The organism is Shinella sedimenti (assembly GCF_022601905.1).
Lineage (GTDB): Bacteria > Pseudomonadota > Alphaproteobacteria > Rhizobiales > Rhizobiaceae > Shinella > Shinella sedimenti.
Genome location: NZ_JAKVIN010000005.1, coordinates 343,647 through 401,317, shown reverse-complemented (window position 1 = coordinate 401,317; position 57,671 = coordinate 343,647). Strand labels below are relative to the sequence as shown.

At 60.1% G+C, this 57,671-nt stretch carries 52 protein-coding genes (2 of these 52 cut by a window edge); 33 read left to right on the top strand and 19 right to left on the bottom strand.

Annotated features, from left to right (window positions below; all coding sequences use genetic code 11):
- The 5 genes from MKI86_RS14145 to MKI86_RS14125 all read right to left on the bottom strand — a co-directional run.
- Positions 1-320, bottom strand: partial view of an ABC transporter permease gene (locus MKI86_RS14145; protein WP_241601546.1) — the start only. 643 nt of this gene lie to the left of the window's left edge; the window shows 320 of its 963 coding nt (coding positions 1-320); it begins with the start codon at positions 318-320; the stop codon falls past the left edge of the window.
- Positions 310-1,809, bottom strand: a complete 1,500-nt coding sequence (locus MKI86_RS14140) for a sugar ABC transporter ATP-binding protein (protein WP_241601545.1) — start codon at positions 1,807-1,809, stop codon at positions 310-312. The genes MKI86_RS14145 and MKI86_RS14140 overlap by 11 nt, the downstream gene beginning before the upstream one ends.
- 74 nt (positions 1,810-1,883) lie before the next feature.
- Positions 1,884-2,831 (bottom strand): substrate-binding domain-containing protein, encoded by a 948-nt coding sequence (locus MKI86_RS14135; RefSeq protein ID WP_241601544.1) that lies wholly within the window; start codon positions 2,829-2,831, stop codon positions 1,884-1,886.
- Between the two features lie 527 nt (positions 2,832-3,358).
- Positions 3,359-3,697, bottom strand: a complete 339-nt coding sequence (locus tag MKI86_RS14130) for a DUF6616 family protein (RefSeq protein WP_241601543.1) — start codon at positions 3,695-3,697, stop codon at positions 3,359-3,361.
- 67 nt (positions 3,698-3,764) lie between these two features.
- On the bottom strand, positions 3,765-4,277 hold the full coding sequence (locus MKI86_RS14125; RefSeq protein WP_241601591.1) for a MarR family winged helix-turn-helix transcriptional regulator: 513 nt from the start codon (positions 4,275-4,277) through the stop codon (positions 3,765-3,767).
- A 371-nt stretch (positions 4,278-4,648) separates the two neighbouring features.
- Here MKI86_RS14125 and MKI86_RS14120 point away from each other — a divergent pair, with 371 nt between their 5' ends.
- The 5 genes from MKI86_RS14120 to MKI86_RS14100 all read left to right on the top strand — a co-directional run bounded on the left by MKI86_RS14120 (position 4,649) and on the right by MKI86_RS14100 (position 9,056).
- Complete coding sequence (locus MKI86_RS14120; protein WP_241601542.1) at positions 4,649-5,425, top strand: SDR family oxidoreductase; 777 nt, start codon at positions 4,649-4,651, stop codon at positions 5,423-5,425.
- 80 nt (positions 5,426-5,505) lie between these two features.
- Complete coding sequence (locus MKI86_RS14115) at positions 5,506-6,273, top strand: sugar phosphate isomerase/epimerase family protein (RefSeq protein ID WP_241601541.1); 768 nt, start codon at positions 5,506-5,508, stop codon at positions 6,271-6,273.
- Between the two features lie 3 nt (positions 6,274-6,276).
- A complete protein-coding gene (locus MKI86_RS14110; RefSeq protein WP_241601540.1) occupies positions 6,277-6,987 on the top strand; it encodes a triose-phosphate isomerase in 711 nt (236 codons plus the stop codon).
- Positions 6,959-7,498 carry a secondary thiamine-phosphate synthase enzyme YjbQ gene (locus tag MKI86_RS14105; RefSeq protein WP_241601539.1) on the top strand — a complete coding sequence of 180 codons (540 nt, stop codon included), beginning with the start codon at positions 6,959-6,961 and terminating at the stop codon, positions 7,496-7,498. The genes MKI86_RS14110 and MKI86_RS14105 overlap by 29 nt, the downstream gene beginning before the upstream one ends.
- 70 nt (positions 7,499-7,568) lie before the next feature.
- Positions 7,569-9,056, top strand: coding sequence for an FGGY-family carbohydrate kinase (locus MKI86_RS14100; RefSeq protein WP_241601538.1), 1,488 nt, complete (start codon positions 7,569-7,571; stop codon positions 9,054-9,056).
- Here MKI86_RS14100 and MKI86_RS14095 read toward each other — a convergent pair.
- Complete coding sequence (locus tag MKI86_RS14095) at positions 9,045-9,932, bottom strand: LysR family transcriptional regulator (protein WP_241601537.1); 888 nt, start codon at positions 9,930-9,932, stop codon at positions 9,045-9,047. The genes MKI86_RS14100 and MKI86_RS14095 overlap by 12 nt on opposite strands.
- A 335-nt stretch (positions 9,933-10,267) precedes the next feature.
- On the opposite strand from MKI86_RS14095, the gene MKI86_RS14090 reads away from it, so the two are divergent.
- The 6 genes from MKI86_RS14090 (at position 10,268) to MKI86_RS14065 (ending at position 17,920) form a co-directional block, all read left to right on the top strand.
- Entirely contained in the window at positions 10,268-11,497 is a 1,230-nt protein-coding gene (locus MKI86_RS14090; RefSeq protein ID WP_241601536.1) for an ABC transporter substrate-binding protein, read from the top strand.
- A 78-nt stretch (positions 11,498-11,575) separates the two neighbouring features.
- Positions 11,576-12,667 carry an ABC transporter ATP-binding protein gene (locus MKI86_RS14085; RefSeq protein ID WP_241601535.1) on the top strand — a complete coding sequence of 364 codons (1,092 nt, stop codon included), beginning with the start codon at positions 11,576-11,578 and terminating at the stop codon, positions 12,665-12,667.
- Positions 12,654-13,517 (top strand): ABC transporter permease, encoded by an 864-nt coding sequence (locus tag MKI86_RS14080; protein WP_241601534.1) that lies wholly within the window; start codon positions 12,654-12,656, stop codon positions 13,515-13,517. Before MKI86_RS14085 ends, MKI86_RS14080 begins: the two co-directional genes overlap by 14 nt.
- Position 13,518: 1 nt before the next feature.
- Positions 13,519-14,319, top strand: a complete 801-nt coding sequence (locus MKI86_RS14075) for an ABC transporter permease (RefSeq protein ID WP_241601533.1) — start codon at positions 13,519-13,521, stop codon at positions 14,317-14,319.
- Between the two features lie 493 nt (positions 14,320-14,812).
- Positions 14,813-15,808: a sugar-binding transcriptional regulator gene (locus tag MKI86_RS14070; RefSeq protein ID WP_241601532.1), complete on the top strand. Its 996-nt coding sequence runs from the start codon at positions 14,813-14,815 to the stop codon at positions 15,806-15,808.
- A 57-nt stretch (positions 15,809-15,865) separates the two neighbouring features.
- On the top strand, positions 15,866-17,920 hold the full coding sequence (locus MKI86_RS14065; RefSeq protein WP_241601531.1) for a bifunctional aldolase/short-chain dehydrogenase: 2,055 nt from the start codon (positions 15,866-15,868) through the stop codon (positions 17,918-17,920).
- Positions 17,921-18,021: 101 nt separating this feature from the next.
- On the opposite strand, the gene MKI86_RS14060 is transcribed toward MKI86_RS14065, so the two are convergent.
- Genes MKI86_RS14060 through MKI86_RS14050 form a run of 3 tightly spaced genes read right to left on the bottom strand, consistent with a single transcriptional unit; the run spans position 18,022 to position 21,682 of the window.
- Entirely contained in the window at positions 18,022-19,065 is a 1,044-nt protein-coding gene (locus tag MKI86_RS14060) for a substrate-binding domain-containing protein (RefSeq protein ID WP_241601530.1), read from the bottom strand.
- A gap of 50 nt (positions 19,066-19,115) precedes the next feature.
- Positions 19,116-20,168, bottom strand: a complete 1,053-nt coding sequence (locus MKI86_RS14055) for an ABC transporter permease (protein ID WP_241601590.1) — start codon at positions 20,166-20,168, stop codon at positions 19,116-19,118.
- Positions 20,168-21,682, bottom strand: a complete 1,515-nt coding sequence (locus MKI86_RS14050; RefSeq protein ID WP_241601529.1) for a sugar ABC transporter ATP-binding protein — start codon at positions 21,680-21,682, stop codon at positions 20,168-20,170. The genes MKI86_RS14055 and MKI86_RS14050 overlap by 1 nt, the downstream gene beginning before the upstream one ends.
- 147 nt (positions 21,683-21,829) lie before the next feature.
- Between MKI86_RS14050 and mtnK the strand changes: the two genes are divergently transcribed.
- Positions 21,830-23,101 carry an S-methyl-5-thioribose kinase gene (mtnK, locus tag MKI86_RS14045; protein WP_241601528.1) on the top strand — a complete coding sequence of 424 codons (1,272 nt, stop codon included), beginning with the start codon at positions 21,830-21,832 and terminating at the stop codon, positions 23,099-23,101.
- Complete coding sequence (gene mtnA / locus MKI86_RS14040) at positions 23,098-24,192, top strand: S-methyl-5-thioribose-1-phosphate isomerase (RefSeq protein WP_241601527.1); 1,095 nt, start codon at positions 23,098-23,100, stop codon at positions 24,190-24,192. The genes mtnK and mtnA overlap by 4 nt, the downstream gene beginning before the upstream one ends.
- 60 nt (positions 24,193-24,252) lie before the next feature.
- Here the strand turns inward: mtnA and MKI86_RS14035 are convergent, their stop codons facing one another.
- Positions 24,253-25,134 carry a LysR family transcriptional regulator gene (locus MKI86_RS14035; RefSeq protein WP_241601526.1) on the bottom strand — a complete coding sequence of 294 codons (882 nt, stop codon included), beginning with the start codon at positions 25,132-25,134 and terminating at the stop codon, positions 24,253-24,255.
- A 97-nt stretch (positions 25,135-25,231) separates the two neighbouring features.
- On the opposite strand from MKI86_RS14035, the gene MKI86_RS14030 reads away from it, so the two are divergent.
- Complete coding sequence (locus tag MKI86_RS14030; RefSeq protein ID WP_241601525.1) at positions 25,232-25,984, top strand: sulfite exporter TauE/SafE family protein; 753 nt, start codon at positions 25,232-25,234, stop codon at positions 25,982-25,984.
- 112 nt (positions 25,985-26,096) lie between these two features.
- Here the strand turns inward: MKI86_RS14030 and MKI86_RS14025 are convergent, their stop codons facing one another.
- Both MKI86_RS14025 and metC read right to left on the bottom strand, forming a co-directional pair.
- Positions 26,097-26,753 (bottom strand): GntR family transcriptional regulator, encoded by a 657-nt coding sequence (locus MKI86_RS14025; protein WP_241601524.1) that lies wholly within the window; start codon positions 26,751-26,753, stop codon positions 26,097-26,099.
- A 127-nt stretch (positions 26,754-26,880) separates the two neighbouring features.
- Complete coding sequence (gene metC / locus MKI86_RS14020) at positions 26,881-28,044, bottom strand: cystathionine beta-lyase (protein ID WP_241601523.1); 1,164 nt, start codon at positions 28,042-28,044, stop codon at positions 26,881-26,883.
- A 130-nt stretch (positions 28,045-28,174) separates the two neighbouring features.
- Here metC and MKI86_RS14015 point away from each other — a divergent pair, with 130 nt between their 5' ends.
- From MKI86_RS14015 to MKI86_RS13970, 10 genes are all read left to right on the top strand, one after another.
- Positions 28,175-29,215 (top strand): amino acid ABC transporter substrate-binding protein, encoded by a 1,041-nt coding sequence (locus MKI86_RS14015; RefSeq protein ID WP_241601522.1) that lies wholly within the window; start codon positions 28,175-28,177, stop codon positions 29,213-29,215.
- Positions 29,216-29,278: 63 nt separating this feature from the next.
- Complete coding sequence (locus MKI86_RS14010; RefSeq protein WP_241601521.1) at positions 29,279-30,475, top strand: amino acid ABC transporter permease; 1,197 nt, start codon at positions 29,279-29,281, stop codon at positions 30,473-30,475.
- A 61-nt stretch (positions 30,476-30,536) separates the two neighbouring features.
- The gene (locus MKI86_RS14005) at positions 30,537-31,583 is read left to right on the top strand and encodes an amino acid ABC transporter permease (RefSeq protein ID WP_241601589.1); all 1,047 of its coding nucleotides are present in this window, start codon (positions 30,537-30,539) and stop codon (positions 31,581-31,583) included.
- A 21-nt stretch (positions 31,584-31,604) separates the two neighbouring features.
- Positions 31,605-32,372: an amino acid ABC transporter ATP-binding protein gene (locus tag MKI86_RS14000; protein ID WP_269470865.1), complete on the top strand. Its 768-nt coding sequence runs from the start codon at positions 31,605-31,607 to the stop codon at positions 32,370-32,372.
- Between the two features lie 51 nt (positions 32,373-32,423).
- Complete coding sequence (locus MKI86_RS13995) at positions 32,424-33,812, top strand: MmgE/PrpD family protein (RefSeq protein ID WP_241601520.1); 1,389 nt, start codon at positions 32,424-32,426, stop codon at positions 33,810-33,812.
- Between the two features lie 5 nt (positions 33,813-33,817).
- A complete protein-coding gene (locus tag MKI86_RS13990; protein ID WP_241601519.1) occupies positions 33,818-35,173 on the top strand; it encodes an MmgE/PrpD family protein in 1,356 nt (451 codons plus the stop codon).
- A 23-nt stretch (positions 35,174-35,196) separates the two neighbouring features.
- A complete protein-coding gene (locus MKI86_RS13985) occupies positions 35,197-36,564 on the top strand; it encodes an MmgE/PrpD family protein (RefSeq protein WP_241601518.1) in 1,368 nt (455 codons plus the stop codon).
- Positions 36,564-37,163: a glutathione S-transferase family protein gene (locus tag MKI86_RS13980; RefSeq protein ID WP_241601517.1), complete on the top strand. Its 600-nt coding sequence runs from the start codon at positions 36,564-36,566 to the stop codon at positions 37,161-37,163. Before MKI86_RS13985 ends, MKI86_RS13980 begins: the two co-directional genes overlap by 1 nt.
- A gap of 77 nt (positions 37,164-37,240) precedes the next feature.
- On the top strand, positions 37,241-38,326 hold the full coding sequence (locus MKI86_RS13975) for a 4-oxalomesaconate tautomerase (protein ID WP_241601516.1): 1,086 nt from the start codon (positions 37,241-37,243) through the stop codon (positions 38,324-38,326).
- A 20-nt stretch (positions 38,327-38,346) separates the two neighbouring features.
- Positions 38,347-39,429, top strand: a complete 1,083-nt coding sequence (locus MKI86_RS13970; RefSeq protein WP_241601515.1) for an AbrB family transcriptional regulator — start codon at positions 38,347-38,349, stop codon at positions 39,427-39,429.
- An 83-nt stretch (positions 39,430-39,512) separates the two neighbouring features.
- Here the strand turns inward: MKI86_RS13970 and MKI86_RS13965 are convergent, their stop codons facing one another.
- Positions 39,513-40,412 carry a LysR family transcriptional regulator gene (locus MKI86_RS13965; RefSeq protein WP_241601514.1) on the bottom strand — a complete coding sequence of 300 codons (900 nt, stop codon included), beginning with the start codon at positions 40,410-40,412 and terminating at the stop codon, positions 39,513-39,515.
- Between the two features lie 297 nt (positions 40,413-40,709).
- Between MKI86_RS13965 and MKI86_RS13960 the strand changes: the two genes are divergently transcribed.
- The 7 genes from MKI86_RS13960 to MKI86_RS13930 all read left to right on the top strand — a co-directional run bounded on the left by MKI86_RS13960 (position 40,710) and on the right by MKI86_RS13930 (position 49,819).
- Positions 40,710-42,017, top strand: a complete 1,308-nt coding sequence (locus MKI86_RS13960) for a CapA family protein (protein WP_241601587.1) — start codon at positions 40,710-40,712, stop codon at positions 42,015-42,017.
- Between the two features lie 42 nt (positions 42,018-42,059).
- A complete protein-coding gene (locus MKI86_RS13955; RefSeq protein ID WP_241601513.1) occupies positions 42,060-43,031 on the top strand; it encodes a Bug family tripartite tricarboxylate transporter substrate binding protein in 972 nt (323 codons plus the stop codon).
- A gap of 103 nt (positions 43,032-43,134) precedes the next feature.
- The gene (locus tag MKI86_RS13950; RefSeq protein WP_241601512.1) at positions 43,135-44,484 is read left to right on the top strand and encodes an MmgE/PrpD family protein; all 1,350 of its coding nucleotides are present in this window, start codon (positions 43,135-43,137) and stop codon (positions 44,482-44,484) included.
- Positions 44,485-44,511: 27 nt separating this feature from the next.
- Complete coding sequence (locus MKI86_RS13945) at positions 44,512-45,012, top strand: tripartite tricarboxylate transporter TctB family protein (RefSeq protein WP_241601511.1); 501 nt, start codon at positions 44,512-44,514, stop codon at positions 45,010-45,012.
- A gap of 2 nt (positions 45,013-45,014) precedes the next feature.
- Entirely contained in the window at positions 45,015-46,511 is a 1,497-nt protein-coding gene (locus MKI86_RS13940) for a tripartite tricarboxylate transporter permease (RefSeq protein WP_241601510.1), read from the top strand.
- Between the two features lie 75 nt (positions 46,512-46,586).
- Positions 46,587-48,095 carry a CoA-acylating methylmalonate-semialdehyde dehydrogenase gene (locus MKI86_RS13935; protein ID WP_241601509.1) on the top strand — a complete coding sequence of 503 codons (1,509 nt, stop codon included), beginning with the start codon at positions 46,587-46,589 and terminating at the stop codon, positions 48,093-48,095.
- 80 nt (positions 48,096-48,175) lie between these two features.
- Positions 48,176-49,819 (top strand): tetratricopeptide repeat protein, encoded by a 1,644-nt coding sequence (locus tag MKI86_RS13930; RefSeq protein WP_241601508.1) that lies wholly within the window; start codon positions 48,176-48,178, stop codon positions 49,817-49,819.
- A gap of 106 nt (positions 49,820-49,925) precedes the next feature.
- Here MKI86_RS13930 and MKI86_RS13925 read toward each other — a convergent pair whose 3' ends face one another.
- From MKI86_RS13925 to MKI86_RS13910, 4 genes are all read right to left on the bottom strand, one after another.
- On the bottom strand, positions 49,926-50,702 hold the full coding sequence (locus tag MKI86_RS13925; RefSeq protein WP_241601507.1) for an ABC transporter permease: 777 nt from the start codon (positions 50,700-50,702) through the stop codon (positions 49,926-49,928).
- Complete coding sequence (locus tag MKI86_RS13920; RefSeq protein WP_241601586.1) at positions 50,689-51,456, bottom strand: ABC transporter ATP-binding protein; 768 nt, start codon at positions 51,454-51,456, stop codon at positions 50,689-50,691. The genes MKI86_RS13925 and MKI86_RS13920 overlap by 14 nt, the downstream gene beginning before the upstream one ends.
- Before the next feature lie 65 nt (positions 51,457-51,521).
- On the bottom strand, positions 51,522-52,523 hold the full coding sequence (locus MKI86_RS13915; RefSeq protein ID WP_160870390.1) for an ABC transporter substrate-binding protein: 1,002 nt from the start codon (positions 52,521-52,523) through the stop codon (positions 51,522-51,524).
- 41 nt (positions 52,524-52,564) lie between these two features.
- Positions 52,565-53,647, bottom strand: a complete 1,083-nt coding sequence (locus tag MKI86_RS13910) for a 4-oxalomesaconate tautomerase (protein ID WP_241601506.1) — start codon at positions 53,645-53,647, stop codon at positions 52,565-52,567.
- Between the two features lie 105 nt (positions 53,648-53,752).
- On the opposite strand from MKI86_RS13910, the gene MKI86_RS13905 reads away from it, so the two are divergent.
- Positions 53,753-54,649, top strand: coding sequence for a LysR family transcriptional regulator (locus MKI86_RS13905; protein WP_241601505.1), 897 nt, complete (start codon positions 53,753-53,755; stop codon positions 54,647-54,649).
- Between the two features lie 253 nt (positions 54,650-54,902).
- A complete protein-coding gene (locus MKI86_RS13900; RefSeq protein ID WP_241601504.1) occupies positions 54,903-55,808 on the top strand; it encodes a homocysteine S-methyltransferase family protein in 906 nt (301 codons plus the stop codon).
- Between the two features lie 128 nt (positions 55,809-55,936).
- Here MKI86_RS13900 and MKI86_RS13895 read toward each other — a convergent pair whose 3' ends face one another.
- On the bottom strand, positions 55,937-56,776 hold the full coding sequence (locus tag MKI86_RS13895) for an alkaline phosphatase family protein (RefSeq protein ID WP_241601503.1): 840 nt from the start codon (positions 56,774-56,776) through the stop codon (positions 55,937-55,939).
- Positions 56,777-56,834: 58 nt separating this feature from the next.
- Positions 56,835-57,671, bottom strand: the 3' portion of a protein-coding gene (locus MKI86_RS13890; protein WP_241601502.1) for an ABC transporter substrate-binding protein. The gene runs 747 nt beyond the window's last position; the window shows 837 of its 1,584 coding nt (coding positions 748-1,584); its start codon lies off the right edge, out of view; it ends in the stop codon at positions 56,835-56,837.

Below are 57,671 nucleotides of genomic sequence, written 5' to 3'. Positions count from 1 at the left end.
AGAGCGGCACCGAGCAGAACAGCCAGAAGCATCGCGGAGTAGGGTTCCACTCCTAGCCGCACCATGAGAATGCCGGAGATGACGCCGCACAAGCCGCCGATCACGCCGAGCGAGAGATCGAGTTCGCCGAGCACCATCAGCATCGACTGTGCGATCGTGATGAGGCCGACGAAGGCGAGGCCGCGCGCGATGACGGACAGGTTGTAGGGCGTCAGGAAATAGGGGGAGATCAACGCCGAAAGCGTGAAGATGACGGCCAGCGCGACGAAAACGCCGGCAAGCGGGCTGCGCGTCAGAAGTGCCAGGGGTTTAGTTTGCATCGGCTTTCGCCTCCGTGCCAAAGATGGCGCCTACGAGTGTTTCATTGTTCGTCTCGGCGGTATCGAACGCGCCGGTGATGCGGCCATGATGCATCGTGATAATGCGGCTTGCGCACTTCTTGAGTTCATCGAGCTCTGACGAGACGAGGATGACGCCCACGCCCTCTTCGGCAAGGCCCTTCATAATCCGGTAGATCTCGGTCTTCGTGCGAATGTCGATGCCCTTTGTCGGCTCATCGAAGATCAGCACGCGAGGTCTTGTTGCCATGGCCCGGCCGATGATTGCCTTCTGCTGGTTGCCGCCGGACAGTTGCGAGATGCGCTTGCCCATTCCCGAGGTGCGGATGCCATATTCGTCGATGATCTTCTGTACGGCCTCACGCTCGCGCCCGCTGCTGATTCCCAGGGTGCCCTTCGTCAGCGACAGGATGGAAATTCCGATATTTTCACGCAGCGACAGCAGCGGGAAGATGCCGTGATGCTTTCGCTCTTCAGAAAGATAGAGCATGCCGCCATCCACCGAGGCGGCCGTGTCGTTGAGTGTCCAGGCCTTTCCCTCGACCGTGACAGTGCCCGCTTTCGCTTTGAGGAAGCCGAAGATCGTCTGCATGACCTCGGAGCGGCCGGCACCCACGAGTCCCGCAAAACCGAGGATTTCGCCGCGACGCAGCTCGAAGTCGACATCCTGGAAACGCGGTCCGGAAAGCCCCCGGACGCTCATGATCGTGTCGTTGATCGGACCTTTCGGACGAAAATGCTCTTCAAAGGCGATGTCGCGACCCGACATGGCGCGGATCAGGTCGGCTTCGGAAATGTCGGCAATCTTTCCGCTTTCGATCTTCTCGCCGTTGCGCAGGACCGTGTAGTCGTTGCCGATAGCGAAGACCTCATCCATCTTATGGCTGATGAAGACGATGGCGTGATCGCGATCGAGCAGGCTGCGGATCACTCTGAAGACCCTGTCGACCTCGACGCGCGTCAGGGACGACGTCGGTTCGTCGAGGATCAGCACCTTCATATCTGCATTGGTGCAGGCGCGGGCGATCTGAAGCAGCTGCTGGTCTGAAACCGAGATGTTGGCCACAAGTTCGCGCGGATCGGCCTCGATGCCGAAGCGTTCGAGATAGCCGCGTGCCTCCTCGACCAGAGCGCTGCGGTTGACCAGAAGCCCGCCATGTCCCGTCCGGCTGAACGGCATGAACAGGTTCTCGGCAACGCTCATCTGGGGGAAGAGATTGAGCTCTTGCGGAACGTAGGCGACATTCTTGTAAAGGGATGGGTCATCTACGGGGTTGCGACCGTCGATGAGGATATCGCCGCGGGAAGCCCGGTCCGTGCCGGTCAGGATTTTCACGAGGGTCGATTTGCCCGCACCATTCTCGCCCGCGAGAATATGCGTGCGGCCGAGTTCAATCGACAGATCGACCCCGTTCAACGCGGTCACGCCGGGAAAATCCCTGCCAAGGCCGCGGGTTTCAAGATAAGCCATTGGGCACCTCAGCGCCTGAAAGAAATGGAGGAGGCGCGGGAACCCCGCGCCTCAGGCCATGCGATCCTTTCGGATCAGCCGCCCACATTTTCCTTTGTCAGGAAGGCATTTCCGGTGTCCAGATAGCCGGGGACCTTTGCGCCGGTAGTCTGCGCCCAAAGCAGCATGACAGACCAGTAGCCCTGCAGTTCCGGCTGCGAAGCGGACGAGCTGTCAGCAACGCCTTCCCGGATCATGTCGAGCATTTCCGGCAGGTTGTCGAGACCGACGAGCGTGACCTTGCCCTGTTTGCCGGCTTCGACGATCGCCTGGCCGATGCCGATTGGGCCGGCAGCGTCCGATGCAACCCAGCCCTTGAGGTTCGGGTTTGCCTGCATGATGGCGGCAGCCTGCTGCTGGGCCGTTTCGATGCTGTCATTGTCGATGCCTTCGGCGACGACCTTGATACCCGGATGTTCGGCGAAGACCTGGCGGTGGCATTCAGCGCGGATCGAGTGGTTTGGCGCCGTCGGAACACCCTGCATGATGGCGACTTCGCCTTCGCCGCCAAGAACCTCGACGAGGCGGCGGGCCGCAATCTTGGCCTGCTCGCAGAAATCCGAACCGATATAGGGAATGGCCATGCCTTCCGGCGGTACGGAATCGAAGATGACCAGCGGAATCTTCTGGTTCTGGGCTTCCTCGAGGGAGGCGCGGTTACCAGAGGGGTCAAGCAGGTCGAGCGCCAAGCCGTCCGGCTGGGTCGCAAGTGCGCTGTCGATGATCTGGTTCTGCTGAACCACGTCGGCAGCCTGCGGTGCGGAATAGATGACTTCGACGTCGGAGCCAGTCTGGGCCTTGATGGCCGCGGCTGCGGCCTGCGCACCCTCGTTCACCTTGTCGAACCAGGGATGCACGACCTTCGGCACGACAACGAAGCGGTAGGCATCCTTCTTGGTAGTTCCTTCGGCGTCCTGAGCGGTCGCGGTGAAGGGCAGAGCAAGCGCAGTTGCGCATGCCAAAAGTATGGCGATTTTCTTCATGATGGTCTCCCGTGGGTCAGGCGAAGTCTCCTCCCGCCTGAATGGTGCATGGCGGCCTCGAATCCCGTAACTCTCGGCCTGCGCGCTATTTGATACACATGTAAGTTTAAAAATACAAGAGTAAACGCGACGGCGCGATGGGCGAAAACCAGCACGCGGTGTGATGCGGCCTGCCATGCGATTTAGTTTCGGAACTCTCACGGGCGTTGACTGGATTCGCGATTATTCCAGTTCGCTTGGTTGCGGATGGGAAGAGCGCCACGCAGACGCATCGATGCAACCGCGCCGCCCATTATCCGGCCGGTCTCGTATATCTGACTGGCTTCAGTGCAGAATTCCTGTTCGCCTGGATCAATTTTACCCGCGGATCCCTCACGCGAGTATGCCAGCCAGCTGCGCACAGCTGACATGGCCTCGCCGCCTCAGCGAGGTCTGGGTTTGCATCGGTAACGTTGCGGTTTCTATGAATGAGATAGAGGCCCGCCACCATAAGGTCGCGGGCGGTCAACTGCCGTGCTGAGGCGGAGCTACGCGGCTGCAAGTTGTCCCAAGTGCCGATTAAGGTCGCCGCCGACGCCCGTTGCGTTGATGGTCTCAAAGTATTCATGCCATCCCGTGTCTGCAATTGCTGACAAAAGCGCGTCCATACTCGCTTGATCGGGGGCACGCCATAATGCGAAAAACTGCTGCGATGCGGAATGGAGTGCGGTGCTTTCGACTTCGCCCGAGGCAAGGGGCTCGATGCCCCGCGCGATGAGGGGCGCCATTCCCGCGCCGACAGTCTCGAAAAATTCGCCGCGGCTGGCCTGATCCAATGCAAGCCAGGCAGGTCTGGGACTATAAAGTTCGGCAAGGTAGTAAGTCATTCGAACGCCTTTCTATTGTCATTTCATGCGGAATGCGTGAACGCAGTGCGTGTTTTGCGTATGTGGTTCATAGAGGTTGCTGCGTCGCCGTATCTGCATCGACGTTGAGCCGTGCTCGTTGCAAAAGACCGCTCAGCGTATTGCGGCTTGGGCCGTCAAAGTTTTTGAAAAGCGATGCAATCCAGCGGCTGTGCTCGTTGAAGAGGTCAAGCGCCAAGGCTTCTCCTGCTGTGGTAAGAGAGATCACAAGTTTGCGCCGATCCACGGCATCGGGCCGACGGGCAACCAGGCCACCATGCTCAAGGCCATCGAGTAGCCCCGTAATCGTCGCTCGTGTGACGCCAGCCCGTGCAGCCAGTTCATGCGGCGATAGCCCGTCTTTTTTTTCGTGGAGGAGAAAAAGAAGCACGAACTTGCCTTCCGACAGACCGTGCGGCGCCAGCCTGTGCGCACAAGCTCTGTCGATGGCTGCGGCCAGCGCGAGGACCTCGAAACATAGCCGCATATTCTCGACGCCGTGCTGGCCTCTGCGTTGAGCCTCATGAAGCAATGCTGTGTGCTTTTGTTCAAGCTCTATCATATGGCGGCGTATAATATGGCGCCTAATTAAATGCAAGAGAAAGGTGCTGTCATGCGCGCCAGCGTGACACTTAATTAATAATCTCGGCCAATCAATCATTCCACTCTTCGTCATTGTTGGCACCATCGCCGCATGCATAATTTGGCCAGGTCAGATGGCCGGCCGGTTACCACGCCCGCCACCAAAATATGAGCAGTATGAAAATTCATCGATGGCGAGCTCACCGATGACGGCATGGGGTGGTGCGCGTCTTCGCGCCTGGTGCCTGCCATCTGATCCGCCGATTTCCGAGCCCGGAAGGTCGTACGACGTAATTCGCAAAGCCTTTTGCCTACGGGCAGACGGCGAAATCACTGTGGGAAAGGTTCACTGTGGGTATTCTTGAAAAAATGCGGCTGGACGGCAAGATCGCGTTCGTCACCGGTGGCGCGAGGGGCATCGGGAAATCCATTGCGACGGCCTTGTCCGAAGCCGGAGCACAAGTCGCTATCGTCGACCTCGATCTGGATGAGGCTCAAAAAACATGTGCCGAAATATCATCGGCGACCTCAAACAGATTGATAGCGATCAGGACGGATATCACCAGCCCTCAGCAGGTGAGCGAAATGATCGATCGCATCCTGTCGGAGTTCGGCAAGCTCGATATCGCATTCTGCAATGCCGGCATCTCAAACGAGGTCGCTGTCGAGGATGACACCTACGAGGATTGGAAAAAGATCATCGAGGTCAACCTCAACGGTACGTTCCTCACCGCACAGGCTGCTGGGCGTGTCATGCTGAAGCAGGGCAAGGGCTCCATCATCTGCACGGCGTCGATGTCCGCGCATATCGTCAATGTTCCTCAGCGTGAAGCGTCCTATGCGGCATCCAAAGCCGGGGTCATTCAGATGTGCAAGGCGATGGCCGTGGAATGGGCAACGCGAAACGTTCGCGTGAACACGATTAGCCCCGGCTACATGGCGACGGAAATGACCCTCAACTCGCCGGCGCTCGTTCCGCTCATCGATCAATGGAACGAACTTTCGCCCATCAAGCGCATGGGCAATCCGGAAGAACTGCAATCGATCGCCGTTTATCTGGCGGGCGATACCAGCTCCTTCACGACGGGTTCCGACTTCATCGTTGACGGCGCCTACACCTGCTTCTGAGCGTGCTGCATGGACCATGAAGTCCTGAAGGGAATGAAATGATTTTATCGTGCACCAATATCATGGTCCCCGGAAAGACGTTGACCGAGAAAGCACATCTCCTTCGGCGTTGGGGCTACAGGGGCGTGACCGTATTCGCGGACCACGCGGGCTGGAACGACGAGAAGCTCCAGGAACTGCTGACGCTTGAAAACAACACCGGCGTCGTTCCCTGCGAGTTTCTCTTCATGTCCCCCGCAGCCGGAAAGCTGATGAGCGACAATGCGGACGAGCGGGCTGCGACGAAGGCCCTCTATATCGAAGCGGCGGAAGTATGTGCCAAGATCGGCGCAATCACTGAAATCGAATATTTGCTCGGCCCTCAGGATCCTCTGCCTCTGTTCGACGTCTACAAGCAAATGACGCCAGAGCAGGAGGAGGATTTCCTGGCGGCATACAGGGAGATTGCTCAAGCGGTTGCAGGCACCGAGGCGGCCGTCCTTCTGGAAGGCATAAACCGCTACGAAAGCCCATACATGAACAGCATCGTCGACTGCGCCCGCGTAGCTGCGAAGCTCGACATGAAGGAGGTGGGTGTCCTGCCGGATTTCTTCCACATGTCAATCGAAGAAGCCGACATCGCCGACGCCATTGCCGCGGTCGCGGGTTCAATCCGGCATGTGCATCTGGGCGACAACAATCGGTGCACGCCGGGCAAGGGCAGCATTGACTGGGAGCGTGGCCTGAAGGCCCTCAAGGCAACGGGCTACGACAAGTTCATCAGCCTGGAATGCAGCACGATGGGGAGGCCTGATGTGACCTTGCCCGAAGCTGCCGACTACCTGAACAGAATTCTCGCCAGGATCTGAGTTATGTTCAGGCCGTTCAAGCTGAAGGCGCCCTATTTCGAGATCGGCCCCAAGGTCTACATGCATGGCGACGAAGCGCTTGATCTGGCGCTCCACGCCGATGCGCTGTGCCGGACGTTCGGTGTCGATATCATTTTTACGGCGCAGTACACCGATATTTCGAGGATCGCGCACGAGACCACGCATTTGAAGGTCTTTGCCCAGCACATGGATGCCAATCCGGTTGGCCGGGGTGTCGGTGCGGTGTTGCCCGAAGCCCTCAAGCAGGCCGGCGCCGTCGGCGTTCTGTTGAACCATGCGGAAAAACCGTTGAGCCTTTCGGTTCTCAACGAAACGATCCGCCGCGCCGACGAGGTCGGGCTTGCCACGCTGGTTTGCGCCGCCACCGTCGCTGAGAGCGCGGCGGTGGCGGTGCTGGAGCCCAATATGGTGCTGGCGGAATCTCCGGCCCTCATCGGTGGCGGCAAACGCAGCGACGACGATGCGCTGGAGGTCGAAAGAATTAACGCGGCCGTGCGGGCCGTGGGCAAAGACATTCTTGTGCTGCACGGGGCGGGCATCACCGACGAGCATGACGTCTACCAGATCATTCGTTCCGGTGCGGATGGCACCGGCTCGACAAGCGCCATCATGCGTGCCGCGGATCCGAAGGACATGCTGTCGCGGATGATTGAGGCGATGAGCCGTGCGCACCGCGAAAGAACCACAGATTAAAGGAGTTGGACGCATGCCCGTGTTTCATAAAACGATACCGGTCAATTCGCCTCATGGCATCTATTTCGAAGACGTCACCGACAAGGTCGCTTCGATCGTTGCGGAGGCCGGCATCAAGGATGGCATCGTGGTCGTGTTCAGCCAGCACACCAGCTGCAGCGTGCTGATCCAGGAGGATTCAGAGGGGGAGACCTATGCGAAGATCCCCCTCATTCTCCAGGACACGATCAATTGCCTGGAGAAGATCATTCCCGATTGCAAATATGAAGGGCAGTATCTCCATCCGGGCCCGTATCACACCAGCCAGGCCTTCGAACTTCGCGGCGAACTCAATGCCTGGTGCCTGAATACCGATGGCCACATCCGTTCCTCCCTGCTCGGCCGCTCGGAAAGCATTCCCTTGCTGGACGGTAAAATGACCCTAGGTGAGTTCGGCCGGATCTATTTTGCCGATCTGGACCAGACCCGGCCACGGGAGCGCACGGTTCGGGTGCAGATCGTCGGCGAATAGCGGAGCCGAAAGCCACGCTAAAGGGCAGCCGGCTGACGACAATATCGTGGAAGAAGGAGTTGTGCCACCGATGGGGATCATCAGCCTCGATCTGGGAACAACCAACATAAAGGTTGCCTGCTACACGCGTGATCTGAGACAGATCGCGCTGGAAAGCAAAACCGTAGCCTATATTCATGCGGACGGCTTCATCGAGTTCGATGCCAAGCAGTATTTCAGCGATATCGTCAGTCTGATCCGGTCCTGCGTTCAAAAATCGGCGGCGGCTGCAGACTGGCATCCGAAGCAACTGGTCATCACCGGGCAGGCGGAATCGCTGGTTGTTTCGGACGCGCTCGGGGAGCCGCTTCGAAACGGCATTTCGTGGCTGGACATGCGCTCCCGAAGCGAATGCGATGAACTGTCGGCGCTGTTCGACAAGACGACATGCTATCAGGTGACAGGGCAGCCGGAGATCATTCCCACCTGGCCGCTCACCAAGATCCTTTGGCTAAAGCATCATGAGCCGGAATGCTTCAACAACGCTGCGAAGTACCTTCTCCTGAAGGACTATATCATCTTCCGGCTGACTGGCCATTTCGTCGGCGAGCACTCCATCTATCCGTTCTCTCATTATTTCGACATCGTCAACAAAACCTATTGGGAAGCGCCCCTCAAGTATTGCGGGGTCGATGTCTCCCAGCTGCCGGCTCTCGTCGAGCCTTGCTCCGTGATTGGGGAAATCCGGCCCGACATGCGGGAGATGACGGGATTGCCGCCGGACTGTGTCGTCAACGCGGGGACGCTGGATCACTTCGCCGCCATGATCGGTACCGGTAACACCGTGAATGGTATCGTAAGCGAGTCTGCGGGGACAGTGTCGTCGATCGCAACCCTGGTCGAAAACCCGTTTTCGGCAGCTACGGCTGTGCCAGTCTATTGCGGGCCATTCAAAGGCAGCTACATCTATCTTCCGGTATGTGAATCCGGTGGTATCAGCCTCGAATGGTTCAAGAGCGCTTTTTTACCCGACATCTCCTTTGCAGATGTGGATGCGCGATGCAGCCGAAAGACGGTCGATCCACGATTGACGTTTTTGCCCTATCTGACCGGCGTAAACCCACCCGAGTTCGACCCCAATGCGACCGGCGTGTTCTTCGGCGCGACCATTGCACACGACGCTTATGACTTTGCCCTGGCCATCATGTGCGGCGTTGCCTGCCTTTTGAGAAAGAACATCGAGAACCTGCAGTCGTCGGGCATTGCCTTCGAGAAAATCATCTCGACAGGCGGAGGCGCAAAATCGGCTTTGTGGTCCCAGATCAAGGCCGACATCTGCGGAATGCCGGTTGCAGTTCCGGCTGAAGAAGAGGCTCCCAGTCTCGGTGCGGCCATCATCGGCGCGGTGTCCTGCGGGTTCTATACGACCTATGAAGAGGCGGCAAAACACTGCGTCGAGATGAAGACGATTTACTATCCGAATTTGCAAAATCCAGAAGCCGACATGCAATATCGACTGTTTTGTCAGCTATACGATGCACTCGGGCCTGTCTTTTCCCAGTTCCCGTCAGATCGATGACGAAATACGCCTGACGACGTCAATGAAGTCAGCCATGAGCGCCGTGGGAGAACCGCGGTGGCCAATCCCGATAATGCATTCTCGCATGTCTGTGATGTCACGGAATACAACGCCAGGGCGGGCGTAGTATCGCGCCGTACTATCTGCCGTGATGCTGATGGCGCGTCCCATGGCGACGGCTTGCAGTTCGGACTCGACGGTTGCAACCTCGAGCACGACTTGCGCCGGGTGCTCCGCATCCCGATATTCTCCCGCGAGCCAGTAGTCCCTCCATTTTCCCGGTGTCGGAGCACCTATCAATGGCTCGTCCAGTATATCCGCAAGAACAACGGATTTCTTAGCTGCCAGCGGGTGTCCAGTCGGAAGGCAGGCGACGCACTTCTCGCGTGTGATTTCAACGATATTGATGTCGTCCTCCCCAATCGGAGGGCGGATGATTCCGCAGTCGACCTCGCCCGAAATCAGACCGGCACTCGGATCCGAGAAATCGTATTCCTTTAGTTTGAGGATTGCGCCTGGCCGCACCCGCTCGAATTCCTTGACGATCGCCGGTATAAACTCCACTGCCGTGCCGATCATGAAGCCGACGCGCAGCTCGCTCTTGAGGGCCAACTGGACCCGCCGTGCCTCTTCCTGGAAAAGGTCCATAGACCGGCTGACCGCCAGTGCTTTTGCCAGCATCTGTTCGCCAAATGGCGTCAGGCTGACTGCGCGTGTTGTGCGTGTGAACAACGGGAATCCCGCATTTGTCTCCAGCTGAATGATGGTCTGAGAAAGGGCTGGCTGCGAAACGTTAAGCAGCTCCGCCGCCCGACAGAAGCTCTTCTCCTGCGCGACGACGATGAATGACTTTATATGCCGCAACTGAATATTCATAAGCAGAGATGATAAATTTGCGAACCCTTTGTTGTCAATTGTCGACGTGATGGAGCGACCTATGAAAACAGGTCGAGGCGGCATCGCAGTGTGGCGGCGAAATATGGAGTATTGATAAGTTGTGTGAATTAATCAATTCGCCAATCGTCCTTGTTGCCAGTGGCTTTCTGGTTCTTAATCACAGTGAAGGAAGGGCATGGGCGCGTACTGGAAAAATGACGGATCGTCACGATTTTGGAGGCTTGGTACTGGCGCCCGCCACTAGTCCCCGGCGCCACAAACGTCCGTATCAATGACGTCATCAAGCCATCAGAACGCGCAGCCTTGCCACTGACGTGATCCAAGTGGCAACAGACCATTATTGTTTAAATACAAGCAACATGACGACCAAAACAACGAAGGGGAATTCCTACATGTTTGAGACCAAGCTCACACGCAGAAGCATTCTTGTCGCTGGCGCCGCTACGGCGCTCGCTGCACCGTTCGTGCGCCCATCCTGGGCCGCTCCGGATACGGTTCGTGCGCTGATGTGGGAAGCCTATCTTCTTCCCGACCAGATTACCGCCTTCGAGGAATCGAACAAGGTCAAGTTCGTTCCTTCCTTCTTCGATGGCAACTCGGAAGCCTACAACAAGCTGCGCGTTGGCGGCTCGAAAGAATTCGACCTCGTGCAGGCGGATGGATTTTGGCCGCAGCTATACTTCCGCGAAGGACTGTTGCGGGAGGTGGACTATTCAAAGGTCCCTAACTCGTCGGGCTATCTGCCGGAGTTTGGAGCCGAGGTTTTCAAGGTGCTTTCCGATCCGCAGTCCGGCAAAAAAATCGGCTTCCCATTCTGCTGGGGTGCTTATGGGATTACGTATGACGCCGGCAAGGTCCAGCCGGAACGAACCGAGACGCTCGAATGCATGTTCAGCTCCGACTACTCAGGCATGCTGTCGACCAGCGCTCGCTTCGAGGAGAACATTGCGCTCGCGGCGCTTCTGGTGACGGAGCGCCTAGGTAGCCGCGACAAGCCCCGCCCCGATGGAAAGCCGTTCAATCCGTATGTTTTGTCCGATGAGGAGCTTGCGGAGGTCGAGAAGCTTTTGATCCAGCAGAAGAGCCTGCTGCTCACGCGATACCAGGATAATCCTACTCTCTTCCAGCTTCTGCAGAGCGGCGCCGTCGTCGCCGCAACCGAGTTCGCTCAGGTCTTCCGGCAGTTGCTGACGGCCGAAGCGCAAGGAGCGGCGCCCGTCGACTTCCGGCATGCGCTGAAGATGAAGGAAGGCGGCCTTGGCTGGGTGGACACCTGGCTGGTCACATCGGGCGTTCAGGATGGCAAGAAGTTCGACCTCTGCAACAGCTTCATCGATCTGATGATCTCGCCCACGGTCATGAAGAAGATCGGCGAGGTGGCTGGCTGCTCAACGACCGTCGATCTGCGTTCTATTTCCAATGAAACGGAACGTAAGCTGTTCTTGATGGATCGCTCAAACGAGATCGCCGACCTCTTCATGTTCGATCAGCCGTCCTCGCCTGAAAAGTGGGAACGCGTCTGGTCGAACGTTCAGGCAGCGTGATCGATCAGTTCATCCTCCCGGGGGTAGGGCGGCTCGGGGCAGTTTCCTGCCCGGGCCGCCTGTAACGCAGGAAATCTCATGAGCAACACAAGTTCCTATATCCGCATCGACAAGGTGTCGCGGCGTTATGGCGCCTTCAAAGCACTGGACGACGTCAGTCTGGACATCTCCAAGGAAGAATTCATCGCCATCCTAGGGCCGAGCGGCTCGGGCAAGAGCACTTTGCTGCGCCTTATTGCCGGTCTTGATCGGCCGACGGAAGGCCGTATCCATTTCGAGGGAAAGGACGTCACCGAGCTTGCGCCTCACAAGCGAGGGATCGGTATGGTTTTCCAGGAGTTTCTGCTCTTTCCGCACAGGACCGTAAGGGAAAATCTCGCCTTTCCCCTGAGAATGCGCAACGAGGCCAAGGCCGAGATCGAGGAACGGGTTGAATGGGTGGCGGGCATCCTGTCGCTGAGCACGATGCTGGACCGCTATCCCAGCCAGCTTTCGGGCGGTCAGCAGCAGCGTGTTGCCCTTGGCCGAGGCCTTGTCGCACGGCCGACGCTCCTGCTTCTCGACGAGCCACTGGCCAATCTCGACCGCGAACTTCGGCAGGAGATGGAGATCGAAATCCGGCGATACCAGAAACAGCTCGGTATTCCCTTCATCTATGTGACGCATAACCAGGAGGAAGCGCTCTCGATGAGCGATCGGATCGCGGTCATCAATAACGGGCGGCTTGAAGCCCTTGGTGAGCGGCAGGCGATATACGATCACCCGCAGACACCGTTCGTCGCTCGTTTCGTTGGCAAGTCGAGTAAGTTTCAAGGTGTCGTCCAACCTGACGGGGCAACCGTACGTCTCGCCCGACATGACTACGAATTCGCGCTGCCGCCGGACAACAAATTCAAGCCGGGCGATTCAGTCGAGATTTTCGTCAAGAACGAACGGTTTGACATATCCAGCAAGCAGGATGGCGGCGTGGGCATTCCATCCACGGTGGTGGACGTCGTATTGCGCGGGCCCTTTCTCGAATATGTGCTGGAAACCGATCGCGGCGACACGGTAATCGCCGTCAAGCCGAAGCGGAACGATCCGATCCCGATCCGGGAACGAGTCCTGCTTTCGTGGAACCCGGCCGATTGCCATATCTTCAAGGACGGAGCTGACGATGCAAGACGCTAATCTCCAGCGCCGCCTCATTCTCGATATCCCGACCGGTTTCCTGTTGCTCTTCTTCGTCATGCCGCTGGCGGCGCTGGTGACACTGAGTTTCTGGCAGACCGAGAACTACAAGATCGTCCATGAATGGACATTGATGAACTACGGTACGCTTGCGACGGAGCGCGCCTACATCACCTTCTTTCTCCGCTCGCTCGTCATGGCGATCGGGGTATCTGTCACGCTGGTGGCCTTGTCCTGGCCGATTGCCTACTTCATCGTTCGTTACGGGGGGCGCTACCGCATCATCTTTTCGCTTCTTCTGGTCATACCCTTCCTGTCGGGCGAGGTCCTCCGCCTCATCGCGCTGCAGGGCATGCTCGGCCCTGCGGGGCTGGTCAACGGCGCCTTGATCCGCATGGGGGCAGCACCTCTTCGAATGATCATGTATTCCAATGCGGCATCGTTCATCGCCTTCATTTATCTGCATCTGCCGCTGGTGGTGACGACGATCTACCTGTCGCTGATCAACTTTGATTTCCGGCTCGCTCATGCCGCCAGCGCCTGTGGCGCCAACCGGTTCCGGATCTTTACCGAGGTCGTCTGGCCGCTCAATCTCTCTGGTACGATTGTCGGCTTCATGCTCGCCTTCATCCCGACCCTCTCGGCTTCCTTGGTGCCACGCTTCCTCGGCGGACCCAACGGCACGCTGTATGGCATGTCCATGGCTCAGCAATTCGGTGAGTCAGGGACTTGGGCTCTTGGTGCCGCTATGGGTGTCGTTCTCTTCCTATTCTCGGCGATTGCGCTTGCGATCCTGAGTTATGGCGTGGATCTCCGCCGAACTGGCTTTACGGGATTGGGGAGACAATAACATGAACCCGAATTTTACAGATTCACTCATCAAATGGACGCTGGCAGTCTTCCTCGTCGTGGTCTTCGCCTTCCTCTATATGCCTATCGTCCATATCTTGTTCGCGTCGCTTTCGACGCGTCCAAATTTTCCATACCCGCCGGAGTTCAACGTCGCGAGCTATATCCGCCTCTCGACCAACACCGTCTACCAAAGCGCGTTCCTCAACAGTCTGCTGCTTGCTTCCTGCACAGCGGTTCTGTCGACCGTGCTTGGCTTTCTCGCAACCGTTGGCGTTTTGCGGTTCGCTGGCAAGCGGGCGCTGATTTACGCCATATTCTTCGCCGCACCTCTGTTCGTTTCCGAAATCCTCCTGGGCATTTCGAGTATGGCGCTTTACTACATGCTATTCGAACTTCAGGGGAACATGCTGACTGCAATCATTGCGAACGCCGTGCATTGTTTCAGCTTCTGCTTTCTGATCATGGCGGCGATGCTCTACAAGTACGACTGGCGAATGAATGAAGCGGCGATCGTCTGCGGCGCCTCGCCTCTGCGTTCCTTCTTCGAGATCATGCTGCCAATCACGTGGCCGGGTATCATGGGCAGCCTGATCACCGCATTCGTCCTGTCCCTAAACGGGCTGGATGTGTCCTTCTACCTTCTGGGGGCAACGCCGACCATGCCGTCTGTCGCCTGGGGAGCGCTTCGCTACGGCGTCAAGCCTGAGCTTTACGCTCTCTCAAGCCTCATCAACATCGTCGTTTTTGCTATGATCATCGCACTGCTTGTCGCCATCAGGCTGAAACGAAAAGCCGCTTAGCCGGCAACGGCCTGTCGTTAGAAGGGGGAGAAACTGCAATGATGCATTCGTTCTCAGCTGCAATATTCACTGAGTATCGCAAGCTCGGAAAATCCATGTCGATGTTTGAATTGCAAATTTCGGCATGGGACTTCATCCGGCGTCATTGCTCGGCTCTCCTTCCAACCCGGAATACAAACCCGCCGGGCAGCTGATCCAACACGTTCGATAGACTCCGGACACAGGCGAGAGAGGTGAGTGGACAAGCCGCAACTACTATGGTTTGCGGCTTGTCCATTTCTTAATCGGAGCAGTTGCCATCACAATGCGAGAGACCTTGCCGATCGGTCCACGCCTGTTGAACAGCCAAACTTCCGCCGCCTCGTATCTTTCTTCTGTCCCGGGTTCCAAGCGCCGTGAGACGCCACTGGTCGAATCCCTATAGCATGAAGCCATCTGTTGACTTTTGTCAGGCGTATTGACTAATGTCAGGGTATCGACAGATGGAGCCCTGATGCCAATCCGAGCCAACGACCAGATCATCCACAAAGCCGCTTGGCTGTACTATACGCATGGCCTGCGGCAGGATGAGGTGGCGCAGCGGCTCGGAATTTCCCGTGCATCTATCGCCATGTATCTCCGCAAGGCGCGTGAGATGGGCATCGTGACCATTTCGACATCCTCGGAATTGTTCTCGGACGACGTGCTGGCGCGGGAACTTGAGGATGCTACAGGCTTGAGCACGGCATGGCTTGTGCCCGAGGACCGTCAGGCAATGGACCCCGCGTCGGAAATGCCTGTTGTCGCAGCATCCGTCTTCCTGGAACTGCTCAGTAAGGGCGACAGAGTGGGTGTTGCTTGGGGAAGGACCGTCTACCACATCGCCGATGTCATGCCGTTTGCGGACCTTCGCGGCGTCACCGTCGTGCAGCTTTGTGGCAATCTCGGCGCACCCTATTCCTATCGTCCCGACCAGTGCACTACGGAAATCGCCCGGCGTCTGAATGCCGAGGGCATCAACTTCTACGCGCCGCTCGTCCTGTCTTCCGAACGTCTCGCGGAGGAGCTGCGCGGTGAGCCCGTTATCAAAGAACAGCTGGCAACGATCTCGGATTGCAACCTTGCACTCTATTCCGTCGGCGGTATCGAGGACGACAGCCATCTTGTCAAATGCGGTGCGTTGTCGGCGGCCGACATGCACGCCATGGGTGAAAACGGAGCGGCCGGCGTCATTGCCGGCCAGCTGATCGATCACGACGGCCAGTGGATGGACTGCAACCATAACCGCCGCTGCATTTCCGCCGACCTTGATTCTATCAGGGCAATCGAGAAGCGAATGCTGGTTGTGCAGGAAGACAACAAGTTCGAACCTTTGATGGCCGCTTTGAAGGGCGGTTTTGCCTCGCATCTGGTCGTGACCACCTCGATGGCGCGCCGCATCCTGGAACGCTGGTCCAGGGAACGGCTTGACAGTAGGAGTACGGCCAAGGGCAGCTCGGGCGAGGTTTGAACCAATTCTTTGGGTCCGCCGATGCCGGCTGGACCGGTTTATCGGGAGGATGAAAACATGGAAAATCTCTGGCGCGACGACGAAGCCGAAACGGTCGTCGCCGGCTACGCCGCCAAGGGCGTGAACCGCGATCTGGCGCTGCGCACCTATACGACCCGGCTCTTGGGCGGGGAGCCGCGGCTGGTGTTGCACGGCGGCGGCAACACTTCCGTAAAGACCGAAGTGACCGACCTTGTCGGCGATACTCATGCCGTGCTCTGCGTTAAGGGCAGCGGGTGGGACATGGGCACGATCGAGCCGCCGGGCCTGCCCGCCGTGAAGATCACCGCGCTCCTCAAGAGCCGCAAGCTCGACAAGCTCTCCGACGAGGATATGGTCACTTTGCTGCGCGCCAATCTCATCGACCCTGGTGCGCCGAATCCTTCCGTAGAAGCGCTGCTACACGCCTTCCTGCCGCACAAATTCGTCGACCACACCCATTCGACCGCCATTCTTGCCATCGCCGACCAAGCGAAGAGCCGTGAGATGAGCGCCGAACTCTTCGGCAAGAAAATGGGTTTCGTGCCCTATATCATGCCGGGTTTCGCACTCGCCAAGGCGGCCGCCGAAGTGTTCGAACAAGACCCGACGGTCGAGGGTCTGATTCTCGATAAACACGGTATCTTCACCTTCGGCGACACTGCCAAGGAAGCCTATGAGCGGATGATCCATTACGTCACGGTCGCGGAAAACCACGTCAAGAAAAACGGCCGCAACCCCTTCACTCCAGCCACTCTGCCCACAAAGCTCGCAAGCCCGGCCGATATCGCCCCTATGCTGCGTGGCGCAGTGGCCGTAGACAAGGGCGAAGGGCGCTATGATCGAATGGTCAGCGTCTTTCGCTCGTCCTCGGCCATTCTCGATTTCGTCAATGCGGCTGAAGTTCAGGATATGGCCGCGCGGGGCGTCTCGACACCTGACCTCTCGATCCGCATCAAGACCGGTCCGATGGTGCTGCCGGCACCGGCCGAGAGCGACCTGGCGAGCTACCGCACAGTCATTGACCAGCACGTTGCCGCCTTCGCGGCCGACTACACGGAATACTTCCGCAGCAACGATGCCCGCGACGACGTCAAACGCATCATGCTCGATCCGATGCCGCGCCTGACTCTGGTCCCGGGCCTCGGCATGTTCGGCCATGGCCGGACCTTCAAGGATGCAACGATCGCCGTCGATGTCGGTGAGATGTGGATCGAGGCGGCGCGCGACGCCGAATCCATCGGCCGCTTCGAGCCGGTGAGTCGGCCCGATCTCTTCGATCTCGAATATTGGTCGCTGGAACAGGCAAAGCTCGCTGGCGCCAAGCCGAAGCCGTTTACCGGACAGGTGGCGGTGGTTACCGGTGGGGCTGGCGCCATCGGTGCGGCCGTCGTCAAGGCATTTGCCGCCGAGGGCGCGCATGTCGTGGCACTTGATTTAGACGGTGAAAAGGCAGCAGCGGTCGCCAAGGCGGCTGGCAACAATTCCATCGGCATCGCCTGTGATATCACCGACCCCGTCTCCGTTCGTACCGCCTTCGACAGGGCGGTCGCCACCTTCGGCGGCGTGGATATTGTCGTTTCCAACGCGGGTGCCGCTTGGGAAAGCCCGATCGCCACGATGGATGACGCGCTGTTGCGTAAGAGTTTCGAGTTGAACTTCTTCGCCCATCAGACGGTCGCGCAAAATGCCGTGCGCATCATGAAGACGCAAAAGACCGGCGGTGTGCTGTTGTTCAACGCCTCCAAGCAGGCGGTCAATCCCGGAGCGAAATTCGGTGCCTACGGCCTGCCGAAGGCGGCGACACTCTTCCTGTCGCGCCAATATGCGCTCGAGCACGGCGCCGATAACATCCGCGTCAATGCCGTCAATGCCGACCGCATCCGCTCCGGCCTACTGAATGATGAGATGATTGCCAACCGCGCGGCCGCCCGCGGCCTTTCTGTAAAGGAATATATGGGCGGCAACCTGCTCGGCCTCGAAGTGACGGCGGAAGACGTCGCGCGCGCCTTCATACATCACGCGCTTGCCGAACGGACGACCGCCGATGTCACCACGGTCGATGGCGGCAACATCGCAGCGGCGATGCGCTAATCTCCAGGCGGGGCAGGCAACTGCCCCGCTTTCGTTTTAGCCGCATATGCAAAGAGGGGCGGCCCGATGGGCCGCCCCTCTTTGGTTCCAACATACGGAAATCAGGGCTTCGGCATCCAGCTAGGCATGGCGACATCAGCATGGGCGAACTGCGGCAGCTTGGCGCCGAGCTGCTCCATGTTCTTGATGTCCTGATCGTTGAGGTCTTTCTGGGTGATCAGCGTCGGCGGTACGATGACCTGTTTGCCCGGGTCTTCTCCGGCAAGCAGCATGGCGAGCGAGCGTATCGAGACCTGACCGACCACGGCCGGGTTCGTCGCAGCCGTTGCGACCCACGCCGAGCCGGACTCACGCATCGCGGCGATGTCCGAGGTCGAGATGTCGGCCGAATAGATCTTGACGCTGGAGGACAGGCCCGCTTCGTCGACGGCGATCTTCACGCCCTTGGCGAATTCGTCATAGGGAGCGAACATCACGGTGATATCAGGATTGGCCGAAATGACCGAACGCGCCTGATTGGCAACCGAGTTGGCGATCGGGTTGTCCATCGTGCCGAATTGGGCGGCCTCGTTGATGCCGGGATATTTCTTCTTGAACTCCTTCCAGGTCTCGTCGCGGCGGTCGAGCGGCGCGATGCCCGCGACATAGACGTAGCCGGCCTTGAAGCTTTCGCCATTGTCCTTGACCGCCTGTTCAAGGGCGAGACGGGCGAGGTCGCGGTCCGACTGCTCGACTTGCGGGATCTTGTCATTTTCGACATTGACGTCGAAGGCAACGACCTTGATGCCGGCATCGACCGCACGCTGGGCGGCTTCCTTCATGGATTCCGTCAGGCCATGCTGAATGATGATGCCCTGTACGCCGAGCGCGATGGCCTGATCGACCATGTCGGCTTGGAGCGCAGCGTCCTGGCGGCTGTCGAAGACCTGAAGCTGGACGCCGAGTGCCTTGGCCTGCGCTTCCACGCCGGCAAGGTAGGATTGGAAGAAGTCGCCGGTCGAGAGATAGCGCACAAGCGCGATCTTGACGTCGCCGGGCTTGTCGAATGGCTTGGGCATATCCGCCGCAAACGATGGCAAGGCAAACGAGGTTGCGGCCATCAGCCCCAGCGTCAGCTTGCCCAGGGTTCTACGCGTAAAATTCATATCAGTCTCCTCCACTGGTGAATTTCTGTTGTCCGCTAAGGGCTCCCGCCTCAGCGTTTGCCTCTTTTCGAGAGCGCAAAGGTGAAGATCAGGGCGATCACGAGTACGGCGCCCTTGATGAAATCCTGGGTGTAGTAAGGCGCGTTCATCATCGTCAGACCCTGTAGCAGGATGCCGACGAAGAGGGCGCCGATGGCCGTGCCGAAGGCATTCGGCTTGGCCGCGCCAAGCACGGCAAAGCCGATGAGTGCGGCGGCGACGGCGTCAAGCAACAGGTTGTTGCCCGAGGCGATATCGCCGCGCCCGAGGCGGGCGGCCAGCAGGATGCCGCCGATCGAGGCAAAAACGCCAGATATGATGTAGGCCGAGATCTTGTAGGCGTTGACCGGCGCACCGGCGAGGCTTGCAGCGCGTTCGTTGGACCCGACGGCATACATCATGCGGCCGAAACGGGTATATTCGAGGAAGAACCAGATGACGATCGCAAGCACGATCAGCACGACCACAGAGACCGGCACCAGATTTGGCAGGATGAAATCGAACCGATGGCGGCCGAGCGCAAGAAAGGCCGGACTGAAAGCGCCCGTCGCCGTCGAACCGTCGGGCAGCGTCATGCCGGTGGCAATCGAACGCCCTTCGGTCGGAATGCGCTGGAGGCCGAGCAGGAGGAACATCATGCCGAGCGTGGCGAGCAAATCCGGCACGCGCATGTAGACGATGATGATGCCGTTGACGAAGCCGACGAGCACGCCAACGGCAAGGCACACGAGTGTTGCCGTCAGCGCATCACCGCCCATCACAACCATCACATAGGACGAGGCCATCATAGCCGTGGTGGCCACGGAGCCGATGGAAAGGTCGAAGCCGCCCACGACGAGCGTTGCCGTCACGCCTAGCGCCAGAATCCCGGTGATCGATACGGATTGCAGGATGAAGACCGCACTCTGCGGCGAGGCAAAGCCTCCGGTGACCAGCGAAAAATACAGCACCATGCCAACGAGCAGCACGAGGAAGCCGTATTTGATCGCGGTTTCCCGGATGTTGAGGGCGGCCGGTGGAACGGCGCCCGTGGGCGCGGCGGATTTGCTCTGTTCGCTCGTCATCATGCACTGACCTGTTGATAGAATTGCCCGGCGATCTCGGAGAGCAGCCGCTCGACATCGATGTCGGCATTGCGATGCTGACCCACGATGGCCTGTTCCGACATCACCAGGATGCGGTCAGCGACCTCGAAGGCTTCGTCGAGTTCCGTCAGGAAAAGAATGGTGCTGCGCCCGGCGGAGGACGCGCGCAGTTTCGCGCCGATGTCGCGCCGGGCAGCGATGTCGACACCCTGGAAGGGTTCGTCGAGGATGAGGAGCCGCGACGGTTCGGACAGCCAGCGGCCGACCATGACCTTCTGCTGATTGCCGCCAGACAGCGTCTGCATCTCATCGCGCTCGGTGCGGCAGACGACGCCGAGTTCTGCGATCTGCTGGCGTGCCTTGACTTTCTCGGCCCGACGGCTGGCAATGCCAAGAGATGAGAGGCGGCGCAGGAACGGCAGACTGATATTCTCGTAGATATTGAAATCCGGAACGATGCCGCTGATCGCGCGATCCTTGGCGACGAGGAAGACTCCCTGGGAAATTGCCTGTCCCGTCGTTTTCGGCGCATAGCGCTTGCCGTCCAGCATCATCTCCCCGGCCGCCGGCGCGCGGGCGCCAAACAGCGTTTCGGCGAGCGCCGTCTTGCCCACGCCGACAAGGCCTGTGACAGCGACGATCTCGCCGTCACCTAGGTCGAAGTCGAACGATCGCGTCTGGTCAGAAAGCTTGAGGCCGCGCACGCTGAAGATCGGCCGGTCTGCGTCACGCACCGCGACGACACTGGCCGACACCTTGCGACCGAGCATAGCGTTGACCGCGCCTTCATAGTCGAGATCGGGCCCCTCGAATCGGCCGGTGATACGGCCGTCTCGCAATGCGACGATGCTGTCGGCAAGGCGGCGGATGTCCGACATGCGGTGCGAAATATAGAGAATAGCAACGCCGCGCGCCTTAAGGCGATCGATAAGGTCGAACAGGCGGTCGGCCTCCGCACTCGATAGAGACGAGGTCGGCTCGTCGAGGATCAGCACCTTCGGCTCATGCGCCATGGCGCGCGCGATCGCCACCATCTGGCGGTCGGCCAGCGTCAGGTCGTTGATACTGGCGGTGAGGTCGATGGCAAGACCCATGCGCGACGCGACGGCGGCAGCCTCGCGGCGCACCCTGCGCGGATTGAAGAACAGCCGAGCACCGCGTCCGTTCAGCCGGTCGAGCGTCAGATTGGTTGCGACGTCGAGATCGGCGACCACCCCGTCATTGATGTTCTGGTGCACGGTGACGACACCGGCGCGGATCGCCTCAGCCGGCGTTGCCGGTTCGAAGGCAGCGCCAGCCAGCGTGATCGTGCCGGCATCGCGTGTGTAAACGCCGGAGAGGATGCGCACGAGCGTGGATTTGCCGGCACCGTTGGCACCCATCAAAACCGTCACTGCGCCTGCTTTGAGGTCGAGGTCAACACCCTGGAGAACCGTGACCGGCCCAAAGGATTTGCGCACGCCATCAATGCGAAACACTGCCTGTTCGCTCATTTCCGCCTCCCAATTACGCCACGTTAGGATAGGCTATCGTCAAATGTCAAGGCCGTTGACATTTGACAGAATGATGCCTTAGCTGTGGGCAAGAACGGTATGGCGGCAAGCGGAGGCGACTGCCCCATGCGGCAGGAGGAGAACAACATGAACAGCCAAGTCTTCGAGGCGCTGAGCGCCGAGACATTGCCAGTTCGGCTGGGCGAGAACGCCGCCCTGAAAGAATGGATCGGTGCCGATTCGTCTCGCTGGACCATCAAGGAAGTGGGCGACGGAAACCTCAATCTGGTCTTCATCGTCACAGGTGAGACAGGGGCCGTCATCGTCAAGCAGGCGCTGCCCTATGTGCGGCTCGTCGGCGAGAGCTGGCCGCTGCCGCTAAAGCGTTCCTTCTTCGAATATCACGCGTTGAAGCGCCAGGGCGCGCGCGATCCCGGCATGGTGCCGGAGATCCTGTTTTTCGATGAGGGACAGGCCATCATCGTCATGGAATTCCTGACGCCGCATGTGATCCTGCGCCGCGCGCTCATTGAGGGGCGACAGCTGCCGAAGATCGGCCGTGACCTCGGTCTCTTTGCCGCCCGCACACTGTTCCGCGGCTCCGATCTTTCCATGCCGACGCGTGAGAAGAAGGCGGATGTGGCCCTCTTTTCCGACAATGTCGAGCTTTGCGACATCACCGAAAATCTCGTCTTCTCCGATCCCTATTTCGAAGCGGAGCTGAACCGCCACACCACACCGCAGCTCGACACCATCGTCGCCGAACTACGCGCCGACCGCGATCTGAAGGTGGAAGCGCAGAGGCTGAAGCATCTCTTCTCCGCCAAGGCAGAGACGCTCTGCCACGGCGACCTGCATACCGGCTCTGTCATGGTGACCGAAGACGAAACCCGCGTCATCGACCCGGAATTTGCCTTCTATGGCCCAATCAGCTTCGACGTCGGCATGCTGATCGCCAATTTCTGGATGAGCTACGTCTCGCAGACCGGCCATGAAGCATCGCCCGGTGCACGCGACAATATGCGCGCCTATCTGCTCGATACGATCGATACTCTGTGGGAAACGTTCCGTGCCGAATTCGCGCATCTGTGGCGCACGGAGCGCAAGGGCATTCTCTATCAAGCCAGCCTCTTCGAGGACCGCAACGACCCGCTCGCCGCCGAACAGGCTCTCTCCATCGTCATCGACGAGGTCTGGCACGAAATGCTGGGCTTTGCCGGCATCGAGATCCATCGCCGCATCCTCGGTCTTGCTCACAATGCCGATTTCGAAACCATCGCCGACCCCGACCGCCGCGCCTCCTGCGAGCGCAAGGCCCTGAAGCTCGGGCGTCACCTCGCCGTCAACCGGCAGCGCATCCACAGTCTTCGCGACATCCGCGAAATGGTGGAGCGGCTTGAAAAGGAGATCATCGCGTGAAAGTCGAAGAACGCCACTACCGTACGATCTGGCTCAACGAGGATGGCTGCTCCATCGACATCATCGACCAACGCTGGCTGCCACACGAATTCCGCGTCGTTACGCTCAAGACCGTTGCCGATGTCGCCGTCGCGATCAGGGATATGTGGGTCCGTGGCGCACCACTGATTGGCGTCACCGCGGCCTATGGTATGGCCATCGCCATGGCAAGGGATCCATCAGATACCCATCTCGATTCGGTCTGGGAAGAGTTGAACGAGACCCGTCCGACCGCCATCAACCTGCGCTGGGCACTGAATGCGATGCGCGATCATCTTCGCCCGCTGCCGCAAGCCGACCGCGCGGACGCCGCCTACAAGCGAGCGGCGGAAATTGCCGAAGAGGATATCGAACTCAACCGCGCCATTGGCGCCAACGGCCTCGATGTGATCCGCGAGATCGCGGCGAAGAAAAAACCCGGCGAGCCCGTGCGTATCCTCACCCATTGCAATGCCGGCTGGCTTGCGACCGTCGATTACGGCACCGCGACGGCACCGATCTATATGGCTGTCGAGGCGGGCATTCCCGTTCATGTCTATGTCGATGAGACACGGCCGCGAAACCAAGGCGCCTATTTGACGGCGTGGGAGATGAATGGCCACGGTGTGCCGCACACGCTGATCGTCGACAACGCCGGCGGCCATTTGATGCAGCATGGCGACATCGATATGGTGATTGTCGGCACCGACCGCACCACGGCCAATGGCGATGTCTGCAACAAGATCGGCACCTATCTGAAGGCGCTTGCCGCGCGCGACAATGACGTGCCCTTCTACGTCGCGCTCCCTTCGCCCACGATCGACTGGACGGTGCATGACGGCGTCAAGGAAATTCCGATCGAGGAACGCACTGCCGACGAGGTGAGTTTCGTGCAGGGCCGCGCCGCCGACGGTTCGATTGCCAGCGTGCGCATCTCGCCCGAAGGCAGCCCTGCCGCCAATCCCGCCTTCGACGTCACGCCTGCGAGGCTCATCACCGGCCTCATTACGGAACGCGGCATAGCCACGCCATCGCCAGAGGGTCTGAAAGCGCTCTTTCCGGAACGCGGGTGAATCCGGGTAGATTTTGTAGTCAGAATTGAGGGGTGCCGTGAAACCGGACCTCTTCGTCTGTCAAGGCTGTGCCAGATGGTCGAACAGCTCCCGCGCCGCGGGCGCAATGTCGAGACTTGCGGGTAAGCAGACCGAAAGATGCCGTCTTGCCCAGCTGTCCACAAGCGGGGTGATGGCAATGGCATTCGAACGCCGGCATCGCCGTGCGATCGTCTCGGGAACGATCGCCACACCAATCCCACTGCCTGCCGCTGAACATATCGACTCGAATGTACGCAGCCGGATCCGGTACCGGAGCTTCATGGCGAGCCGGTCCGCCTGAAGGTCGATGTGATCCTGCAATGCGCCAGTCTCCAATCCCACGAAGTATTCGCTGGCAATGTTGTAGAACGGAACGTCCTTTTCGTGTGCAAGCCAATGGGACTGCGCCGACACTACGGCAAGCCTGCTTACGGTGAAGGGCTTCAGCTGCAGCCCGTCTGTGGCGGCCGCGTGCGACAACACGCCGATATCGGCAAATCCAGCGGCGACGCTTCGTGCGATTTCGTGGCTTTGCCGCTCCTGTAGGTCGATATCGACTTGATGGCTCGCGGCAAGCCACGGCACCAGCCGCGCCGGGAGAACGTCGGCGATGGCGGCCGTATTGGCGTGCAGGCGGATCGTGGCCCGTATCCCCTTGGCATGGCGCGCCATTTCCCCACGCATGACGGATGCCCGATTGAGGATTTCACGGGCGTGATGGGACAGTGCCTCGCCCGCTTCCGTCAGAGCCACCCCGCGGCGGCCCCTTTCCATGAGCTTGACCTGCCCGGTGATCTCCATCTCGCGCAAACGATCGCTTGCTGCAGCAAGCGATAGCCCCACGGCAGACGCGCCATGCGTGATGCTGCCAGCATCGGCAACGGCGAGGAACAGCCGGAGATCGGTAAAGTCGAAGCGCATGGCACGATTTTAAAGCCGATTCAGGCTTCGGTCCAGACGAAGGCTCATTAAGGGAGAACCGCATTGTCGCGGTTTTCAGGTCAACTATCAAAAGAGGATGATTGACCTGTCAGACCCCCTGCTGCTCGTTGCTGTTGCCGCGACATTCCTTGTCGCTGGAATCGTCAAGGGTGTCACTGGCATGGGGCTTCCGACCGTTGCGATGGGGGGTCTCGGTGGCTTGCTTTCGCCACTCGCTGCCGCTGCCCTGCTTATCATCCCGTCTTTCGTGACAAACGTCTGGCAGCTGCTGGCGGGGCCGAGCATAATGTCGATTGTACGGCGCCTTTGGCCCATGATGGCGGGCGTGGTCCTGGGGACGTTCGCCGGCTCCTCTCTTCTGAAAGACGGAGGGGCGGTTCTCGGCACCTTCATGCTTGGGCTCGCGCTCGCTGTCTATGCCGTATACACCCTGCTCGCACGTCCCTTTCAGGTCAGGCCGCAATGCGAACGCTGGCTCTCGCCTCTTGTCGGAGGCGTGACGGGCCTTGTCGCCGGCGCGACGGGTGTCTTCGTCATTCCGGCCGTGCCCTATGTGCAAGCCCTTGGACTGCGAAGGGATGACCTCGTTCAGGCTCTGGGCCTTTCCTTTACGGTGTCCACCGTCGCGCTTGCCGCCGCGTTAGGATCACGGGGCGTCTTTGAGATGGATACGCTGCTGCTTTCCGCAGCCGCCATTGCTCCGGCGCTGCTCGGCATGTGGATGGGTCAGTATATCAGGCGGCGTGTCAGCCCCGCGGCGTTCAAACGCTGTTTTCTGATCGCGCTTGCGCTTCTCGGGTTGGAGATGATGCTTCGGGGCGTGCTTTAGCGCGCCCATTCATCGCGCGCTCCTATCTCTTCTGGTAGGAAAGCCGCCACGAGCAGCAAACGTCTCATCTTGGCGGGTCGTGAGATCCGCCCAGCGATTGACGGTCAGGTCGTCAAGCGTTGGAGCCCTCAGCCAGCATCTTCAGGCGTATCTGAAATCCCTCTGAAATATGCAGGCGTGCGGCACGTTCGGCGCGATCGCCGTCACCCTGTGCGATCGCTTCAACAATTTCCTCGTGCTCGGCCTGCGCGGACTGTACGCGATCTGCCTTCGTGTATGTGGACCCTGGCAAGAGGCTCAGGTGGACCCGCAGGTTGCTGAGCGCCTCTACCATGAACTTGTTGTGCGAGGCCTGTACGATCTGACTATGCAGGAGCTTGTTTCGCGCCAGAAGCTTGAGCGGATCGGTAAGCTCGCGATCCTGCATGACCATTTCCCGCAGCAGATTGACTTCCGCACGTGATGCATGCTCTGCGGCGAGCCGGGTTGCCATTCCCTCAAGCCCTTCACGAACCGCGAACAGCTGGCGAATGTGATCGACGCTCGGATGTGCGATGACCAGTCCACGTTGTGGACCATGTTCGGCCAGCCCCATCGTATGCAACCGATGAAGGGCCTCGCGCACCGGGGTCCGGCTAATGCCAAGTCGCTGCGCCAGCTCGGTTTCGGTCAGCCGGCTTCCCGGCCGCAATTCGCCGCTCTCGATGAGATCGAGGATGTGGTCGACCGGATTGCGGCGCGCTGAGCTGGGCTCCAACACTTGCTTCATGCGACTACCTATGCCTTTCAAGCGCGGCCTCCCGCGAATGGGCGGGTGACCTCTTAGCCCCTATACAGACGTTTTTTCTGCCGTACCACAATTGTCGTTTAACACTAGCCGCAGATGCATGCGGCTGTCATCGCAAACGATCAAGCCCTTGGCGTATCTCGCGAATAAGGTCGGCCGGGTTCTCCAGTCCGACATGGATGCGGATCGTTTGTCCGCCAGGCTCCCAGGTGGTCGCGGTGCGGTAGACAGATGGATTGCTCGGCACCATCAAGCTTTCAAAACCGCCCCAGCTCGATCCCATGCCGAAGAGTGTGAAGCCGTCGAACATGCGGGCAAGTGCTGATCGATCAACGGCGGGTATCACGAAGCCGAACAGGCCGGACGCTCCGGTGAAATGGCGCTTCCACAACATGTGCCCGGGGTCGTCAGGCAGGGCCGGGTGCATGACGCGCAGCACGTCTTCCTGCTCGCCGAGCCAGTGTGCAACTTCCAGTCCGTTGATGTGGTGTTGGGCCATGCGTACGCCGATCGTGCGCAGGCCGCGCAGGGCGAGAAAGGCGTCATCCGGTCCGACGCAGAGGCCGAAGCGCAGATAGGCCTCGCGAAGACGGTCATATTCCGACTCGCGGCAGGCGATCGTGCCGAGCATAAGGTCGGAGTGTCCCGAAATGTATTTTGTGCCGGCCTGGACGGAGATATCGACGCCTTGGGCGATAGGCTGGCAGAAGTAACCACCGCTCCACGTGTTGTCGATGATGGTCACGATGCCGCGGCGGCGCGCCACTTCGGTGATCGCAGAGACGTCCTGGATCTCGAAGGTCTGCGAGCCGGGCGATTCCATCCATATCAGCTTCGTTTCGGGACGAATGAGGGTTTCAATATCTGCACCGATGGTCGGGTCGTAATAGGTCGTTTCAATCCCGAACTTCTTCAGCGTGAATTCACAGAACTTGCGCGTCGGACCATAAGCGCTGTCGGTCACCAGGAAATGCGCGCCCGGTTCTGCGTAGCTCATGAGGATGATGCTGATCGCGCTGACGCCGGAGGGCGTAACGAGCGCCTTGTCCGCGCCCTCCAGGGCACAGATTGCGTCTTCAAGTGCGTGTGTGGTGGGTGTGCCGCGTCGACCATAGCGCAGCCGTGCGCTTTCTTTTGCGTCAAGGGCTGCGAGGTTGGGAAAGAGGATGGTGGAGGCGCGGTATACGGGCGTGTTGACGGTGCCGGAGTGGTCAGCGGGCGAGCGGCCGCAATGCGCCAGGCGGGTATCCAGACCCAGATCGTCGTTGTTCATAAGCATTTTCCCGAGGGTGTTTGATGTCTATTGCATACCATTGAATACATATGTATACAGTAACCTAAGGGGCGTCAATCACATGGCGAGGTCTAAAGCCCGCCGCCCTGGGGAACGATGAGGAGAAGACATGACAATATTGAAAGCTGTTATTCGCTCGGTCCTGGCGGGTGTTGTAGCTGGTGCTCTGGGCGCCTCTGCAGCACAGGCGAACTCCGGCGATACGCTTGCCGCCGTCAAGGCGCGTGGAGAGGTTCTGTGCGGCGTCCACCCGGCACGCCACGGATTTGCTGCGCCTGACAGTCAGGGCAAGTGGAGCGGCTTCGAGGTCGACTTCTGCCATGCGGTTGCCGCTGCCATTTTTGGCGATGCGAGCAAGGTGCGTTTCGTTGCCCTGTCCTCGCAGCAGCGTTTTCCCGCCATCCAGTCGGGCGAAGTCGATGTGCTGGCACGCAATGTGACGGCCACGCTCAGCCGCGATACGGCGCTGGGTCTCAATTTCTCTCCGCCGATCTTCTATACGGGAACCGGCTTCCTGGTGCGTAAGGACGACGGCATCACCAAGGTCGAGGATCTCGACGGTGCGGCGATCTGCATGGCGCCGGGCTCGACCACGGAGCGTAACGTCGCCCAGATCTTTGCTGCACGCGGCATGAAATACACGCCCGTCGTCATCGAAAACAACAAGCAGCTGGTCGATGCGTACGTGACCGGCCGTTGCGATGCGCTGACGAAGGACAAGGCGGCGCTTCCAGGCGTGCGTGCTGTCGATACGGAAAATCCCGCCGACCACGTTCTCCTGCCCGGCATCTATTCCAAGGAGCCGCTCGCCATGGCAGTGCGCCAGGGTGACGATCAGTGGTACGACCTGATCAAGTGGGTGGTGTATGCGACCTTCAATGCCGAGGAAATGGGCGTCGGGCAGGCCAATGTCGATGAAATGAAGGCCTCGACGGACCCCGATGTCCAAACCCTGTTGGGCGTTATCGGCGACAACGGCACCAAGCTCGGCGTCGGAAATACGTGGGCCTACGACATCGTCAAGCAGGTCGGAAACTACAAGGATATCTACATGCGCCACTTCGGCCCGGATAGCCCTGTGGCCCTGGACCGGGATCAGAACGTGCTGTGGACCGAGGGCGGCCTGCTCTACGGTTTGCCGATGCAATAAGTCGGTCGATCCGCGCCCTGAAGGGCGCGGATTCCATGCACGCATATCCACTGGAGATATAATATGATCGATGCCACTCCGGCACGCGACGGGCAGTCTTCTGCCCGCCGGCCGAAGGACTTGCTCTACAGTGAGGGCTTCCGCGCAGCAGCCTACCAGATCGCCCTTGCGGCCGCTGTCGTCTTCGTCGGGCTGTTCCTGTACCAGAACGTGGTCGAAAACCTGCAGCGCCAGAATATTGCGACGGGTTTCGGCTTTCTGAGGGAAGTCTCCCAGTTCGAAATCGGCGAGACGCTGATCAGCTATTCCGCGCGTGACACCTATGCCCGCGCTTTGCTCGTCGGCCTTCTGAATACGCTCAGCGTCTCGGCAGCCGGCATCGTTCTTGCCACCATCATCGGCTTTTCGGTCGGCATTGCCCGTGTCTCGAATAACTGGCTGCTGCAGCGCATCGCGACGGGCTATGTCGAAATCGTGCGCAACGTCCCGGTCATCCTTCAGGTAATCTTCTGGGCGGCGGTCACCCGCAACCTGCCTGCGCCGCGTCAGGCCCTCGAGCTGTGGGGACTGGGTTTCCTCAGCAACAGGGGCCTGACCTTCGCGACCCCGGTCGCCGATCCCGCGCATGGGTGGATGTTGCTCGCCCTGGTTGGCGGTATCGTACTCGCCGGCATTGGCGATCGATGGGCGCGGCGCCATCGCGAGGCGACCGGCAAGCACGTCGATATGCTCTGGCCGAGCCTCGCCGTCGTCATTGGTCTGCCGCTCGTTGTGTGGCTTGCTTTCGGTGCACCGCACCTGATCAGTTTTCCCGAGCGCAAGGGCTTCAGTTTCGTCGGTGGCTACACGATCAGCCCGGAATTCGTAGCCTTGATGACGGGGATTTCGCTTTATGCTTCGGGTTTCATCGCCGAGATCGTCCGCGCCGGCATCGAGGCGACGCCCAAGGGGCAGGTCGAGGCCGCCCGGTCCATCGCGCTTCGTCCGCGCTTCATCATGCGCTACGTCGTTCTGCCTCAGGCACTGCGCGTGATCGTGCCGCCGCTGACGAGCCAGTATGTCAGCCTGATCAAGAACAGTTCCATCGCCGTCGTCGTCGGTTATCCCGATCTTGTGAATATCGGCAATACGGTGATGAACCAGACCGGCCAGGCGGTAGAGGCTATCGCCGTGATGATGACGGTCTATCTCATCATCAGTGTCGTGACTTCGCTTCTGATGAACACCTACAACCGCCTCGTGGCGATCAAGGAGCGGTAGAATGACGACGGCTTCCTCACAAACTCGGCTCGTCACGGCCGCTTACGATCCACTTGCACGCATGTCTGCAGCCGACTGGCTGAAACGGAATCTTTTCAGCTCGGTCTGGCAGACCCTCCTGACCCTCGTTACGGCCGCGGTACTGCTGCGCTTCTTCTGGTTCGTACTGGATTGGGGCGTGATCAACGCGGTATGGGTCACGTCCGATCCTGACGTGTGCCGGGCCGCCACGGGCGCGTGCTGGGCGGTCATCGTCGAAAAGCACCGGCCGATGCTGTTCGGGCTCTATCCCTATGACGAGCATTGGCGGCTGGTCCTGATGATGGTTATCTACCTCGTCACGGTCGTCGTCTCGCTTATGCCGCGCAACTGGAATTTGCGTTTCCTCGTGCCCCTATGGTTGGTGGCGGCCGTCTCCATCGGCGTGCTGATGTTCGGTGGCGTCCTGGGGCTGCGCTATGTGCCGACGTCCGAATGGGGCGGCCTCCCGCTCACCATGCTGCTCTTCACCGGCACCGTGTTGTTCGGCATGCCGGTTGCGGTGCTGCTTGCACTTGGCCGACGTGCGCCGCTGCCTGTCGCCAGGGGTGTTTCAGTCGTCTTTATCGAGGCCCTGCGCGGCGTTCCGCTCATCACCATCCTCTTCGTCGCCGTGAACGTCTTCCCGCTGTTCCTGCCTGCAGGTGTCCAGGTGGACAAGCTGTTGCGCATCACGATCGGCATCGCCATCTTCTTCGCCTGCTATCAGGCGGAAGTGATACGCGGCGGTCTCCAGGCCATTCCACGTGGGCAGTACGAAGCGGCAGCGTCGCTCAGCCTGACCTACTGGCAGACGACCAGTCGCATCATCCTGCCTCAGGCGCTGCGCATCTGCCTGCCGGCTATCACGAACCACATCATTGCCGCCATGAAGAACACATCCTTCGTGATCATCATCGGCCTGTTCGATATTCTCACCGCAACCACGGCTGTCATGCAGGATCCGCTTTGGCGCAAGTTCTACGTCGAGGCCTACCTGTTCGTCGCGGCTGTCTATCTCTTCTTCGGCTACGCGCTCTCGCTCTATGCGCGCAAGGTGGAGAAGTGGATCGCCAGCGGCCGGATCTAACAGCTGAAATCGGAGAAATTCATGTCCCAGTCCACGTCCACGCAGGCGGCAGACGCCCCGATCATCAGCCTGCACAACGTTTCCAAATGGTATGGCCAGTTCCAGGTACTCTGCGCCGTCGATCTCGATGTCCGAAAGGGCGAACGAGTCGTCGTTTGTGGGCCGTCCGGTTCCGGCAAATCCACGCTCATTCGCTGCATCAACCGCCTGGAAGTGCATCAGGAAGGCCGGATCTTCGTCAAAGGTCTGGAGATGACGGACAATGTGAAGAACATAGACGCCATCCGCCGCAACATCGGCATGGTGTTCCAGAACTTCAACCTGTTTCCGCATCTCACGGTTCTTGAGAACCTCACGCTCGGTCCGATGCTCACCCGCCATATGAAGAAGGCCGACGCCGAAGACCTTGCGATGCATTTCCTGCGCAAGGTCCGCATTCCCGAGCAGGCGCGGAAGTACCCATTGCAGCTGTCCGGGGGGCAGCAGCAGCGTGTGGCCATCGCCCGCTCGCTTTGCATGGAGCCCGAGATCATGCTGTTTGACGAGCCGACCTCTGCGCTCGACCCAGAGATGATCAAGGAAGTGCTCGATACGATGATCGAACTCGCCGAAAGCGGCATGACGATGATCGTCGTGACCCATGAGATGGGGTTTGCCCGCACCGTTGCGGACAATGTCGTCTTCATGGCCGACGGCCGGATGGTCGAAAGTGCGCCGCCCGAGGAGTTCTTCGGCAATCCGCGTGAGGAGCGCACCCGCACCTTCCTCGACCAGATCCTCAAACACTGAACTTTACGGCCCGCCGCTGCGGCGGGCCACCCCGAAAGACAGGAGATTTCCGTGACGTCTTTGACGCCTGAGCTTGCGGCCCGCGCCGCAGGCCTGAGCCTTGCTGACCTCAGCGCGGCCGCCCGTGACTGGGCTTGCCGCGCCTTTGCCGATACGGTCGCCTGCGGAATCGCCGGTGCCGGCGAGGACGTCGTGCACCTGGCCGGCGCCGTTCTGTCCGCCGCTCCCGGCCCGTCCGCGCTTTTCGGTCGTGAAGGGCGCCTGCATGCGCTCGACGCCGCACAGATCAACGGCATTGCCGCCCATGCGCTGGATTTCGACGACTGCAACCTCGAAATGGACGGTCATCCGTCCGTGTCGATCGTTCCGGCGCTTCTCGCGCTCGGCGATCAACTCGATTGCAATGGCGCCGACCTTTTGACGGCCTATGTCGCAGGCGTCGAGACGGAAATCCGCGTTTCGCGCATTTCCAATCCCGCCCATGCCGACAGCGGCTGGCATCCGACCGTCACCTTCGGAGTGATCGGCGCGGCCGTCGCCGCCGGGCGGCTACTGCGACTTACCCCCGAACGCATGGCGGCCGCCATCGGGATTGCAGCGTCCTGCGCTGCCGGTCTCCGGGCCAATTCCGGAACGATGACGAAGCCATTGCATGCCGGGCAGGCCAACCGTAACGGCTTGCAGGCCGCATTGCTGGCCGAAAAAGGCTTCACGGCCGGACCGGCTGTGCTGGAACACAAATTTGGTTTCATGGCTGCCTTCAATGGCGGTATCACGACCGATATCGCGCCCGCTCTGGACGGCTGGGGCAAGGACTTCGCGCTCCTTTCGCCGGGTATCGCGATCAAGCAATATCCCTGCTGCGCCTTTATTCACTGCGCCATCGACGCCGCCTGCGAACTGCGTGGCGCCTTCGCCGTCGGTGAAATCGAGGAGATCGAGGTCGCACTGCATGCGCGCCGCCTGCGAAACATCGACCGGCCAAAACCGCGTGATGGACTGGATGCCAAGTTCTCGACCCAATATCTGACGGCGCGCGCGCTGATCGCCGGCACCGTCGGCTTTGCGGATTTCGAGGAGCCGTTGCTATCCGATGGCGCGACGTCTGCGCTTGCCGCCCGCGTGCAGCTCGTTGCCCATGACGAAGCGGATCTGTCGCTTGGCCACGTTACGTTGCGTCTTGCCGATGGTCGCAGCCTGTCTGCGAGCGCAAGCGTCGCCATGGGCCGTGGCCCGTCCAATCCGATGACCGAGGCTCAGTTCCGCGCGAAGTTTGACGATTGTGCCGGACGTGTCCTTTCGCCCGACGGGACCTCACGCCTCTACGCAAGCCTCATGGCGCTGCCCGATCAGCCCTCGATGCGCAGTCTGACGAGCCTGATGCAGCCTGTTTCCACCACCCAGAACCGTTCCGCCTCGTGCGCGGCCAACGAAAGGTGATCCCGATGTCTCTCTCCCGCGAACTTGCTGCGCGCGTCGTCGCGCTCGATCCGAACAGCTTCGACCCAGACGCTGCGAAATGGGCGCGAAACGCCATCGCCGACATGATCGGCTGCACCTTGCTGGGTGCGCCGACCGACACGACCGACGCCGCACGCATGCCTGAGCTCTATGGTGCGGGCTCCTGCCTTGTCCTGGGCCGTCGCGAGAGGCTCGGCATGTTGGACGCCGCCTTCGTCAATGGCACGGCTGGCCATGCGCTGGACTATGACGACACGTCGAAATCCCTGTCCGGCCATCCGACTGTCATCATCGTGCCCGGTTTGCTGGCGCTCGCCGAGATGAGAGGCGCGAGCGGTAAGGATTTCATCGATGCCTATATCATCGGTGTCGAGGCGGCGACGCGCTTTGCGCGTGGCGTCAACTTCCAGCATTATGAAAAAGGCTGGCACCCAACCGCCACGCTCGGCATCTTTGGTGCCGCGGTTGCTGCGTCCGTCCTGATGGAGCTTTCGCAGGACGAGATCGCCAATGCGATCTCGATCTCCGCTTCTCTCGCCTCTGGTCTGAAGGCCAACTTCGGCACGTCGACCAAGCCGTTGCATGCGGGTATCGCGGCGCGAAACGGACTTTTCGCCGCGCTGATGGCCTCCAAGGGCGTCGCCGGTTCGCCCGTCGCACTGGAGCATCCGCAAGGATTCCTGGAAGTCTTCAATGGCGCCGGCAATTATAATATTGACCGGATGCTGACCGGATGGGCGGAGCCGCTAGACCTGCTGGCGCCCGGCATTTCGATCAAGAAATACCCCTGCGTCTATAGCGTCCATGGCGCGATCGACGCGGCAATCCAGCTTCACGACGGCCCGCTCGGCAACACTGCCGCGGTGACAGATGTGCTTGTGCGGATGCATCCTCGCCGCCTGCTGCCGCACGTGCGCAATCCTGCGACCAGCGCGCTCAATGCAAAGTTCTCGCTGCCTTACGCCGTGGCGCGGGGTCTCGTAAACGGGGCGGTGCTGCTCGATCATTTCGAGGATGCGGCGCTTCACGATCCCTCCGTCACGCGCATCATGGGCCTGATCCGCATGGAGCCTCACGACGACGACGCCAACGACTATGGCGCGGAGGTCGTGGTGACGCTGGAAGATGGCACGGTGTTACGCCAGACGGTGGCCGCTCCGCTCGGGCGCGGCCCGGAAGCTCCCCTTCCGCAGGAAATGCTGGAGGCGAAGTTCATCGACTGCGCACGCCGCAGCCTTACCGACGACGGCGCGACCAAAATCTTTGGCCAGTTGATGCGCCTCGATGAGCTGCCAACCATTGCGGACCTCACGGCCGCCATTGAAGCCGCCACGCTCTGAAGATATCCAAAGGGACGAGAGATATGAGTTTTGCACGCGAACTTTCCCGCCGGGCGCTTTCGATCCGCCTCGCCACCGTACCTGAGGAAGCCGTCCATATCGGGCGCCGCGCCTTTGCCGATACGGTCGGTGTCGCGCTGGCCGGGGCCGATGCGCCCTATCTCGATGCGTTGGAGGCTGTCCTGGAATGCGATGCAGCACCGGGGCAGGTAACGCTTTGGGGCAGGGGCGGGCGTCGCGCTTCCATGCTGCACGCCGCGCTCGTCAACGGCACGGCCGCGCATGCGCTTGATTTTGACGATTGCTCGACCACGATGGGCGGACACCCGTCGGCACCGGTCGTGCCTGTCGTGTTGGGGTTGGCCGAGGCGCTCGGCCTTCCCTCCGGCAAGGCGATCGAAGCCTGGATTACCGGCGTCGAGGTCGAGACCCGTCTGGCGCGCGGTCTGCTTCCGCATCATTACGAGAAGGGCTGGCATCCGACGGCAACGCTCGGCGTTTTCGGCGCCACAGCCGCCGCCGGCCGGATGTTCGACTTCGATGAGGAGCAGATGGCAACCGCTCTGGCTGTCGCGGTTTCGATGGCGTCTGGCTTGAAGTCGAATTTTGGTACGCCAGTGAAGCCGTTGCATGTCGGCCAGGCCGCACACAACGGCATCATGGCCACCCTCGTGACACGTCGCGGGATGACCGCGAACCTCGAGGCCTTCGAGCACAATTACGGCTTCTTCAATCTGTTCAATGGCGCGGGCACCTATGATGCCGATGCGATCCTGGATGGTTGGGACGGCCCGCTGGAAGTGTTGCAGCCCGGCATTGCGATCAAACAGCACCCGTGTTGCGGAAGCGCCCATTCCGCAATCGACGCCGCTTTGCGTATCGTCGCACGGGAAGGCCTTATTGCAGCCGACGCCATCGAGGCAATCGAGACCCGCACGCACGAACGTCGCCTTGCGCATACTAACCGGCCCGAGCCGCGCTCGGGGCTGGATGCGAAGTTCAGTGTCCAGTTCCTTACCGCCAAGGCGCTGACTGCCGGCCGCATCCGTCTCGGTGACTTCGACGATGCGCATTTCCTGACCTCTGACATCGCATCGCTGCTGCCGCGCATTACCGCGCGCGCGCATCAGGATGCCGATGCCTATCGCGGCGATGTGCGTGTGGTGCTGAAGGACGGCCGCGTCTTCGAGGACGGCGCATCCACCAATTTCGGCCGAGGTCCCGCCAATCCCATGTCGGATGACGAACTCGGCGACAAGTTCGTTGATTGCGCTGCGGCAAGCCTGGGCGAACTGGACGCGGGAAATGTTTATCGCGCCTTCCTCGCGCTCGACGCCGACACACCCATCGGGCCGCTCATGGCAGGGCTTTCCGGCAAGGGAGACGCATGATGCTGACGGTCTACGGACGCCCGAACTCTTCCAACAGCGCCAAGGTTTTCTGGCTGCTGGACGAACTCGGCATGGACTATGATCTCATCCTCACGGGCCGCGGCTTTGGCGCCACCGATACGCCGGAATTCCGGGCGATGAACCCGTTTGGAAAAGTGCCCGTGCTGCGTGACGACGAGACGGTCGTCTGGGAGTCCAACGCGGTGTTGCGCTACCTGGCCGGCCGCTACGGACCCACCACGCTTTGGCCTCACGATCATGCGGAACGAAGCATCGTGGACCGATGGATGGACTGGGCCTCCCTCTCGCTGACGCCGCCGCTGACACGGTTACGGAAGGCCCGTTCGGCCGGGCGATCAGGCGATGGCGATCTGCCGGCCGTGCTCGCGGCCGTTACGGCCATGGACGAGTTGCTGGCGGGTTCGCACTTCCTTGCCGGTGACGCGCTGTCGCTCGCCGATATCGTTGCGGCTCCATCTGTCCACCGCTGGTTCCGGCTGCCCGAAGCCGGTGAGGGGTTCGCCAACCTGGCGGCCTACGCCGAGCGTCTGTCTGAAAGGCCCGGCTACCGTCGCCATATCCGCGATGCGCTGAGCTGATCCCACCTTCGGGGGCTTCCACCTCTGCACTTTCCATCGGGCATGGCGCATGCATGCCCGCATAGGAGGACTTTGACTTGTCGCAACGCGCGATCCCATTTCTTCTTTTCCGCGGCGGGACGTCCAGAGGTCCGTATTTCCGCATGGACGACCTTCCTAAGGATCGTGAGACGTTGGCGGACGTGTTGATCGCCGCTCTTGGCTCCGGCCACCGTTACAATATCGACGGCATCGGGGGCGGGGTCGCGGTCACGACAAAGGTTGCCATCCTCACGCGGTCACAGGATCCCCGCGCCGACATCGACTACCTCTTCGCGCAAGTGCTCGTAGAGGAACGGCGTGTCGACTTCAGGCCAACCTGCGGCAACATCCTGTCTGGTGTTGGACCGGCCGCCATCGAGATGGGCCTCTTCGAAGCACAGCCCGGCGAAACACGGATACGTATTCGCGCGGTCAATACCGGGGCACTTGTGGATGCTATGGTGCAGACACCGGCTGGCACTGTTTCGTACGAGGGTAGGCTGGCGATCGACGGGGTGCCGGGCACCAGTGCGCCTATCCAGCTCAGCTTCCGCGAAACCGTCGGCTCCGTGACGGGCAGCCTGCTGCCGACCGGAAATCCACGCGACTTGATCGACGGGATTGAGGTAACCTGCCTCGATGTAGCCATGCCCGTTGTCATCGCCCGTGCCGAGGCGTTCGGCCTGACGGGAGCTGAGACGCCTGGCGCGCTTGATGCGAATGCTGCCTTTGCGGCGCGACGCGAAGCCGTCCGGATCGAAGCCGGCAAGCGAATGGGCATGGGGGATGTGGCGGGGTCCGTGACGCCGAAGTTCGCCATTCTCGGCCCGCCCTGCCGGGGCGGTTCGGTGAGTGCGCGATATTTCATGCCGACGACCTGTCACCCGACAATGGCGGTAACCGGTGCGCAATGCATCGCCGCAAGTCTGCTTCTACCTGGAAGCGTCGCCGCGGATCTCGTAGAGGAGGTCGCGGCGTCTCCCACTCTGTTAAGGTTGGAGCATCCTTCAGGCCACATCGACGTCGTCGTCGACTATGAGCTTGTCGATGGTGGCCTTCGGATGCGGTCCGCTGGGATCATGCGCACGGCGCGGCTGCTGGTTCGCGGCGAGGTGATGGTGCCGCGCGCAGTCTGGCCATAGCGAAAGATGAGTGCAGGACGATGATTGATGTGGTGACCGGCTTCCTCCGCTCGGTGTTATCGTGGCGCATTGCGCTAACGCTTGCCCTCGCGGCAGCCGGCGGCTGGGTTTTCCATCGGCTCCATCTGCCCTTGCCGTGGATGCTGGGCGGGATGACAGTGACAATGCTTGCTGCGTTGTCGGGTGTGCCTCTCGCCCGGACACGGCCGATCCGTCCGCCCTTCGCAGCCATTCTTGGCGTCATGCTCGGCTCGGCGTTCCAGCCGTCGGCCTTCACGGAGATCGGCACCTTGCTGATGCTCGTTGGGGCGATCACGCTGACCACGATTCTATGCGGCTTTGCGGGATATCAGTATCTGCGCCGCGTGGCGGGGTTCGATCCCATCACCGCCTACTTCGCCGGCATGCCCGCCGGTTTGCAGGAGATGGCCCTTCAGGGCGGGCTTGCAGGCGGTGACGAACGCCGCATCGCGTTGATACACGGCACGCGCATCTTCCTTCTGGTCATGGTGGTACCGCTCGCCTTTGCGGCGCTGTTTCACGTCGATTCGCAGTCGAGCCAGATTTTCCAACATAGCGCAGCCGATATCGCCGTTGCCGATTGGCTCTGGCTCATCGGCGCCGGTGCGATAGGGTGGTGGCTTGCGAAACGGTTGGGTGTTCCGAACGCGCCAGTCATCGGGCCGCTGCTTCTGAGCGCGGCCATCCATCTCGGGGGCGCTTCCGCCGCCGCACCGCCGCCTGGCAGCATCGTGCTTGCCCAGCTCATCCTCGGTTCGTCCCTCGGCTCCAACTTCATCGGAACGAACTGGTCCCTGTTGTGGCATTCCCTGCGCCATGGCCTTTGCCTCCTGCCGATCCTCGTCAGCATCTGCCTGGGCGTCGCCTTGCTTATCGCACCGCTCGCCGGCCTCGACCGCAGCGTCCTCTTCCTTTCGCTGGCGCCGGGCGGAACGACCGAAATGTCGCTGATCGCGCTTGCCCTGCATGCCAATGTGGCGCTGGTCACCTCCAGCCAGCTGGTGCGGATCCTTCTTGTCAATGTCGGCGCCGTTTGGCTCTTTCGTAGCCGCGGCAAGGCTTTTTTGGCGCAGGATCGATAGGCACATGCCTTCATTGAGATGAGCGCGACAACAGCGCCGCTGATATGCTTCTGGCCGTTAAATGCGGCAGGCGGCGCGGAATATCAGCCCGCATTGGCTTCCAGCAGCAGGAAGTCGCGGAAGCTCTGGGCCGCGAAAGGGAGCATGTGGTCGCGTCGCTGGACAAGGCCGACGGCGCGGGTAATGACCGGGTTGATAAGGGGCATCATCTTGACCGACTGGTGGTGCGATGGCGACATGGCGATTTTCGGCAGGACCGCTATGCCGATGCCCCGTTCGACAAGGCCGATCGATGTCGCGGAGTGCGTAAGCTCGTAGAACCAGTCGAGGTAGATTCCTGACTTGCTGAGATTGGAATCGATCAGGATGCGGTTGCTGCTCTCCCTGTTCACGCCAATCAGGCGTTCTCCCTGAAGATCGCTCCATTGCACGGCATCCTGCTCCATAAAGCGGTGGCCGGGCGGGATTGCGATCATGAAGGGATCGTCGAGAAGCGGCGTGTAGGACAGGCTCTCGTCTGAAAAGCCGAAAAAGTTGATCCCGATATCCACCTCTTTGTTTCTTACTGCCGCAAGGGCTTGCGAGGCAGGTGCCTCGAAAATCTTGAAACGGATATTGGGAAATCGCTCGCCGAATTTTTCGATGGCGTAGGGAAGATACTGAAACGCCGTCGTATGCAGGCACGACACTTTTACAAGGCCGGTCTCCTCGCTTCGCTTTCGCGAGATCGCGGCGAGTTGAAATTCCAGCTCGTGGATTGTGCGGCGTGCGATCACCTCAACTTCACGGCCATAGGGGGTGAGGGCGACCTGCCGTGTCGACCTCTCCAGCAGCACAGCGCCGAAGGATGTTTCGAGCGATTGAATCCTGCGCGACAAGGCCGGCTGCGAGATGTTGTTTTGTTCTGCGGCTTTGCGAAACGAGGCGTTGTCGATAACCGATACGAACAACCGAAGATCGCGCAATTCGAAGTTGACGTTCATTTTCCCCTCAATCCTGCCCGTTCATATTCATCCGGCTTTCGCACCGCCTGGCAAATTCAGCGCCATTAAGGCGGTGGGCCGGGATCTGGCCATATATGCAGAGAATGACCGATTGATGCAACATATGAGGTATTATGGCTTGTTGCTGGCGTCATTGTATCTACTTGGCGCAATTATCGCACTTATATTTGCATTTGGCGCATCCATGATGTGCGACTAGAGTGCTTCCATATCAATCGGTTGCGCGCCACGCACAAAGCCTCGATAACCGAGGATGCAGGCCGCGCTTCCAAGCAGATGGGGGTTTTCGTGCTTCGTATTGCCGCTACAGGTGAGACCCTTTGCACAAGACGGCATTCCAGTTTCGTGGACAGGCCTTTTCTCGACGTCGTGGACATCCTTCGTGGTGCCGACGTCGCATGCACCAATCTTGAGACGCGGGTCCACACATTCAAGGGTGCGCCGATGCCTGTTGATACGATGGGCATGGAGCAATCGTATCAACAGGCCGATCCGTTTGTTGCGGACGAGCTGAAGTGGATGGGGCTCGACCTGATCGGCCGGTCGAACAACCATGGCATGGACTACGGTGCGGAGATGCTGATCGAAGAGGCCGAGATCCTCGACCGTGCCGGCTTGCTTCACGCCGGCGCCGGTAAAAATCTGGCCGAGGCCACACGTCCGACATTTGTCGAAACACCGAACGGTCGTGTCGGCTTTCTGTCCATGTGCACGGATTTCCCGCCGCATTGCCCCGCCGGCGAACAGGGTCAGCTAACGATCGGGCGGGCCGGTATCAATGCGATACACCATGATGTTAAATATGAGGTCGATGACGAGACCTTTGCCAGTCTCTCCAGGCTGATGACCGAACTGGACATGAAGAAGGCCGTCAGAGATGGTCAAGTCCTGGCCTTCGGACAGGTATTCGAGAAATCACAGCAAAACCTGGCCGTCTACACGCCCTCCGCCTATGACGTTGGTCGCAACTGCCGCGCCATTGCCGACGCGAAGCTGGCCTCCGATTACGTGATCGTTCACCTGCACCAGGAGACGGAAGGACACTATCCGTCGGAACGTATAGAAAATCTTGCCAGAAAGCTGATCGACGCAGGCGCCGACGTCATTGTCGGCGACGGGCCCCATCTCCTCCAGGGCGTGGAGATCTACAATGGCAAGCCGATCCTCTACAGTCTCGGGAACTTCTTCTATCAGAGTGAAACCATCAAGGCGTTCCCGCCGGACATGTATCTGAGAGGCGGAATGCGTCCTGACGCTCTGCCGCAGGAAGCCATCGAATACCGCGATGCGATCCGCTCGGGCCGTGTGAAGAAGGACAATATCAGGCCGTTGCGTTCCGGAAACGAGTATCTCGAATGGCATGAAGCAGCCATTGCCGATATCGTCTTCGATAACGGTAGGCTGAGCTCCATTCGCCTGCATGCCGTCTCGACCTATGACGTAAAGCGGTCGCAGCGCGGTCTGCCGCGGATTGCGGACGCCGAGACATCGACCAGGATTATCAGCAACATCGCAAGCTATTCCCAACCGTATGGAACCGCCATCCGGCTGGAAGGAAACGTGGGCATTATCGACATCGCATGAAAATCAACAACGCTTAGTAACAACCTCCGAGGGGTCGGGAAAATGGCACTGAAAACGTATATTTCGGCATTGGTCGGCACTCTTTGCCTGGCATCGTTCGCGAGCCCGGCACAGGCCGAGGACTTCCCGTGCAAGTCCATGCAATGGATTGTGCCCTTCTCGGCCGGCGGTGGTGTCGACTGGATGGCACGCGTGGTCGTGGACGAGTTGCAGAAGGAGCATCCGGGCCTGACAATCACTGTCGAGAACCGGACCGGCGCAAGCGGCGCCATCGCTGCGCAGGCTCTCAAAGCGGCCTCGGCGGATGGTTGCACGGTTATGAGCATGAGCAGCTCCATGCTCGTAGCGCAGGCGGTGATCGGCGCCGACGTGGGCTATGATTTCGAGACCGATTTCGAGCCCGTCATCAACCTGGCTTCGACGCCTTACTTCCTGACGGCATGGAATTCGCTTGGGGTGAAGACACTTCCCGAGCTCATCGCAAAGGCGAAGGAAGCGCCCGGCACGATTCCCTATCCGGTTTCCGGCCAGGCAACGCTACAGGCCGTTGTGTTTGCAGAGCTTTCCGCGGCAGCCGACATCAGCATGATCAAAGTGGCCTACAAGGGCGGTGGCGAAATGTTCGCAGACTTCCTATCCGGCCGTGTGCCGCTTTTCCTGGCCTTCCCCTATGAGGTGAAACAGTACATCGATGGCGGCGACGCCTTCTATCTTGCCGTGACGTCGAAGGAGCGGCATCCCTCGCTTCCTGACGTCCCGACGGTTGCAGAGACATTGCCGGGCTACGACATCATCCAGAGTTATGGCGTCGTGGCGCCGAAGGGCGTGCCCGCCAACGTCGTCGCAATCCTGAACAACGCTATCGCAAAGGCACTTCATTCGGAGACGGTCGCCAAGAAACTGCAGACGGAAACCTCCTTCCAGGTCGATGCCGCAGGTCCTGAAAAGTTCAAGGCGCTCCTGAAAACGCAGTATGTTCAGTATCAGGCTGCCGCCAAGATGATCCAGGAATAGTCTTCCTGACTTTAACGGCCGGCCATCAGGGCCGGCCAATGCCAAATTCGCATCGGGCACATATCACGATCGGCCCGCAATCTTACAAAAACTGGAGAATAGAATGTCCGAGTTCCTGCGTGGCGCTCAGCTGAGCAAGTTTGTCTCTGAGAATAGCTTCGACGCATTGCCAAACGAGGTCGTGGAGGCTGCCAGACAAGCCCTGGTCGACTATCTGGGTGTCGCGATCGCGGCAGTGAACGATGCCGCCGCATCCTCACCCCGCAAGCTCGCTGCCCAGTGGAACATGCCCGGCAAGGCCCAGGTCATCCTTGGAGGAAGCACGCAGCCGATGATGGCGGCGCTGGCCAATGGCACCATGGCACATGCGATGGATCTCGATGATACCCACAGCCAGGGTTGCGGTCATCCGTCCGGGCCGTGCTGGTCGACCGCTCTTGCCATGGCACAGCAGTATGACAGCACCGAAGCGCAGGCGATCACTGCCTTCGTCACGGGCTACGAAGTCATGGCGCGGCTGGGCGGTGGCGGCACCTTCGGCGTCGGCCGCACCTTGCAGGTCAGAGGCTTTCATCCGACATCGATGGTCGGGCGCATGGGCGCGGTAGCTGCTGCCAGTTCGATCCTCGCCCTCGATGCACGTCAGATCGACAATGCATTCGGTTGTGTGGCCACGACCGCAAGCGGCTTGCTGGGTTCGTTCGGAACACATGGCAAGCCGTTCCATGCCGGTAAGGCTGCGATGGACGGTATCCTGTCGGCGGAGCTGGCCAAAGAAGGTTTCATCGGCGGTCATCAGCTCTATGAGAAACAGAACGGTTGGCTCAGCGCATTCCTGCGAGACGACACTTTCGTCATCCCTGAACTCGATTTCATAGAACGGTGGGAGCTGCTTGAAACCGGCTACAAGCGCTATGCAAGCTGCCGCGCGACGCATACGCCGGCCGAGACCGCCTTTGCGGCCCGCCCGCTGATCGACGGTCGCCCCATTGAACGTATCGTCGTCTATCTCGACCGAACGGCGCTGGTTACCGCCGGCAAGACCAATCCAAAGACCGGTCTGGAAGGCCGCTTCAGTATTCCGTTCTGCATAGCCATGGCCCTGGTCGGCCGCAATCTTGGCCCGTTCGATTTCAAGGACGAGATCACCAAGGATCCGGAGATCCTGAACCTTCTTCAGAAGATTGAAACCATCGTGGAGCCGGATCAACCGGAGGATGAGACGAGGCTCGAAGTCTATCTGGAAAACGGTGAAAAGATCGAGACCGTATCGGAAATCCCATTCGGTGACCCGCGTCGCCCCTTCACATGGGACGACCATCACAGCAAATTCACCGAGCTCGTCTCTCCGGTCCTGGGTGTCGCGAAGACCGAGGCCTTCTTCGATCTGCTGAAGCGCTTCGGAGAACGTGAAGGCGACCTGAACAAGCTCAGGGATTTTATCGCACGTTGATCGCAACCCTCTCAGGAGAAGGATTCGATGGAAGAGGCAGGTTTTGGTTCTCGATATTGGCCCAGCGTTCTTATCCTGGGAGTCGGCCTCTCGGTCGTGACATACGCCTATATGACGCTGCGCATGGGCTCCATCTCGCGCCCGGGGCCCGGCGCGTTTCCTGTTGTGCTCGGACTGTTCATGACAGCGACCGGGGTTGTCTCGACACTGACGATCGCGTGGAAAAGCCGTGCAGGGGAACTGCCTGCCCGCGTGGTTCAGCCCGATGAAGAAGAACAGGAGCGGTTCGATCTCAAGGTCGCCCTGTTCGTCATCCTCGCATTGGGTGTGTTCGCCTTGTTCGTGGAGAACCTCGGTCTCGCGCCGGCGATTTTTGCGCAGATATTCATCACGGCATCCATCGGAAACAAGCTTTCCTGGACGGCACGCCTGCTGCTGGCGGCTGGTGCCGCCGCGGCGGCAACCCTCATGTTTGCCGTGCTTCTGTCGGTGCCTGTGCCGATCGTAAAATGGCCATTCGGGAGATAAGCATGAACGACATACTCAGCAACGTTGTTCTCGGGCTCTCCGTGGCTCTGTCCTGGCAAGGACTGCTTTACTGCGCCTTCGGTGTGGTCATGGGCATGATCGTCGGCGTTCTGCCGGGGCTTGGCGCACTGGCGGCGATCTCCATCCTCTTTCCGGTGACCTATCACATCGAGCCCGGTTTCGCTTTGATCATGATCGCGGGCATCTATTACGGGACCAGTTACGGCGGGAAGATAACCGCTATCCTGATGAACGTGCCGGGCGAGACGGATGCGGCGGTGATCTGCCTTGACGGCTATCCGATGGCTCGTCAGGGGAGGGCCGGCGTTGCTCTCCTGTTGACCACGCTTGCAGCCTTCGGCGGTGCTGCAATCGGCATCGTAATCACCATCATCTTCTCCCCCGCCATCTCGAAGGTCGCGCTGGCTTTCGGCTCACCTGAATATTTCGCCCTGATGACCTTGGGTCTGTTTGCAACGACGGCGATGTCCGACAGCGCAGCGAGCAAGAGCCTGGGTATGGCGGCGTTCGGCATCGTGCTCGGCCTCGTCGGTGTCGACGTCGATTCCGGTGCCGACCGCTTCACTTTCGGTCTGTTGACGCTCAAGGACGGCATAAGCCTAGTCGTTGTCGCAATGGGCGTGTTCGGGGTGGCCGAACTCATCATGAGTTACAACAGTAAGATGCTCCCGGTGAACTCAGTGACGATGCGGTCAATGTTGCCGACCCGCGACGACCTGCGTCGGATCGTCAGTCCGATATTGCGCGGCACCGGTGTCGGCGCCTTCTTCGGCGCGCTGCCGGGGACCGGCGCAACCGTCTCCACATTCATCGCCTACGGTCTCGAGCGCGGTGTCGCCAAGGACAAGTCCCGCTTCGGCAAGGGGGCCGTCGAGGGGCTGACGGCGCCTGAAGCTGCTGCAAACAGCGCGAGCATCACGTCGTTCATCCCAACCCTGATGCTGGGCGTTCCCGGTTCGGCGTCGATGGCGCTGATCCTCAGCCTGCTCATCGTACACGGCATTGCGCCCGGTCCTCGCCTTATCCTTGATCACCCGCAGGTCGTGTGGGGGCTGATCATGAGCTTCTGGGTCGGCAATCTCATCCTTGTCATCCTCAATATCCCGCTGATCGGTGTCTGGGTCCGGCTGCTGCGTATTCCCACCAGCTACATGTATCCCATGATCATGATGTTTATCAGCATCGGAACCTATTCGATCCGGTTGAATGTCGTCGATGTCGGCCTGGTCGTCCTGTCCGGTCTCTTCGGTATCTGGGCGCGCAGGGCGGGCTTCCCGCTCGGGCCATTGCTCCTCGGATATGTACTCGGCCCACTGCTCGAAGAGCATTTCCGCCGCACACTCGTCCTGTCGGGTGGTGATCCCGCCGCCTTCATCTCCAGCAAGCTCGCCATGGTCGTATACGCGATCATCCTGTTCCTGTCGGTTTGGAAGATCAGGGCGCGCATGCGCAATAGAAAGCTCGTCGCGCTCTCCTGAGGTTTTCTATCACTTCATGCCAGTCTTAGGTGCACCGGCTGCGCGCCGAGCCGAAATCCAACCAAGGAATCCCACATGAACACCGTACAGCATTTCGTCAACGGCAAGATCTGGGCCGGCAACTCCGGCCGTATCGCCGATGTCTTCAACCCTGCGCTCGGTACGGCGACGGCCAAGGTGGCTCTCGCCAGTGCAGCAGACGTTTCGGATGTGGTCGCGGTCGCCAAAGCTGCACAGGTCCGTTGGGGCGCGCAGCCGCCGGCGAAGCGCGCTACGGTGATGTTTGCATTCCGCGATCTCCTGTTGCGCCACATCGACGAATTGGCTCCTTTGCTGTCGCGCGAGCACGGCAAGACGCTGGCGGATGCCAAGGGCGAGATCGCCCGTGGCATCGAGGTCGTCGAGTTCGTCTGCGGTATTCCGCATCTTCTGAAGGGCGAGTATTCAGAGCAGGTCGCATCCCAGGTCGACAGCTTCTCCATTCGCCAGCCGCTCGGTGTCGTCGCCGGCATCACGCCGTTCAATTTCCCGGCAATGGTTCCGTTGTGGATGTATCCGGTGTCGCTCGCCTGCGGCAATGCCTTCATCCTGAAGCCTTCGGAGAAGGCGCCGTCCGTGGTGATGCGGATCGCGGAGCTGCTGCATGAGGCGGGCCTGCCGGCCGGCGTATTCAACGTCGTCAACGGTGACAAGGAGGCTGTTGATGCAATTCTTGATCATGCGGATATCGATGCGGTCAGCTTCGTCGGATCGACCGCTATCGGGCAGTATATTTATAGCCGGGGTACCGCCAACGGCAAGCGCGTCCAGGCGCTTTGTGGCGCAAAGAACCATCTCGTCGTTATGCCCGATGCAGATATGGAAAAGGTCGTCGATGCGTTGATCGGTTCGGCCTATGGTTCGGCCGGTGAGCGCTGCATGGCAATCTCCGTTGCAGTGCCGGTGGGTGACGAGACGGCGGACAGGTTGATCGAAGTCCTAGCCCCGCGGGTCGAGGCTCTGAAGGTTGCGCCCTTCGATGATCCCGCGTCCGACATGGGCCCTGTCATCTCGCGCCAGAGTCTGGACCGGATACTCAACTACATCACCGAAGGCGAAAGTGCCGGTGCCAAGCTCGTCGTGGACGGTCGTTGGGTGAAGCTGCAGGGCTATGAGGAGGGTTTCTTCCTCGGAGGCTGCCTGTTCGACAACGTCACCTCGGACATGTCGATCTATAAGGACGAGATTTTCGGACCCGTTCTGTCGGTTCTGCGCGCGAAATCCTATGACGAGGCCGTCGGCATCATAAACGCCCACGAATACGGAAACGGCACGTCGATCTTCACCCGTGACGGCGATACGGCGCGCGATTTCTTCACCCGTGTGCGCATCGGCATGGTTGGCGTCAATGTGCCGATCCCCGTGCCTGTTGCCTACCATTCCTTTGGTGGCTGGAAACGCTCGCTGTTTGGCGATCACCATATTCACGGAATGGAAGGCGTACGCTTCAACACCCGTCTGAAAACGATGACGACGCGCTGGCCGAGCGGCATCAAGGAGGGCGCGGTCTTCAATTTTCACGCGGGCAGTGACACAAAAGGCTGATCGCGACGGGAAAGCCGTATGTTCGACGCCGCCGTGGAGTCGCGGACGAGAGCAGACAGTTCATTGGAATGGAGAATGACATGGCATCGGATTATTTCGATCTCGGCAGTTACACCGTCACCGTAACGACATCTTCGGCAGATGCTGAGCTTTGGTTTAATCGCGGCCTGATGCTCTGCTACGCCTTCAATCATCAGGAGGCATATGAATGCTTCAACCGTGCGATCGCGGCCGATCCGGGTTGCGCGATTGCCTATTGGGGCAAGGCATTCGTTCTCGGCTGCAACTACAACAAGCCATGGGCCGCCTTCGATCCGGTTGACGCGGCAAAGTCCATTGATGAAGCCTTTGCAATGACCCAGAAGGCGATGGCGCTAAGGGAGGGAACGACGCTCGTCGAGAGGCTGCTGATCGAAGCGCTTCCGACCCGATATCAGTCGGGCTCTCCCGGCGGCGACCTCGATCAATGGAACAACGACTTCGCCAACGCGATGCGCAAGGCCTATGAGCAGCTGCCGGACAATCTCGAAATCGCTGCCCTTTTTGCCGAAGCGATGATGAACCGCACTCCGTGGCAGTTGTGGGACATCAACAAGGGCACCATCGCCGAAGGTGCGGATACGCAGGAAGTCCTCGACGTTCTGGAAAAGGCTCTTGCCAACGGGGGCATGTCCCATCCGGGCACGCTTCATATGTACATCCACGCGATGGAGATGTCGCCGCATCCCGAGCGGGCGCTCGCCGCGGCGAACGCGTTGCGCACTCTAGTCCCGGACGCTGGCCATCTCAACCATATGCCGAGCCATATCGATGTGCTCGTCGGCGACTACGTGGCAGCCATCGATGCCAATTCGAAGGCGATCGAGGCAGATAAGAAGTATCTCGAGCTGCGCGGCCCGATCAATTTCTACTCTCTCTATCGGTGCCACAATTTCCACTTCAAGATTTATGGCGCGATGTTCGCGGGCCAGTATCAGACGGCCATCACCACCGCGGACGAAATGCTGGCGACCTTGCCGGAGGAACTGCTGCGCGTCGAATCCCCGCCGATGGCCGACTGGCTCGAAAGCTTCGTGTCCGTCAAGCAGCACGTGCTGGTCCGGTTCGGACGGTGGAAGGAAATCATCGCACAAGAACTCCCCTCGGATCGAACACTGTTCAGCGTCACCACGGCGATGATCTGGTATGCCAAGGCGGTTGCCCATGGCGTGCTGGGCAATGTCGTGGAGGCAAAGGCCTGCGCTGGCGAGTTCGATGCTGCGCTCGCGCGCGTTCAGGAAAGCCGTTATCTCTTCAACAACCGGTGCATCGACATTCTGGCGGTCGCGCGGGAAATGATGCTGGGTGAGATAGCCTATCGTGAGCGCGCTTATCCCGAAGCATTCGAGCATCTGCGAAACGCTGTCGCGCTTGACGATGCGCTTCCCTACGACGAGCCCTGGGGCTGGATGCAGCCGGCCCGTCATGCGCTCGGAGCGCTGATGCTGGAGCAGGGCCATGTCGAGAAGTCGCTGGCTGTCTACCAGGCCGATCTCGGGCTGAACTCTTCTCTGCCGCGCGCCTGCCAGCATCCTGACAACATCTGGAGCCTGAAAGGTTACCACGAGTGTTTACAGAAGCTCGGACGCTTCGAGGAAGCGACGACGATCCGCGGCAAGATTGACAAGCTGGAGCAGAATAGCGACGTCGCGATCCGCTTCTCCTGCTTCTGCCGCAAGGCCTAATCATACTGTAATCGGGGGGCTGGCCGAGCCATGCCTCCCTGCACTTCCCAAAAGAAAATGGGCGGCACAAGGCCGCCCATGGACTATCTGACGTTCGTTGATCCGGTCATGCCGGGCGTTCTTCGCCGGCCTTGGGGCGCCAGGTGATCAGGCGCTTTTCGGCGACATCGAGAAGCAGGTCGATGATCAAGACGAACACCGCGAGGATGATGATCCCGGCGAAGACGCCGACTGCGTCGAAGTTGCCTTCCGCACGGGCGATCAGGTAGCCGAGGCCGGCAGACGCGCCGAGATATTCGCCGATGATCGCGCCGACGACCGCAAAACCGACGGAGGTGCGCAGCGACGACAGGATCCAGCTGGCTGCCGCCGGGAAGTAGACGTGGCGGAGCAGGTCGGAGCGGCGAGCGCCGAGAATGCGGGTGTTGGACAGCACGACCGGGTTGACTTCGCGCACGCCCTGCATGGCGTTGAAGAATGTCACGAAGAAGACCAGCGTTACGGCCAGTGCCACCTTCGACCATAGGCCGAGGCCAAGCCAGAGCACGAAGATCGGTGCAAGAACGACGCGCGGAATGGCGTTGATGGCCTTGATGAACGGATCGAGAATGCGGGCCGTAAAGGGGCTCAGGCCGAGCCAGACACCTGCGGCGACGCCGAGGCCGGTGCCGATCAGGTAGCCAAGTACGGTTTCGCTCAGCGTGATGCCGACATGCTTGTAGAAGCCGGGATCGATGACCCAGGTGATGACCTGCTGGACGATGTCGAGCGGGGCCGGGAAGAAGAAGCGGTCGATGACGCCGGTCGTAACACCGAGCTGCCAACCACCCAGAAGCACGGTCAGAAGCGCGACCTGGATGAGACGAACGTTAACGGCTTGCATAGGACTTCTCCACTTCGCCCCTGAGCGACGCCCAGATGTCGCGGTAAAGGGTCATGAACTTCGGGTCGAGTTTGATTTCGGAGACGTTTCTCGGACGTTCGAGATCCACGCCGAAGCTTTCGATGACGCGGCTGCGCGGACCTGCCGCCAGCACGACGACGCGGTCGCCCAGCGCAATGGCTTCCTCGAGGTCATGGGTGATCATGACGACGGCGCGGCGGTCTTCCTGCCAAAGGCGCAGCAGTTCGTTCTGCATCAGGTGGCGCGTATGGATGTCGAGCGCCGAGAACGGCTCGTCCATGAGGATGACCTTCGGCTCGGTGATCAACGCCTGCGCCATCTGGACGCGTTTGCGCTGGCCGCCCGAAAGCTGGTGCGGGAAGCGGCCTTCGAAGCCCTTCAGGCCCACCTTTTCCAGCCAGGCCATGACCTTGACGCGACGCTCCTCGACGGGCACGCCGCGAAACATCAGGCCGAGCTCGACATTCTGGAACGCCGTCTTCCAAGGCAGGAGGGCGTCCTGCTGGAAGAGATAGCCGATGTTGTTCTGCACGCTCTTGACCGGCGCTCCGTCGATGGAGACCTCGCCCTTCGCGGGCTTCAGAAGCCCGGCGATCGCGTTGAGAATGGTCGACTTGCCGCACCCGGTCGGCCCGACGATCGAGAGAAACTCGCCGTTTCCAACGGTGAGATTGACGTTCTCGACCGCAACGAACGAGCCGAACGCCATCGTGACGTCGTCGATCGTGACCATCGGAGGCAGACCGGGCTGCGACACAGCCTCGATTTTAGCTGCTGCAATAGACATGATGGTTTTCCTTAGTTCTTCGCGGGCTGGCCTGCAGCCTCGACGAACTTGTTCGTGTAGGTCGCGCCGAGATCAATTGTGGCGTTGCCGACGCTTTCGTTGAAGCTCTTGAGAACGGCCAGCGGGGTTTCCAGATCGGCCGGGACGAACTTGCCATCTTCGGAGAAGATCGCCTTGGCGTTTTCGACGGCCTTGATATACGTCTGCTTGTCGCCGGACACGAAGTCCTCGGGCAGCTTGGCGACGATTTCTTCGGCCGAGTGATCCTTCATCCAGTGCAGCGCCTTGAGCGTCGCATTGGTGACCTTCTGGATGACTTGCGGGTTGGCTTCGATATAGTCCTGGTTCGCATAAAGGACAGATGTCGGATAGATGCCGCCGTAGACGGCCTTCGCGCCTTCGTCGCTGCGGGCGTCGATCAGGATCTTGCCGAGACCGCGCTCGACGACGATGGTCGCGGCCGGGTCGTAATTCACCAGAAGGTCGATCTTGCCCTGCTGCAGGGCTGCAACGGCGGCGGCACCCGAACCGACGCCGATAATCGAGATGTCATCGTCGGTCAGGCCGTGCTGCTTAAGATAGTAGCGGATGAAGAAGTCGGACGACGAACCCGGCGCGGTGATGCCGACATTCTTGCCCTTGATCGTTTCCGGCTTGGCCGGGTCGAAATCCGTGTCGTTCTTGCCTGCGAGCACGAGGCCCGAGTTGCGCGCGAGCTGGATGAAGCCGATGACGTGTTTGCCCTGCGCCTGCATCTGGATCGTATGGTCGTAGAAGCCGACAGCGACGTCGGTCGACCCGGCAACGAGCGCCTGAAGCACCTTCGAACCGCCCTGGGCGAAGTTCTCGATCGTTACGTCGAGACCTTCTTCCTTATAGAAACCGAGGCTTTCGGCAACCGGGAAGGGCAGGTTGTTCAGGTTGTAGGAGCCGACGCTCATACGAACGGAATCGGCGTGGGCAGCAGTGGTCAGGGCGAGCACAGCGGCAGTCGCCAGAAGTAGTTTGCGCATGAATTTCCTCCGTTAAATGCTCCGGTCCTCACCAGAGCGCGTTAAGCAGCGTGATCCACACGCTCTTTGGGCTTTGCGAAGGCATGACCTTCGAAAAGTCGTCTCGCGGTCCTTACCAGGCCCGCGACAGTGGCCCCGTTTCGTGTCTCCAGCTGGACATCGATGCGTCCGCCTGGGTGTTCGATACGAACCAAGACCGGCAGTTCCGTAGCGCCGGCAATCGACGAAGCGACGGTACCCATGCTGGCCACCGCCGTTGCGATGCCGACAGCGCCGGTGGTCGCAAGAGCGGGATGGCATTCATTCGGCATGAAGTAGCGGACAGACAGGGTACCGCCCTTGCGCGGTGCCGAAAGGATGACCGGTTTCGGGATCACCATGTCGGACACGTCGCCCATCCCCATCAGGCGGCCCGCCTCGGTACGGATGGATGCCAGCTTCGCAATCAATTCGTGGTTGGCCGACAGGGATGGAGCATCTTCATAACCGGAGACACCGACATCCTCCGCCCGCACCAGAACCATCGGAATGGCGCAGTCGATCGATGTCACGGGTATCCCCTGGATGATATCCAAAGGATTTCCCGTGGGAAACAGTTTGCCCGTCTTGGCGCCTGCTGCGTCAAGAAAGGTGAGGGCGATGGGCGCGGCCAGTCCCGGAACGCCGTCGATCGATGCGTCGCCGAGATAGATGACCTCACCGTCGCGGGTTGGAACCTTGGCCTCGATGATCTTCTTGGTGTTGACGTTGTGAATACGCACCAGCGTGGTCGACCCACTCGCCTGGACAAGCCCGGCCTCGATGGCAAACGGACCCACAGCGGCAAGCATATTGCCGCAATTCGGCGAATAATCGACCATTTGCCTGTCGGTGCGCACCTGAGCGAAGAGATAGTCGACATCCGCCCCATCAACGCTGGAGGGGCCGATGATGGCGACCTTCGACGTTACAGGATTTCCTCCGCCGATTCCGTCGATCTGGAGGGGATGCCCCGACCCCATGATGGACAAAAGGACCGCATCGCGCTGCTCCCTGTCGGCAGGCAGATCGGAAGCAAGAAAGAACGGGCCTCGCGACGTGCCACCGCGCATCAGGACGCATGGAATGCGTATCAGATCGTTCATTTCCTCACCTCAATATTGCGTAACCCGAATTAATCGGGTGTCTTGTTGCAATATGCGAAATGTGGGATAACTGTGAAATGCAATGTTTGAAGGGATTGATGCGTCATGAGCATAAATTGCGAGATTTTTGATCTGCGTGCCTTTCAGGCTGTTGTCGATCTCGAAAGTTTTCACCGCGCTGCCGAGGCCCTTCATATTTCCCAGCCCGCATTGACGCGACGCATTCAGAAACTGGAACAATCCATCGGCGCGCCGCTGCTCGATCGCACCACCCGGCACGTTGCGCCCACGGCAACCGGACAGGAATTGCTGCCGCTCGTTCGCCGCATGCTGGAGGAATTCGATGGATCCCTCTTCGCTCTGAAGGAAGGCGGCTCTCAGCGTCGTGGGTTGATCACGATGGCCTGCGTGCCTACCGCCGCGTTTTACTTCCTGCCGACGGTCATCAAGACATTCGGTAACGATTACCCGCACATAAGGCTCCGTATCCGTGATCTCACCGCCAATGAAGGCCTGCAAGCGGTCGCGCGGGGAGAGGTCGAGTTCGGCATCAATCTGATGGGGAACTCGGATCCGGACCTGTCGTTCGAACCGCTCATCGACGATCCGTTCGTGCTTGCGATCCGCAAGGACCATCCTCTCGCTGACTTCGATCAAATCCACTGGCGCCAGCTCGACGGCTATCCCCTGGTGGTGGTCGACCGCTCCAGCGGGAACAGGGCGCTCCTGGATGGCGCCCTGGCCAAGCATAACCTGCGTCTCAACTGGTTCTACGAGGTGACGCATCTGAACACGTCCCTCGGTCTGGTTGAAGCCGGGCTAGGCATATCCGTTCTGCCGCGGCTTGCCACGCCACAGGAGGAGCACCCCTATCTGGTGACCCGCCCGATCATCGACCCCGTCGTCACAAGGACCATCGGCATCGTACGCCGCCGCAGCGCACCGCTATCGCCGGCGGCGGAGAAGTTCATCGAAGTCCTGCTAAACGTTTGGAAACGATGATTTTTAGCCTTACGAGAGACGATATAAGGGTACGATAGGCGCCGGCTTGAGCGTTTAAGGCTGCGCACTCGTGTGCGCACTCTGATGACGTCTTGGCAGATTCTGTCCGTGCAGATCCACGCGATTTGCCATATCCATCCCGGCTTATTAAAACGACCAGTGGCTGACAGCCCTCATGACCGCACCCGCGTTGGATGGCTGTATCGAGGCCGCGCAGCAGTCGCATTGCGCATGCAGAACCTGGGAGAAAACCATGACATCAATCACGATCCTCGACGGCGGCATGAGCCGTGAATTGGTACGCCTTGGCGCGACGCTTCGGCAGCCCGAATGGTCGGCGCTTGCGCTCATGGAAAACCCGGAGATCGTCAGGCGCGTGCATGAGGAATTCATCGGTGCAGGCGCCGATGTGATTACGACCAACAGTTATGCCCTGGTGCCGTTTCATATCGGCGAGACCCGTTTTCGCGAAGAGGGCAGGCAACTCATCGCTCTTGCGGGACGATTGGCACGGGAGGCCGCGGATGCAGCCGGCGATGGCCGGATCCGTGTCGCCGGCTCGCTGCCGCCGATCTTCGGCTCCTATGAACCGCAATTGTTCGATCCGGATCGTGTGCAGGATTACCTCTCCGTTCTCGTGGCGGAACTGAATTCCTCGGTCGACGTCTTCCTAGGAGAAACCCTCAGCTTGATTGCTGAAGCCGAAGCCGTCGAGCAGGCCGTCGCGGCAACCGGCAAGCCGTTCTGGATTTCCTTCACGCTGCAGGACGAGCCCGGCGCGGAGGCGCGGCCACCGGTATTGCGCTCCGGCGAAAGCGTCGAGGAAGCCGCGCGCTGGATAGCGGGCTCGAATGCCGCGGCGCTTCTGTTCAATTGCAGCCGCCCGGAGGTCATGCAGAGCGCGCTCGCCGTTGCCGGCGCCGTCCTTGCGAAGTCCGGTCGTACCGTTCCGCTCGGTGTCTATGCCAATGCGTTCACGACAGAGGAGGAAGGCGCGGCGAACGAAACACTCCACGCGATTCGGGACGATCTTTCGGATGATCGTTACTCGAGCTTTGCATGTGAATGGGTCGAAAGCGGTGCAACGATGATCGGCGGCTGCTGCGGTGTCGGTGCCTCCCACATTCATCGCGTGAAGCGGCGCGTGTCGAAGGATTGACGAACCGAACGGCGCTCGCCTCTCATTCCACCATGACGCGGTCGTTCCTGTATCGTTCGTGACCGTCCGCGACAACCGGAAGCAGAGATGGGCGCCTTGGCGCCTCATCCGTTTCGGCTTGGAGATAGCTAATCGAGGAAAGCGGCTTGCTCCATGCTCGCAGGCACGTCGACGCCAAGCCGTGACAGGATTGTCGGTGCGACCTGCAATTGGTCGAGGAGCGTATCTTCGGGCGGGCCTTTCCCGTCGCCGAACCAGTAGAAGGCGAAGTCCTGCATTTCCGGGTCATGCCCGCCATGATGGCCCCGGTCGGTCTGGCCGTGATCGGCTGTCACGATGACTTCATAACCGTTCTTGCGCCAACGGGGCAGGAAGGCAGCAAGCTGCGCGTCGATGGTGAAGCAGGCATGATCCATCTGCGAGCAGTCGTGCCCGTAGCGATGCCCCATGCTGTCAAGCGTGCAGGTGTGCAGGATGCCGTAGTCGATGTGATGGCGTTCGGTCAGCATTGTCAGCGTTGCGAACAGGTCGAGGTCGCTCGGCGTCATCTGGTTTTGATGGTTGTACCCCGCCATGGTGTGGAACCGGCCGTGATGGATCGGTCCCTCCGCGTCGTCGTACTCGATGTCCTCGACCATATCGAAGGGCGCGCGGCGAAAGAAGGTAGACCAGAAGGAATGGGTGACGGCGCCGGTTTTGCCGCCTGCCTTCGCCACTTCCGAGAAGATATCAGGCTGCGTCACGCGAAAGAGCGTCTCGTTGGAAAGCACGCCATGCACCTGCGGCGGTACCCCCGTGTGGATCGAGGCATAGCAGGACGCGGAGGTCGACGGCAGAACCGATCGCATACGCCAGACGCGCGCTTCGCCTGCTTGGACCCAGCCCTCAAGGTTGCCCATGAGCCGTCGCGCATTGCGCCACGGCTGTCCGTCGAGAATGATGAGCAGGAGTTTGTTGCGAAGCGCCATTGTGTATCCCTGGTATTGAAGGACGCACCGCCCGAAGCGGTGCGCCAAGCTTGGTTCGTCAGGCGCTGAGCCAGCAACGCAACGGCGCATCCGCGTTCATGAGCTCACCTGCCGGATTGTCCTCCCAGCCGTGAATGTTCTCGCTGACGCCGTCGATGAAATCGTTGAACATTGGTGCAATGACACCGCCTTCGTCGCGCATCATTTCTGAGAGGTCGCGATACATGGCGCGCCGCTTCGCCTCGTCGAGTTCCGCTCGGGCGGCGACAACGAGCTTGTCGAAAGCCTCGTTCTTGAAGCGCGTGTCGTTCCAGTCCGCCGAGGATATGTAGCCGGTGGAATACATCTGGTCCTGCGTCGGACGGCCGCCCCAATAAGAGGTGCAGAAGGGCTGGACGTTCCACACGTTTGACCAATATCCGTCACCGGGCTCGCGCTTCACATCGATCGTGATGCCGGCCTCCTTCGCGCTCTCCTGATAGAGAACCGCGGCATCAACTGCACCGGGAAATGCGACTTCCGATGTGCGCAGCACGATACCACCGCTATGACCGGACTTCTTGAAGTGGAAGGCTGCTTTTTCCGGATCGAAGGTCCGCTGTTCGATTTCTTCAAAGAGCGGATAGGCCTTGTTGATCGGCGTGTCGTTGCCAACGCTTCCGTAACCCATCAGAATCCGGTCGATCATCGTCTGGCGATCCATCGCGTATTTCAGGGCGAGGCGCAGGTCCTTGTTGTCAAACGGGGCCGTGTCGCAGAACATGTTGAAGGGATAGAAGCCACGCCCGGAGACGTTCTTGATCATCACCTTCTTCATGTTCTTGAGCAGCGCAACCGTTTTCGGTTCGATGCGGTTGATCATGTGAACCTGACCGCTTTGCATCGCGGCGATGCG

Bases quoted from the DNA above. Each gene is read 5' to 3' on its own strand.
- MKI86_RS13925 (WP_241601507.1), bottom strand. From the start codon at position 50,702: ATGCAAGCCGTTAACGTTCGTCTCATCCAGGTCGCGCTTCTGACCGTG.
- MKI86_RS14135 (WP_241601544.1), bottom strand. From the start codon at position 2,831: ATGAAGAAAATCGCCATACTTTTGGCATGCGCAACTGCGCTTGCTCTG.
- MKI86_RS13935 (WP_241601509.1), top strand. From the start codon at position 46,587: ATGAACACCGTACAGCATTTCGTCAACGGCAAGATCTGGGCCGGCAAC.
- MKI86_RS14010 (WP_241601521.1), top strand. From the start codon at position 29,279: ATGATCGATGCCACTCCGGCACGCGACGGGCAGTCTTCTGCCCGCCGG.
- MKI86_RS13985 (WP_241601518.1), top strand. From the start codon at position 35,197: ATGAGTTTTGCACGCGAACTTTCCCGCCGGGCGCTTTCGATCCGCCTC.
- MKI86_RS13955 (WP_241601513.1), top strand. From the start codon at position 42,060: ATGGCACTGAAAACGTATATTTCGGCATTGGTCGGCACTCTTTGCCTG.
- MKI86_RS14000 (WP_269470865.1), top strand. From the start codon at position 31,605: ATGTCCCAGTCCACGTCCACGCAGGCGGCAGACGCCCCGATCATCAGC.
- MKI86_RS13965 (WP_241601514.1), bottom strand. From the start codon at position 40,412: ATGAACGTCAACTTCGAATTGCGCGATCTTCGGTTGTTCGTATCGGTT.
- MKI86_RS14015 (WP_241601522.1), top strand. From the start codon at position 28,175: ATGACAATATTGAAAGCTGTTATTCGCTCGGTCCTGGCGGGTGTTGTA.
- MKI86_RS14025 (WP_241601524.1), bottom strand. From the start codon at position 26,753: ATGAAGCAAGTGTTGGAGCCCAGCTCAGCGCGCCGCAATCCGGTCGAC.
- MKI86_RS14055 (WP_241601590.1), bottom strand. From the start codon at position 20,168: ATGACGAGCGAACAGAGCAAATCCGCCGCGCCCACGGGCGCCGTTCCA.
- MKI86_RS13990 (WP_241601519.1), top strand. From the start codon at position 33,818: ATGTCTCTCTCCCGCGAACTTGCTGCGCGCGTCGTCGCGCTCGATCCG.
- MKI86_RS14035 (WP_241601526.1), bottom strand. From the start codon at position 25,134: ATGCGCTTCGACTTTACCGATCTCCGGCTGTTCCTCGCCGTTGCCGAT.
- MKI86_RS14100 (WP_241601538.1), top strand. From the start codon at position 7,569: ATGGGGATCATCAGCCTCGATCTGGGAACAACCAACATAAAGGTTGCC.
- MKI86_RS14005 (WP_241601589.1), top strand. From the start codon at position 30,537: ATGTCTGCAGCCGACTGGCTGAAACGGAATCTTTTCAGCTCGGTCTGG.
- MKI86_RS14085 (WP_241601535.1), top strand. From the start codon at position 11,576: ATGAGCAACACAAGTTCCTATATCCGCATCGACAAGGTGTCGCGGCGT.
- MKI86_RS14030 (WP_241601525.1), top strand. From the start codon at position 25,232: ATGATTGACCTGTCAGACCCCCTGCTGCTCGTTGCTGTTGCCGCGACA.
- MKI86_RS13930 (WP_241601508.1), top strand. From the start codon at position 48,176: ATGGCATCGGATTATTTCGATCTCGGCAGTTACACCGTCACCGTAACG.
- MKI86_RS14065 (WP_241601531.1), top strand. From the start codon at position 15,866: ATGGAAAATCTCTGGCGCGACGACGAAGCCGAAACGGTCGTCGCCGGC.
- MKI86_RS13920 (WP_241601586.1), bottom strand. From the start codon at position 51,456: ATGGTCACGATCGACGACGTCACGATGGCGTTCGGCTCGTTCGTTGCG.
- MKI86_RS13895 (WP_241601503.1), bottom strand. From the start codon at position 56,776: ATGGCGCTTCGCAACAAACTCCTGCTCATCATTCTCGACGGACAGCCG.
- MKI86_RS14060 (WP_241601530.1), bottom strand. From the start codon at position 19,065: ATGAATTTTACGCGTAGAACCCTGGGCAAGCTGACGCTGGGGCTGATG.
- MKI86_RS13980 (WP_241601517.1), top strand. From the start codon at position 36,564: ATGCTGACGGTCTACGGACGCCCGAACTCTTCCAACAGCGCCAAGGTT.
- MKI86_RS14095 (WP_241601537.1), bottom strand. From the start codon at position 9,932: ATGAATATTCAGTTGCGGCATATAAAGTCATTCATCGTCGTCGCGCAG.
- MKI86_RS13900 (WP_241601504.1), top strand. From the start codon at position 54,903: ATGACATCAATCACGATCCTCGACGGCGGCATGAGCCGTGAATTGGTA.
- MKI86_RS13910 (WP_241601506.1), bottom strand. From the start codon at position 53,647: ATGAACGATCTGATACGCATTCCATGCGTCCTGATGCGCGGTGGCACG.
- MKI86_RS13905 (WP_241601505.1), top strand. From the start codon at position 53,753: ATGAGCATAAATTGCGAGATTTTTGATCTGCGTGCCTTTCAGGCTGTT.
- metC (WP_241601523.1), bottom strand. From the start codon at position 28,044: ATGAACAACGACGATCTGGGTCTGGATACCCGCCTGGCGCATTGCGGC.
- MKI86_RS14050 (WP_241601529.1), bottom strand. From the start codon at position 21,682: ATGAGCGAACAGGCAGTGTTTCGCATTGATGGCGTGCGCAAATCCTTT.
- mtnK (WP_241601528.1), top strand. From the start codon at position 21,830: ATGAACAGCCAAGTCTTCGAGGCGCTGAGCGCCGAGACATTGCCAGTT.
- MKI86_RS14110 (WP_241601540.1), top strand. From the start codon at position 6,277: ATGTTCAGGCCGTTCAAGCTGAAGGCGCCCTATTTCGAGATCGGCCCC.
- MKI86_RS14125 (WP_241601591.1), bottom strand. From the start codon at position 4,277: ATGATAGAGCTTGAACAAAAGCACACAGCATTGCTTCATGAGGCTCAA.
- MKI86_RS14070 (WP_241601532.1), top strand. From the start codon at position 14,813: ATGCCAATCCGAGCCAACGACCAGATCATCCACAAAGCCGCTTGGCTG.
- MKI86_RS13945 (WP_241601511.1), top strand. From the start codon at position 44,512: ATGGAAGAGGCAGGTTTTGGTTCTCGATATTGGCCCAGCGTTCTTATC.
- MKI86_RS13915 (WP_160870390.1), bottom strand. From the start codon at position 52,523: ATGCGCAAACTACTTCTGGCGACTGCCGCTGTGCTCGCCCTGACCACT.
- MKI86_RS14140 (WP_241601545.1), bottom strand. From the start codon at position 1,809: ATGGCTTATCTTGAAACCCGCGGCCTTGGCAGGGATTTTCCCGGCGTG.
- MKI86_RS14080 (WP_241601534.1), top strand. From the start codon at position 12,654: ATGCAAGACGCTAATCTCCAGCGCCGCCTCATTCTCGATATCCCGACC.
- MKI86_RS14075 (WP_241601533.1), top strand. From the start codon at position 13,519: ATGAACCCGAATTTTACAGATTCACTCATCAAATGGACGCTGGCAGTC.
- MKI86_RS13940 (WP_241601510.1), top strand. From the start codon at position 45,015: ATGAACGACATACTCAGCAACGTTGTTCTCGGGCTCTCCGTGGCTCTG.
- MKI86_RS14130 (WP_241601543.1), bottom strand. From the start codon at position 3,697: ATGACTTACTACCTTGCCGAACTTTATAGTCCCAGACCTGCCTGGCTT.
- MKI86_RS13970 (WP_241601515.1), top strand. From the start codon at position 38,347: ATGATTGATGTGGTGACCGGCTTCCTCCGCTCGGTGTTATCGTGGCGC.
- MKI86_RS13960 (WP_241601587.1), top strand. From the start codon at position 40,710: ATGGGGGTTTTCGTGCTTCGTATTGCCGCTACAGGTGAGACCCTTTGC.
- MKI86_RS13950 (WP_241601512.1), top strand. From the start codon at position 43,135: ATGTCCGAGTTCCTGCGTGGCGCTCAGCTGAGCAAGTTTGTCTCTGAG.